Raw genomic sequence first — 56541 nt, forward strand, 5'->3', positions numbered from 1 at the left:
GAAAACTTGAGAAATCTTTGCGACTACTGCTTAAACCGTGGGGAGTTCAAGTTGTTGCTGATGGGTTGGTTGTGTGAACAACTGGTCCTTATCGGCAGCAAGGGGCGCATTGTAGCACCAAATTTTGACAGGGCTAGATGCGCGCTGCATTTAGCCAAAAAACTGGTAGCACACTGCAATGGCAGCCACCACACCAGCCAATTCAGCCAAAAGAGCACAGGCGACTGCATGACGAGCGCGTTGTATGCCCACAGCACCAAAATACACCGCCAAGACATAAAAGGTGGTTTCAGTGCTGCCTTGAACAGTGGCCGCCGCCAAGGCGGCAAAGCTGTCAACGCCTTGGGTTTGCATGGTTTCAATCAGCATGGCACGGGCCGCACTGCCGGAGAAGGGCTTGACCAGTGCCGTTGGTAAGGCCTCGACAAACCGGGTATCTAAACCCAGCAGCTCAACCACCCAACGGATACTGTCCAATACATAGCCTAAAGCGCCTGATGCCCGAAATACGCCCACGGCACACAACATGCCTACCAAATACGGCAACAGACCCTTGGCTACCTCAAATCCTTCTTTGGCCCCATCAACGAATGCGTCATAGACCGGCACCTTACGCCAAGTGCCCACCACAACAAACAGCAAGATGAGCGTAAACAGCGTTAAATGACCTAGCAAGGATGATAGTTGGGCCAAAGCAGCACCACTAAGCGTAGTGAGAAAGGCCATGAAAGCGGCCAAAGTCAGGGCCACTGGTAAGAGATAAGCCAGCACCACTGGACTGAACAAAGGCAGGCGCTGGACTACAGCGACACTCAGTAGACCAACCAAGGTAGATGCTGAAGTAGCCAACAAAATGGGCACAAATACCATTGTGGGATCGGGTGCGCCCTGCTGCATCCGGTACATGAAGATGCTGACCGGCAACAAGGTGAGCGAGGAAGCATTGAGCACCAGAAACAGTATTTGTGCATTACTGGCGGTGTGGGGCTGGGGATTGAGTTCTTGCAAGGCACGCATGGCCTTCAGCCCCATCGGCGTGGCCGCATTGTCCAAACCCAAGGCATTGGCTGCGAAGTTAAGGGTGATCAGCCCCAACGCTGGATGACCACGCGGAACTTCGGGCATGAGGCGTGCAAACAGGGGTGCCAACCAATGGGCGAGGGTATCAACCAGCCCTGCCTTTTCGGCAATGCGCAAAAATCCTAGCCACAAAGTTAAAGTGCCAAACAACAGCACCATGACTTCGACCGAGAGTTTGGCCATGCCAAACAGTGCCTCGACCATTGAGGCAAAAATTTGCGCATTGCCAGCGAAGAGCCATTGGGCCAAAGCAGCCAAGGCGGCAGTTACAAAAAAGCCCAGCCACAGGGTATTAAGCATTTGTCAGTAGTGGCTGCTGTTAACGCCGCCCAGACTTACCCAAGAAGGGTTTACTGCCAGCTTTACCAGTCTCACGTGGGGGCAATCCGGTGTGTTGTGTGAGCACACGACCTTTGCTGGGTTTGACAGGCGTAGAGTTGGTACGCCGTGCGCTTTGGTAAGCCCCATCGGTGACGGGCTGGAAGGTGGGTATCAGATGGTGCTTGCCGTTGCCGATCAGGTCAGCCCGCCCCAAGGCTTTGAGTGCTTCGCGCAGCAAGGGCCAATTGTTGGGATCGTGGTAACGCAAAAAGGCTTTGTGCAAGCGGCGGCGTTTTTCGCCGCGCACAATGTCCACACGCTCGCTGCGCTCATCGCGGTGGATGCCTGCCAGCGGATTCAGGTTGGTGTGGTACATGGCGGTGGCGGTCGCCATCGGGCTGGGGTAGAAGGTTTGCACTTGGTCGGCACGAAAGCCGTTTTTCTTCAGCCAGAGAGCCAAGTGCATCATGTCTTCATCGCTGGTGCCAGGGTGGGCCGCAATGAAGTAGGGAATGAGGAATTGTTTTTTACCCGCTTCTTCGCTGAACTTGTCAAACATTTGCTTGAACTTGTCGTAGCTGCCAATGCCGGGCTTCATCATTTTGGACAGCGGGCCTTGCTCGGTGTGTTCGGGCGCAATTTTGAGGTAGCCGCCTACATGGTGTTGCACCAGCTCACGCACATATTCGGGCGATTTGACCGCCAAGTCATAGCGCAGGCCAGAACCAATCAGGATTTTTTTGATGCCCTTGAGCGCCCGTCCCCGGCGGTAAATTTGGATCAGTGGGTCGTGGTTGGTGGTGAGGTTTTGGCAGATGCCAGGATAAACACAACTGGGTTTGCGGCAAGCGGCCTCAATCTCGGGGCTTTTGCAGCCCAAGCGGTACATGTTAGCCGTGGGGCCACCCAAATCCGAAATAGTGCCGGTAAAGCCTTTGACCTTATCGCGGATTTCTTCAATCTCGTGGATGATGGAGTCTTCTGAACGGCTTTGGATGATGCGGCCTTCATGTTCGGTGATAGAGCAGAAGGTACAACCGCCAAAGCAGCCACGCATGATATTGACGCTCAGGCGAATCATCTCCCAAGCGGGGATTTTGGTGGCTCCGTCGTGGCTGCCATTTTCATCGGCATAGGTGGGGTGCGGGCTGCGCGCATAAGGTAGGCCAAACACCCAATCCATCTCTGCTGTGGTCAGTGGGATAGGCGGAGGGTTAATCCAAACATCACGCGCAGTGCTGCCTTCGCCATGCGCTTGCACCAAGGCACGGGCGTTGCCGGGGTTGGTTTCGAGGTGCAGCACGCGATTGGCGTGGGCATATAGCACCGGGTCGGCTTTGACCTGTTCGTAACTGGGCAGACGAATGACGGTGCGGTTGCGCGGAGGCAACTTGTGTTTGCCTGCCAGCGCCGGGTTAGGTGCAAAGTGAATGGGCTGCTCAGTGGGCGCTGGTGCGGTGGCATTGCCCTCTTCTTGGCTGCAACTGCTGCCTTGGGCTGCGGCTTGTTCGCTGGTGGTTTGGTAAGGGTTGATGTGCGCCTCGACGGGGCCGGGCTGATCGACTTCGGTCGAGTCCAGCTCAAACCAACCTACTTCAGAGGCGCGGCGCACCAAAGCTGTGCCGCGCACGTCGGTGATATTTTCAACCGGCTCACGGGCAGCAATGCGATGGGCGACCTCCACCAAGGCGCGCTCAGCATTGCCGTAGAGCAGTAAATCGCATTTGGCATCGACCACGATGCTGCGGCGCACCTTGTCGCTCCAGTAGTCGTAATGGGCGATGCGGCGCAAGCTGCCTTCAATACCACCCAAGATGATGGGCACCTCTTTATACGCTTCGCGGCAACGCTGGCTGTAGACGATGGCAGCACGGTCGGGGCGTTTGCCGCCCACATCGCCGGGGGTATAGGCATCGTCGGTGCGGATTTTGCGATCAGCCGTATAGCGGTTGATCATCGAATCCATATTGCCCGCCGTCACCCCCCAAAATAAATTGGGTTTGCCCAAAGTTTTGAAAGCCTCGGCGCTGTGCCAATCGGGTTGGGCAATGATGCCAACGCGAAAGCCCTGCGCCTCTAGCACTCGGCCAATCACGGCCATGCCAAAGCTGGGGTGATCAACATAGGCATCGCCCGTGACCAGCACGATGTCGCAGCTGTCCCAGCCGAGTTGCTCCATCTCGGCCCGACTCATGGGCAGGAACGGTGCCGTGCCAAAGCGCCTGGCCCAATAGGGGCGATAGCTGCTCAGAGGCTTGGCAGCGCGCGCAAAAAAGGAAACGTCAACCGGGGCGTTCATGCAAATGAGAGATGGGATGGGGGAGGAAGAGGCGAATTTTACGGTGCCCCCCTTGTCTGCGCTGGCTTGGGGCTACTGGCACCTGCGCTGACAATGCCGCAATAACGTGACACACTGCCGTTTTGATGGAATTTTGAGATGTTGATACAACTGACCTATGCCAGCCGCTGCGCCCACGCCCTTGGACCTGCAGACGTCAAAGATATTCTGGCAGCCTCGCAGCGCAACAACGCCCGCTTGGGCGTGACCGGGGCGCTGTGTCTGAACCACGGCATCTTCCTACAACAACTTGAAGGTGACCGCATGGTGGTCAATGCGTTGTACCACCAGATTTTGAGAGACCCACGCCACCGCGACACAGTGATCTTAGATTTGTCGGAGATTACCCATCGACAGTTTACGGGCTGGTCTATGGGGCTACTGCCCTCACTGGACACCAACCGTCAGCTGTTTCTGAAATACTCGGTCGGCAGCGAGTTTGACCCTTACAGTATGAGCACTGTGAGCTTGCGTAGCTTCTTTAGCGAGGTTTTACAAAACGTGCGCTGGTTGGAATGAAGCTACGCCCCCACGCCATACAAAAATAATGCCCCCGCAGCACAGAGCGCATCTGAACGAGGTGGGGGCCGGATATTCAGTGCAGTACAAAGACTGGCAACTTGCTCTGGGCAATCACTTTCTTGGTGTGAGAGCCGAACAGGAATTCACCCACTGGGCCGCGACCATGGGTCACCATGACGATCATGTCACAACCTGCTTTTTCGGCCTCTTCAATGATGGCGTGGTCTACACCATAAGCGGTGACAGAAAGACCCGAAAACTCGACCCCGGCAGCCTTGGCCCGCTCTTCAAACTGCCCTAACAGGGCATTGGCATGGGCAGCGTTCTTGGCCTCGTGGTTCTTGATGCGGTCAGCAAAGGTATCAGCGTTCTGGCTGGTAACGGCCAAAGGCACATCTGGCTCCACCACAAAGCCAGTAATACGGGCGCCGAGCTGGGCAGCTAAGGCAATGCTGCCATCCATGGCACGGTGAGAAAGTTCAGAGCCGTCCACGGGCACAAAGAGATGCTGGTACATGTAGGGGAGTCTCCTCATAAAGGAATGAGCTTAGCGCATGGCATTAGGGGGCTGTGGTGTGGAAATTACGCACATGCCCGCACTGGTATGTGCCACCTCAGTGGCAACCGACAGTATGGCAAACATGCGGCAAAAAATGAGCCAACAGGCGCTTACAATTGCCCCTGTACCCGTCATTGGGGAGTAGCCGACCTGTTTCTCTGTACAGGGGTTTGCGTCAACACACTTGTCCCACAGGACATGGCGTAAGCAGCTTCCAGCCTGGCAAGACCTTTGACTGCACAGCCTCCGGACGGGCCGGGGTTGCTGTGCAGTCTTGTTCTGCTTCCGGCCCTGGAGTTGTTATGGAATCCTTCTTTATCTCTACAGGTGTAGTGGCCTTGGGCGAAATGGGCGACAAAACCCAGTTGCTAGCCGTCTTGCTGGCCGCCAAATTTCGTAAGCCCTGGCCCATTATTTTGGGCATTTTGGTTGCCACGTTAGCCAACCATGCCCTGGCCGGGGCCGTGGGTCAATGGGTAGCCAGCTTACTGGGGCCAGAACTGTTGCGCTGGGTAATTGGCGTGTCTTTTTTGGGCATGGCTGGTTGGATGCTGATTCCCGACAAAGTAGATGATGATGCAGCCGACAATAAGGTGCTGCTGGGCGTTTTTGGCACCACCGTGCTGGCTTTCTTCTTGGCTGAAATGGGCGACAAGACCCAGATCGCCACTGTGGCTTTGTCCGCCAAGTATCCTGACTTTGTCGCTGTGGTAGCTGGCACCACTTTTGGCATGATGCTGGCCAATGTGCCTGCGGTGTATTTGGGCAATAAGGTGGCCGAACGCATACCGATGAAGCTGGTACATGGCATCGCGGCTGCTATTTTTGCGGTGCTGGGGCTACTCACCTTGTTCAATGTAGGTAATCTCTGGTAGGCCGGAATGCCCTGAAGGAGCGCGTTTGAGTATTGGCACCTCGTTTTTGCTGATCATCTTAGCCAGTGTGGTGCTGGCGATGGCGTTGGCCGTTGTATCGTACCGCCGTACCAATGTGCTACACACATGGGCAGGTGCGTTGGTAGCCCATGCTGGGGCCTATATCTTGTTTGCCTTGCGTGGCCAGATCAGCGATGTGTTGTCGATTGTGCTGGCCAATACCTTGTTGGCCATCACTTTTTCTCTGTTTGTCTTGGGTGTAGCGCGTTTCCAAGAATGCCGTTTGTCACCCCTGCGGCTGTGGTGGCCAGTGGCGGTGGTACCCCTGCTATTTACCTTATTGCTGCCTTACAGCACAGCCCGGATCGTGTCAGGGGCGGTGGTTTTTGGTGCGCAAACAGCACAGGCTGGCCTGATGTTATGGCAAAGACGCAAGCAAACACCGGGGCGGGGCCAATACATTTTGATGACGGGTTTCTTCTTGGTGATTTTCGTCTTTGGCTTGCGTGCAGTGAGCACCCTGACGGGCTATGTCACCATTAGCTCCATATTGGACAACAACCCAGTGCAATATGTCTCGTTTTTGATCGTGGTGGTTGGGCTGATGCTGCTGTCAATGGGGCTGGTGTTGATGGTGTATGAACGCCTAGAAACAGCCATGCTTGAAAGCCAAGCACTGTTGCAGCAACAAAATCAGGCGCTAGCGCAATATGCCATCGACTTACAACAGGCGAATCAGCAGCTTGAAACCTTGTCCATCACTGATGGCTTGACAGGGCTGTTTAATCGGCGCCATTTTGACCACCTCCTGACAATAGAATGGGCGCGTGCCGCTCGCCAAGGCAGTGCGTTCTCGGTGCTGATGATGGATGTGGATTGTTTCAAGAGCTTTAACGACCACTACGGCCACCAAACTGGGGATGTCTGTCTGGTACAAGTGGCCCAAGTGCTACAAGGTTTTAGCCGTCGTGCGGGTGATGTGGCAGCCCGCTATGGCGGCGAGGAATTTGTGTTGCTGCTAGCCAGTAGCACACAACCTACCGCAGCCGAGGATATGGCCGATACCTTACGACAAGCCGTACAAGCCTTGCACATCCCCCACGCCTCATCCCCTTGGGGTTGTGTCACCATCAGTGTGGGCGTAGCCTCGGTGGTGGCCGGGCCACACCTGAGTGCCGATGCGGTGTTAAAGCTGGCTGATGATGCGTTGTACGCAGCCAAAGCTGCTGGGCGCAATCGGGTATGCAGCGCGCCAACACTTACGGCCAGCCCGCACGGCCCTGCGATTGCTCATTGATATGGGCCACAAAAGCGGCTGCCTGTGTTTGTGGCAGGCGCAAATGCAACGTGACCAGCGAGGCGTGTTCGACCTGCAACAGCTCGGCCCCAGCGTGGTCAATCTCGCGCCGCAGCAAGCCTTCTAAGGCATAGGGCACTAGGCATTGCAGGGTTTGCATGCGTTGCAGTTGCACTTTGGGAGCCGTGAGCAAGGCTTGGGCAATGGTGTCGGTATAAGCACGCACCAAGCCTCCAGCTCCTAACTTCACGCCACCAAAATAACGCACCACCGTGGCCAACACCCCTTCGAGGTCTTGATGGCGCAACACATCCAACATAGGCCGCCCAGCCGTACCGCTAGGCTCACCATCGTCCACTGCTGCCGATTGACCGCCCGCCAACAAAGCCCAACAGATATGGGCCGCACCCGGATGTTGTTGCCACAAGGCATCTACATGGGCTTGGGCGCTAGCGCGGTCGCTCATCGGCTGCACACAACCGATAAAGCGACTTTTTTTGATGATCAGTTCGCTGTGTGCGGGGGCGGCCAAAGTTTGGGGCATGAGACGGCACAAAGGGTGGCAGTTTACGCGCCCAGATAGGCCTTGCGAATATCGCCGTTAGCCAACAAATTGGCCCCTGTGTCTTCCAGCACCACGCGGCCATTTTCGAGCACATAGCCCCGGTCGGCAATTTGCAACGCTTTGTTGGCATTTTGCTCGACCAAAAACACCGTGACACCCTCCTTACGGATGGTTTGGATGATCTCGAAAATCTGCGCAATGATGAGCGGGGCCAAGCCCAGCGTAGGCTCATCCAGCAGCAACAGGCGCGGTTTAGACATCAAAGCCCGCCCAATCGCCAGCATTTGTTGCTCACCCCCCGACATGGTGCCCGAACGCTGGTGCGCCCGCTCCCGCAGGCGCGGAAACAAGCCAAACACATGCTCGATACCCGCTTCAATCTCGGCGTTGTCGAGAAAGAAGCCGCCCATTTTCAGGTTCTCGGTTACGGTGAGGTCGGCAAATACACGCCGTCCTTCGGGCGAAATGGCAATACCCTTGCGCATAATCAAGTGGGGCGGTAGGTTGGTGATGTTCTCACCCTCAAACCAGACACTGCCGCTGCTGGCACGGGGGTTGCCGCACACCGTCATCAGCAAGGTCGTTTTGCCCGCCCCATTCGAGCCAATCAGCGAAACAATTTCCCCTTGGTTGACACGCAAACTGACATCGCTGGCAGCCCGAATGGCACCATAGTAGGTATTGATATCGCGCAATTCCAACATGGTTTGCATCATTCTTCTCCCAGATAGGCTTTAATGACCCGCGCATCGTTGCGAATCGCCTCAGGTGTGCCCAAGGCAATGGGTTTGCCATATTCCATCACCAGAATGCGCTCTGAAACCCCCATCACCAAACTCATATCATGCTCAATCAGCAATACCGTCACTTGGTGTTGGTCGCGCAATTGTTGGATTAAGCCTTGCAGGTCTTTTTTCTCTTGCGGATTCAAACCCGCCGCAGGCTCGTCTAACATCAATACACGCGGGCGTGTAATCATGCAGCGGGCAATTTCTAAACGGCGCTGGTGGCCATAGGCCAAATTACCAGCCTCGCGGTTGGCAAACTCGCGCAAACCCATATGGTCTAGCCACTGCACTGCTTGATCGATGGCTTCTTGCTCAGAGCGGCGATAAGCGGCGGTATTGAACAAGCCCGCCAAAAACCCAGCACGCACATGGCGGTGTTGGGCCACCAGCAGGTTTTCTAACACCGTCATGTTTTTGAAGAGGCGCACATTCTGGAAGGTACGCACCAACCCATGCGTTGCTACGGTGTGGCTCCCCAGCCCAGCAATGTCACGCCCTTCTAGCGCAATGCGTCCCGTGCTGGGTTTGTAAAAACCGCTGATGCAGTTGAACACCGTGGTTTTACCAGCCCCATTGGGGCCGATGATGGCAAAAATCTCGCCACTTTGCAGCGAAAACTCGACCCCATCCACGGCCAATAGGCCACCAAAGCGCATGGAGAGTTGGCTAATGTCTAACAAAGGGGTGCTCATGTCCGCACCTCGATATGGTGGCGTTGCATTGGCAGCAGCCCTTGGGGCCGCCAAACCATCATCAAAATCATGACCAAACCAAACATCAGCATACGGTATTCAGAAAATTCACGCGCCAGTTCAGGCAGCACGGTAATCAAAATGGCCGCAATAATCACCCCCAGTTGCGAACCCATGCCGCCCAGCACCACAATGGCCAAAATCAAGGCCGATTCGATAAAGGTGAAAGACTCTGGGTTGACAATGCCTTGGCGTGCCGCAAAGAAGGCACCACCAAAACCGGCAAACATAGCCCCCAGCGTAAAGGCCGAGAGTTTGATTTTCATCGGGTTTAGGCCCAACGAGCGGCAGGCAATTTCATCTTCACGCAGCGCCTCCCAAGCCCGACCAATGGGCATCCGAATCAGGCGGTTGGAAATCCACAGCGTCAATACCGCCAGCGCCAGCGCCATCAGGTACAAGAAAATCACCATGTGCAACGAATTGAACTCTAGCCCCAGCCATTGGTGGAAGGTGGTACCCCCTTCAACGCTGGGATTGCGGGCCAACTCCAAACCAAACACCGTGGGCTTAGGAATGCTGGAGATGCCATCCGGGCCGCCCGTCCAGTCGGTCAGGTTGACCAACAGCAGGCGAATGATTTCGCCAAAACCCAAGGTGACGATGGCTAAATAATCACCCCGCAAACGCAGCACCGGAAAGCCGAGCAAAAAGCCAAACAACGCCGAGGCTGCACCAGCCAGCGGCAGTGCCTCCCAGAAGCTCCAGCCCGCCCAATGGAACAGCAATCCATAGGTGTATGCGCCCACTGCATAAAAGCCGACAAAGCCCAGATCGAGCAGGCCTGCAAAGCCAACCACAATGTTCAGCCCCAAGCCCAACATGACATAAATCATGGCCAGCGTGGCAATGTCTACCGCATTGCGCCCAGCAAAGAAAGGCCAGCTTACGGCAATCAGCAAAGCCGCCAACACCAGCCCCATACGCTGGCTACCAGACACTGGTGGCAAAGTGGGCCAAGCAAGGTGCGATAGGCGTTTACCCAGCAGTGGGCGCAACATCTGCACCACAAACACCAAAGCGCAAGCCCAGAACACAAAACCCCACTGCGGCTGCACCACCGTGCGGCCTCCAGCACGCTCTAGGTGCAGGCCAAAAATCGGAATCACGACCAGTGCCGTGAGCACAGTAGCCATGAGCGCATGGCGAAGGTTAGAACGCAGCATCACACCTTCTCCACTTCTGGTTTGCCCAACAGGCCCGTGGGGCGGAACAGCAAAATCAGCACCAACAGGCCAAAGGCGACAATGTCTTTGTATTCAGACGAGATATAAGCGGCGGCAAAGGTTTCAGCCACCCCCAATAGCAAACCACCCAACATAGCACCCGGAATACTGCCAATACCTCCCAAGACGGCGGCGGTAAAGGCTTTGATGCCCACCAAAAAGCCAATAAACGGATTGAGCTTGCCCACGGCCAGTGCGATCAGCACCCCCCCCACCGCAGCGAGCATGGCTCCCAAAATAAAGGTGAAAGAAATCACACGATTGGTATCAATGCCCAGCAAATTAGCCATGTGCATATCTTGCGAGCAAGCGCGCGAAGCCCGGCCCATGCGTGAATGCTTGATATAGAGCGTCAAGGCAATCATCAAGGCCACGGCCACCACAATAATCAGCACGCGCGAGTAGGGGATATAAATCTCAAAGCCGCCCTCAGTACCAAAGCGCATGGCACCAGGGATGAGCGATGGCACCGCCATATCGCGTGCGCCTTGGCCCAAGGCCACCCAGTTTTGCAGAAAAATCGACATCCCGATGGCCGAAATCAGCGCCACCAATCGGGGGCCGTGGCGCACGGGCTTATAAGCCACCTGCTCCACCACAAAACCATAAACGCCCGTGAGCAATGCCGATACCAGCAACATGAGCCCAATCACCACCGCCACGGGTAAACCACTTTGCGTTCCAATGACCGACAAAGTGACCAGACCGGCATAAGCACCGATCATGTAAATTTCGCCATGCGCAAAGTTGATCATGCCGATGATGCCGTACACCATGGTGTAGCCAATGGCAATCAGCGCATAAATCGCACCCAGCGACAAGCCGTTGAACAGCTGTTGAATCAGCTGTGGCAAGAGTTCAGACATCCAAGGACATCCCAAAAAAAGGGGGCCACACGCCCCCAAAGTGAATGACGCACCAAAGCATGGCCGCCGCTGCCGCGGGGCCATGCTCAGGCAAAGGGTTGAAGAGTAAGGAGCGGTTTACTTGGTAGCCAACGACTTACCGCCGTCTTTGTGCCATTGGTAAATCTGGAACTCAAACGACTTCAGATCGCCCTTCTTATCCCAGGCCACAGTGCCAATGGGGGTGTCAAACGAAGCTTTGTGCAAATGCTCAGCCACTTTGGAGGGGTTGTCACCCACGGCCTTGATGCTGTCGATCAGCACCTGGGCCGCAGCGTAAGAAGACAATTGGAAGGCACCGGCAGGGTCGCGCTTCTTGTCTTTGAAGGCCTTGACGATGGCTGCATTCTTGGGATTGGCAGAAAAGTCAGCGGGCAAAGTCAGCAGCATGCCATCTACAGCCGGGCCAGCAATCGCATTGATTTCGGGGTTACCCACACCTTCTGGGCCCATGATGCGGGTTTTGAGGCCTTGCTCTGCCGACTGGCGCAACAGCAGGCCCATTTCGGGGTGGTAGCCACCGTAGTAGACAAAATCTACACCGGCACTCTTGAGCTTGGTGATGACAGCAGAGTAATCGCTGTCGCCCGCATTGATGCCTTCAAACAACACCACATTGACGCCCGCCTTCTTCAGATCGTCGCGCACCGAGGCGGCAATGCCTTGGCCGTAGGATTGCTTGTCGTGCAGCACGGCCACTTTTTTCGGCTTGACTTTGTCCGCAATAAACTTGGCGGCAGCGGGGCCTTGCTGGTCGTCACGGCCAATGGTACGGAAGATGAACTGGAAGTTTTTGCCTTCAGTCAGGGCTGGAGAAGTCGCCGAGGGCGTGACCGCCACAACGCCTTCGTTGTTGTAAATAGGCACGGCGGCAATAGCGGCACCCGAGCACACTGGGCCGACCACATAGCCGATTTTGGCATTGACCACACGGTTGGCGGCTACTGGGCCTTGCTTGGGTTCACAAGCATCATCCACCGGAACCAGCTCAATCTTCTTGCCGTTGATGCCACCAGCAGCGTTGGCCATTTCTACAGCAGTGGTCACGCCTTCTTTGACCATATCACCGTACTGCGTCACGGGGCCAGTAGCCGGAATGACCATCGCAATTTTGATATTTTGTGCATGCGCCACAGGCAGCAACATGGCACCAGCCAAACCCAAAGCAGCAGCGACGGTATGCAAACGGAACGGGAGCATCATCAGGAATCCTTCCAGAATAGGGTGATACCAAACTTACAATTTGGTGAAAAGTAACGCTATTGTCCGTCAGGACGGCCCATTTTGTGCCACAAAGCCATTGCACTGCACTACAGTGCTGCTTATGTCCAACTATTGGCTGCTTGCGCCCTCCCCCAGCCACGGTCTGCCGTTGCCACTGGAAGATGCAACCGCCTTACTAGAAAAATTGGGCCGTGCCAGCAGTCATGCCGTAGCGGAAGATTTGCTGCACCTGCTGGGCCGCCATGTCGGCTTGGCGCAATGCACGATCTTTACCTTGCGAGGCCAAGGCACACCGCAATTGGTGGGGCTGGGGGATCGTTCGCGCACCCACCAATTGCCCCTGATCTCTAGCGACTATGTGAGCCGTTTTTATCTGCTGGATGGCAGCCAGCAGGTCATGCAAGCCGAAGAAAACCGCCATCGTCGCTTGGATGCCACCCGTCACCAGCAGCGCATTGTGCTACACCGACAACGCAGTAGCGATGTGCAACACACTGAATACCGGGCCGTATGCTATGAACAGCCCCAGCTGCTAGAGCGATTGTCTGTCTTGCAGCCACAGGAAGGTGGGCGCTGGCTATCGGTCAATTTATACCGCGGTACAGAACATGGCTTTTTTGACGCCACAGCCATTGCCACCGTCGAAGCCTATGCCCCCTTTGTCATGCAGGCCATGCGCTTGCACTATGCGGGCCAAACCTTGCAAGACGATCTGGCCGGCTTGGTACTGACCCGCCTGCAACAACGTTGCCCTGCCTTGACACCCCGTGATCTGGATGTGGTGCGTAGCGTGTTGCAAGGGCTGAGCACCGAGGCGCTGGCCGAGCGCCTCGGCCTGACCATAGAAAGCGCCCGAACCTACCTTAAGCGCCTGTACCGCAAACTAGGGGTAGCCGGTCAGCGTGAACTGTTTTCGCTGCTACTAGAGCCTTTGGCCTGAGACCTGCCACGAAGCCCAGGGAAAACCCACCCCTGAACCAAGACGATACGTCCCCTTTTAGGGACAGTGTGGGCTGTATGGGTTTCTACACTGCATACCATCTCAACCCAAGGTGAGCGCCATTCACCGGGCTCATCCCCACCACTGGAGACCACTTTTATGCACCGGCCCAGCACCCAGCCTCGTCCTTCCATTTATTACGATTACCAAGTGTTTGCCCCTTGGCTCCCCTCACAAAACCCCGCACAGGAGCGCAAAAAAGTAGTGATTGTGGGCGCGGGGCCTTCTGGCATGGTCACAGCCCTAGAACTGGCCCGCCACGGTGTACCCTGTGTGGTGTTGAATGCTGAACTACAGTTTTCCCAAGGGAGCCGGGCCATTGTGTTCACTCGGCGCTCGATGGAAATTTTGCAACAGGTCGGTGTGGCCGACCGAATGACCGAAGGCGGCCTGCCTTGGCGCTTTGGCAATTCCTACTACCGCAACCAACGGTGTTTTCGCATGGAGGCACCGCATGATCCGGATGACCGCTTTTTTCCGATGATCAACGTGCAACAACAATACATGGAAGAGTATTTGCACGATGCCTGCCAAGCACATGGGCTGATCGATTTTCGCTGGGGCAATAAAGTCATTCAAACCGAGCAAAAAGAAGGCTTTGTCACGGTGACCGTAGACACCCCAGAAGGGGAATACACCTTGGACAGCGCGTGGGTAGTAGCCGCCGATGGCGGACGCTCTGCCATCCGCGAAGGCATGGGCTTGCGTATGGAGGGCGCATCGTACGAAGGCTTTTTTGTGATTGCCGACATCAAAATCGACCTGCCTCTGCCTACCGAACGACTGGCCTACTTTGATCCTGCCTGGAACCCTGGCAACACCATTTTGATGCACCGTGAACCCCACGGCATCTGGCGCGTCGATTACCAATTGCCCGCAGGCGAAACACCCGAAGAAGCCCTTCGTCCAGAGTCGCTCAAGGCCCGCATTGATGCACAGTTGGCGATGATTGGTTTTGGCGGCACGCCTTGGGAGATGGACTGGTCATCGGTTTACTCAGCCCGCACACTGACCCTGCCCGACTATGTGCATGGCAACGTCATCTTTACTGGGGATGCTGCGCACCTGCTACCCATTTTCGGGGTGCGTGGGGCCAACACTGGTTTTCAGGATGCGCAGTCGCTGGGATGGCATCTGGCGTTTGTCATCCAAGGGCTGGCAAGCGAAAAACTTCTAGCCAACCACAGTGCCGAACGTGTGGGCGCTGCGCGTGAAATTATCGATGAAGCAGGCAAAAGCACCCGTTTCATGGCCCCCCCTTCGGGCGGCTTTACAGTGCTGCGCAATGCCGTGTTGTCATTGTCACTGACACAGGATTTCGTGCGCCCGCTCTACCACTGGCGCACCTCACGGCCCCATGAGTACACACATTCAGCACTCAACAGCCGCGGCGATGACAACGCTCTGTTCACTACCGGGCCTGCCCACGGCGCCCCACCACAAAATGTTCGTCTGGGGGGCAATGACTTTTTGCTCGATCATCTGGGCGGTGGTTTTGATTTACTTTATTTCACCCATGCAGCAGCCATCCCACAGCCCCTGCAAGAGGTGGTAGCCGCGGCACGCGCCCAAAAGATACCACTCAAGGTGATTGCTGTAGGCGCCATCCAACCCGTGGCGGGCGCTGACCTCACCCTGCCAGACACGCACAGCCATTGCCGCCAGCGTTATGGCATCCAAACCGATGGTGGCGCCTACCTGTTGCGCCCCGATCAGCATGTCTGCGCCCGCTGGCTCACGCTGGATGCGACACGCCTACAAGCAGCCTTGAATGCTGCCCTACCCCAATAAGAGAAGAAAGAGCTTTATGTCGAGCACCACACCCCACACCTTGACCGTTCCGGCACTAGAAACGGTTTACGACACTCTGGCTACCGCCATTGACCAAGCTGGGCCAGAAAAATCACAGCTTTTTTTAGTCAAGCTGGCGCTGCTCAATGCCAATGTGCTGGCAGATGCCGAGTTGTTTGGGCAACACATCCAAATCGCTTTGCGTGACCTGTAAGACACCCTGCAGCGCCAAGTAAGTATCTTGTTCTGTGCTGCGCCCACTACACACAGACTCCTAGTCAACCGAGGGTTTGGAGCAGCACAAAGACTGCTACCTCCCCCGACTCTCAGCAAGCGCCTAGCTTAGGTGCCATGAACAACAAAAAACCCTGCCACCAAAAAGTAGCAGGGTTTTGTTGCGCCGTAAGGCTAAATACTTGGTGGGACGTGCGGGAGTCGAACCCACGACAAACGGATTAAAAGTCCGCTGCTCTACCAACTGAGCTAACGTCCCAACTGTGTTTCGACTCGAATTATAGCATGGAAAATTCTTTCGGGGAGCAACCAGCACCAATCTTGCTCTTTACGACGACAAAAACAGCACGTTTGCTGTACCAGGCAACCTCAGTGAGCACAAGCTCCCCTATGATCCCCGCCTGTCAGCAAATCGTCATAAAAATACTATCAAGACAAGCGATGCCATGAATGATTCCGTTCCACACTCTACCGCCGCGTCCTTACACCGCTCTGATGATTCCGGTTTTTTTGAACACCACGGCGTCTGGGCACCAGGTGTGCGGGCTTTTCGTAACCTGCGTTTTGCCACCAAAGCCCTGATCATCTCGCTGGCCTTTATGCTGCCAATGTTGGCGCTGGTAGGCTGGATGCTGAAAACCGAGTTTGATACCTCTATCCAGTCGCGCATGGACGCCACCCGTCAACATGTAGAGGTGGCTTATGGTTTTCTGACGTGGGCACATGGTCAAGAAACATCGGGGCAACTGACCCAAGCACAGGCGCAAACATTGGCCAAACAAGTGATTGGTAACCTACGCTACGACAAGCAAGAGTATTTTTGGATCAATGATGTGCAACAGCGCATGGTGATGCACCCGATCTTGCCCGATCTGAATGGTAAAGATATGCGCGACCGCAAAGACCCTAACGGTTTTGCGCTGTTTCAAGCCTTTGCAGAAACTGGTCGGGATGGTGGCAAAGGCTTTGTGTCTTACCAATGGCCACGCCCAGGCAATCAACTGCCAGTAGACAAGCTGGCCTATGTGCAAGGTTTCCAGCCCTGGGGTTGGGTGCTGGGCTCTGGTATTTATGTGGACGATCTTTACAGCGTTTTTCTGCATGAATTAACCATCGCCGGACTGGGCGTACTGGTCAGTGTGGTGGTGGCAGGCTACCTGTTTTTGACCTTTTACCGCGTGATGGATGGTGGCCTCAAAGAAACGCGCCGCCACCTGCGGGCCATGACCAGTGGCGATCTGACCACCTCGCCTTCGCCTTGGGGCAAAGACGAAGCCGCCCAACTGATGATTGAACTGCATGCGATGCAGGATGCACTGCGCACCATGGTGCTGCGCGTGCGCCGCTCCAGCGATGACATCGTCCATTCAGCCAGCGAAATTGCCAGCGGGGCGCTGGATCTGTCTCGTCGCACAGAGCACACCGCCAGCAATTTGGAGGAATCTGCGGCCTCGATGGAAGAAATTGCCGCCACCGTGAGCAACACCACACAGCACACGCAAGAGGCGTCCAAAGTGGCGCAACACAATGCCCAAGTTGCTAGCGATGGTGGCAATGTGATGCGGGAGGTGGTCAACACCATGGAAGGCATCCGGCAGTCGTCGGCACAGATCTCCGACATCATCAGCACGATTGATGGCATCGCTTTCCAGACCAATATCTTGGCACTCAATGCAGCCGTAGAAGCTGCCCGCGCTGGAGAGCAAGGCCGAGGCTTTGCCGTGGTCGCCTCTGAGGTGCGCAATCTGGCTGGGCGCAGTGCCGCAGCCGCCAAAGAAATCAAAACCCTGATTGACAGCAGCGTTGACCAAGTAGCTACCGGCACCGACATTGTGCGCAAAGCGGGCAGCACTATCGAAGATATCGTGCATTCCTCCCAGCATGTCAACAACTTGCTGAGCGAGGTGGCCACAGGCGCCCGCGAACAAGACCAAGGTATTGGCCAAATCGGTCAAGCCGTGCAGGAACTCGACCGGATGACACAGCAAAACGCTGCGCTGGTCGAAGAAACGGCCGCTGCCGCAGCCGCCATGCAAAATCAGGCCCAAACCTTGGCCAGTGAAGTCGCTCGTTTTATCCTTCCTGCCATGGCCCAACTGTCAGAGCAGGACGATGCGGGGTACGGCACCACCGCCGTGACAGATTTTGATTTTGACACTGCCATTGAGGCCCACCGCCAATGGAAGGTCAAGCTGCGTTCGGCCATTGCCAAACACGACAAGTTGGATGCCGACACCATTTGCCGCGATGACCAGTGCCCCTTGGGCCGCTGGATTCATGGCCCCGGTGGTGAACGCTGGGGCAACCGCCCTCTGTTCTCGCAATTGCTGACCAAACATGCCGACTTTCACCAAAGCGCAGGTGCAGTGGCCCGCAAAATCAATGCGGGGCAATACAACGATGCCGAAAAACTGATTGGTGCGGGGTCTCACTTCTCTGATATTTCACTGGAAGTGACCACCCTGTTGAGTACGGCCAAACGTGGTCTGTAGAGAGATTTTTTCTGTCTGGAGTTTTTTGACATGAGCAACATCCCTGCCCCTACCTTCAGCACCTGTGATTTTTGTGATGCCTACAAAAATGATGACAGCGGTAGCTTTCGGGTACTGCCACCCGTTTTTCGAGATTTTGGCGGACTGACACAGTTCAGCGGCCCTATCAGTACGGTGCAGTGCCACGAAGACAACTCTCTGGTCAAGGCGGCCTTGGACACTCCGGGAGAGGGCCGGGTGCTGGTGGTCGATGGGGGGAGTTCTCTGCGCCGGGCGCTAGTTGGGGGCAATCTGGCCGCTGCTGCGGCCCGCAACGGTTGGGCTGGCGTGGTAGTGGACGGCTGTGTGCGCGATGTAGCGGAGCTGTCCGCCAGCGCCGTGGGCATTCGGGCGCTGGCTAACATGCCCCTGCCCACCGAAAAACGAGGCCAAGGTTTACGGGACGTGGCCGTGCGGATTCAGGGAGTTTGGGTGCGTCCGGGCGACTGGCTCTATGCCGATGCCGATGGCATCGTCATCCACACCACAGCCCTGCCATAAACCTTTTTGGGGCAAGCCAAGCTTGCCCCGCCAATCACAAGCCTTGGGCCTGCAAAGCCAACTGATTGAGCATGAAATCTAAAAAAGTGGGCACGCACTGCAAATGGCCTGCAGGGGTGGCAGGACAGTCGGTCAGGTTGACCAGATCACCTGCCCCCTGAGCCTGCATGGCTTGCAGGGTTGTCAAAGAACTGGCGTAGGGCACCGTGCGATCATCACGGCCATGATAGAAGTGGACAGGCAGATTGGGCTTCCAGTTGTGAACGTTGCTCAGCCGCTCTAGATTTTGCACATCATCAGACAAAAAGTTGTCGATAAAGGTGGCATCGATCACCACGTCTGCATCATCGGGCAGCAACTGTTTGAGCAAAGCACGACGCACCTCCCTTTGTGCGCTTCCCCCCAGATAACGCAAGAAACCTGGATTGATCAAGGCACCAATCAAGCGGTTTTCGTTGCGCACCACATCGACCAAGCCATCCATAGTGGCTTGCACGTTGTAGGGGCCACTGCCCACCACCACCTGACGCAGGTTTTGCAAATGGGCTGAATGGCTGTTTTGCAAGGCCCGGTAGGCTGCCAATGTGACATAACCACCTTCTGAATACCCCGTCAGGAAAAGTTGACCATTGTCACCCACCCCCTGTTGGCGGCGCCAAGTCTGGGCCGCTGTCAGAAAATCGACCGTGGCAGCCGCCGATGGTACGGACAACAAGTATGGATGGGGCGCCCCTTTGGAGACGCCATAACCCACATAATCGGGAGCCAACACGATATAACCCAGCGAAGCCATGAGCACTGCGACTTCAGAAGCCACAGCGTTGTTGCTGGGTGCTTCTATGTCACGGAAAATAGTGCCATGCTGGTAACTCAATACCGGGCTGGAAGCTCCTGGCATCTTGACAGGCACACTGACCAGCCCAGACGCCCGGATCAATTGACCATTGACGTCCGTAGTCATGTATTCCAGACGATAGGCCGTCACGTCGTAGCGGGGCTGCAAATTCTGCACCCGGGTCTCTTCGGCCTGCAAAGCCTGGGCCATGTCTGCCGTGGTGATCGTGGCCAACACCGTAGCGGCCTTGAACTCACCTGAACCCACCGGGGTTACAGGCACCACGGGAGTGTCTGGGCCGCTGCCTGTGTCGGTGTTGCCGTCTTCACCACCACAGGCGGCCAATGCGGCCACCAATACCCAAGTCAGGGCCAGACGGGGCCAACGGGAAACAGAATGTTGCATAGATAAAACTCCTGTGGCGAAAGAGCCCGTTGGTGGCACACCGGGCATCAATAACGATAGGCCAACCCCACAGAAACACTGTAGTTGTCTGGCTTGACGGTGAGCGGACTGCGACGGGCATCGCCACGCAATTGGGAGTAGCGCAACCCACCCAACAACACCCAGTGGTGGTGCAAGTTCTGACGCCAATCTACACCCACCTCGGTGCTGTGTACCCCCGCGCGGGGTTGAAAGGCGGGCAATGGCGTGGTAACGCCTGCCAACGCCGCAGGCACACCAAAAAAGCTACGCATGTAGGTGCGATCGGCCAGATGCAGGCCCGCTACCAGCGCCAGCTCGGTGCCAGGGGGCAAATCCAACTCATAGCGGGCGGTGTTGTTGAGTATGGCCCCTCCACCGCGCCCCAACAAATCTTGGCTCAGCGAGCTTCGGAAAGACCAATGGTCATTAGCGTCATAGACGACGCCCAAACGCCCACGCAAAGTGCGCCGAATTTCTGGTAGGCCTTGCAGCCGGGGCTCATCACCCGCTTTTCGCCCTCCGCCAAAGCGCAAAGAGCCTGTCAGACGCATCTTGCCATGATCGACCAAACGGGCACTCAACCCAGACTCCGCCCGATCCAAATCGCGATCGAGCAGGGCGCCCCCACCACCAGAACTAAGGGTGTAGCGCCCCAGCGCCACCCCGATCACTGGCCTCAGGCCCGTACTGCGCCGATCACTGCCCGCATAGCTGGCTCCATTGTCTAACGTAGCGCCCAGCGCCCAAACAAACCCAGCATGTCCTGGTGTGCCCTCGACAGGTGCTGTGGTTGCTGGCGCACCCTGCGCACTTGCGTTGGCAGACAACGCCATGCCCACAGCACACAGACAGGCTTGCCAAGCTGTGGTGGTAGAGAAGGTGTTCATTTGGGCAATTATGAATCAGCCCATTGCACCCAGCCAGTCCAGGCCGTGAGCAACACCAACGCCCCAAAGGCAATACGGTAGTAGGCAAAGACAACAAAACTGTGCGTGCTGATGTAGCGCAAAAGCCAGCGTACACAGAGCCAAGCACTGAAAAATGAGAATACCAGCCCCACGGCAAACATCGGGGCATCAGCCCAATCCAGCAGCGCCCGCTCTTTGTACAGGCTATAGACCCCAGCACCAATCAGCGTGGGCATAGCCAAAAAGAAGGAAAAGTCGGTAGCGGCCTTGCGTGACAAGCCCAACAACATGCCACCGATGATGGTGGCCCCACTGCGGCTGGTGCCTGGAATCATGGCCAAGCACTGCACCAGCCCCACCTTGAGGGCATCGATGGTACCCATATCGTCTACCGAATGCACCCGAACAACAGACACTGGACGGCGCTCAGCCCACAAGATGATGAAGCCCCCAATAATGAAGGTGCTCGCCACCACCACCGGCGTGAACAGGTGTGCCTTGATGGCCTTGCCCAACAACAAGCCCATGACCACCGCTGGGACAAAGCCAATCAACACATTGAGTGCAAAACGCTGTGCCTGTGGTTGCGTAGGCAAGGCCACCAATGTGGCCCGGATTTTTTGCCAATACACCAAAATGACAGCAAAAATCGCCCCCGTCTGGATAGCAATGTCAAATACCTTGGCCTTGGCATCATCCATACCCAGCAAGGCACCCGCCAAAATCAGGTGCCCGGTTGACGAAATGGGCAAAAACTCGGTCAACCCTTCTACCACCCCCATGATGGCGGCTTTGACCAACAAAACGATATCCACGGTTGTCCTTCAAGCCCGCAGGCGGGCCAAAAAAGCGCGGATTATCCGCCTGCGCTGTGGCTAAGACTTCTCATGCACCTAGAAACGTGCCGCCGTTTGTCCCAACGTGCGTGCGTTGCACGCCGCCAAATGGCATTTCGTCGCTGGTGGGTGGCCTTGGCTACCGTGGCTCGGCACAGTGGCGGCATCAACCAACCGACGCTTTCACCATGCAGCCACTGACACCCACCATCGCCATCCATCTCACCGCAGCATTGGCGGCCACCGCCATTGGCCCCTTGGCCCTGTGGGCGCGACTGGGCCGCTCCACTTACCCACGCTTGCACCGCGCTGCTGGCTATGCTTGGGTGATGCTGATGCTGATTACTGCGCTGTCTGCACTGTTTATCCGGGATGTACGCGGGCTTCATCTGGCGGGCTACAGCCCTATTCATTTACTGATTCCCGTCACGCTGCTGAGCGTGGGGCGGGGACTGTGGTATTTGGCAAAGCACAACATCACGGGCCACCGACTCACGATGCAACGGACTTATATCGGCGCTTGTGTCGTGGCAGGGGGCTTTACGCTATTGCCCAGCCGATTTTTGGGGCAGTGGCTATGGGGTCATCTGGGTTTGCTCTGATCTCTCGTCCCATTCCGATTCAAGCTATGCAAAATTTTGATTGGCGCTCCTTTGGGGGCCACGGTTTAGCTACTACCCTGTGCTGTGGCCTGATCGCTTTGGCACTGGTATTGGCCCAACATCGCACTTGGGACGTTGCGCTTGTCTACTCTTTGTCGATTGGACTGATCAGTTGGCTGGTGATTGATCTGGGCCGGTGGTGGTGGTGCCAAGCCCAAGCCGTTGCGTGGCCCCGAGGCTGGCGGGGAGGGGCCCTGCTGGCGCTGGGCATAGGCAGCGGCTTTGTATTTGGCAAGGCGCTGGGGGATGCTTATAGCGGTGGCCGCCCGGAGGCACTGCACCTGTGGACACCCCATGATACTGCCTTGACCTTGGCGATCACTGTAGTGGTCAGCGTGTCTATGTCGTTCTTTTTCTATAGCCGGGGCAAAGCCCGGTTTTTGGAAACACAGATGGCTTTGGCTCAACGCGATGCCGCACAGGCCCGCCTGAAACTGCTGGAGGTTCAATTGGAGCCACACATGGTGTTTAACACCTTGGCCAATCTACATACCTTGATTGCTACCGATCCGGTGCGCGCCCAAACCCTGCTAGAGCACCTGATTGCCTATTTGCGTGCCACCCTTGGTGGTTCGCGCAGCACACAACACCCCTTGACCGAAGAGTTTGAGCGGGTGCGCGACTATCTGGAAATCATGGCCGTGCGCATGGGAGCAAGGCTGACCTATACGCTGGACTTGCCTGAGGCCTTACACGATCTTCCTGTACCCCCGCTATTGCTCCAGCCCTTGGTGGAGAATGCTATCCGCCACGGCTTAGAGCCACAGGTGCAGGGCGGGCACCTGCTGGTGCAGGCCCGTGTTGTAGAGGCAGCACCCACGCGCCTGCTGCAATTGCAGGTGCTGGACAATGGCGTCGGTCTGGCAGCCACGGCCGCGGCCCATCTACAAGAGGGCGGCCACTTTGGTTTGGCCCAAGTGCGTGAACGGCTTAGTACGCTGCATGGCCCCACCGCAACGCTGGAGCTGGCCGCTGCGAGTGCCGGGGGCACCAGCGCCAACATCACCTTGCCCTTACCGCCTGAGACTTGCCCCACATGACATCTCCTCCCCGCGCCTTGATTGCTGAAGATGAACCGCTTTTGGCCGCAGCCTTGGAGCACGCACTGCGTCAGGTCTGGCCGGAGTTGCACATTGTGGCCACGGTGGGCGATGGCATCAGCGCCGTGGAGCAGGCATTGGCATTGCGCCCCGATGTGTTGTTCTTCGATATTCGGATGCCGGGCCAGACGGGTTTGGAAGCCGCTGCTCAACTGGCGGATGCTTGGCCTGCCGACCAGCCTTTTCCAGCCTTGGTGTTGGTTACTGCTTACGAACAATATGCGGTGCAAGCCTTTGAAGCGCAGGCGGTGGACTATCTGCTCAAACCGATACAGACCGCGCGATTGCAAAAAACAGTACACCGACTCCAGCAGCTACGGCAGCAGCCATTGCCCTCTGCACCAGCACTCGACGCCACGGTAGAACAACTGCGCCAACTGCTGACGGTGCCGGGCTTGGCCAGTGCTATGCAGGTACCATCGCCACGCCCACTGCTCACGGTGATTCAAGCCAGCAGCGGGGCACATCTGCATTTGGTTCCGGTCTCAGACGTGTTGTACTTTGAGGCCGCCGACAAATATGTGCGCGTACTGACCGCCGAGCGTGAATTTTTGATCCGCACCCCCCTCAAAGAGCTGGTAGCACAACTAGACGCCCAAGTGTTTTGGCAAGTACACCGGGCCGTGCTGGTGCGTGCCAGCGCCATTGCCACAGTCGTGCGCGATGAGGCTGGTCGATTACACCTGCAATTGCGCCAACGACCAGAGAAACTGACCGTGAGCAGGCTGTATGCGCACCGTTTTAAGGCTATGTGAGGCCCACTGCCCATTCAAGCCTCGTCAGGCAGTTCGATCACTTGTGCCCACGGCAGGCCATCCAACGCCTCGTAGTGGGCAACGATCAGGGTGCGACCGGGCTGCGCTGCCGCATCGGCCAACGCCTGTTGCAGGTACTGCACCGAGGCACGATCCAGCCCAGCCATCGGCTCGTCGATCAAAGTAAGAGTAGCCCCGGAGGCCAATGCCGCCGCCATCAGCACCTTGCGCCGGGTGCCCGCCGAAAGCTGGTACAACGCTTTGTCCAGATGCGGCTCCAAAGCAAACCCCGCTACATGGGCTGCTAACGCTGCCGCATCCCAGTGGCTGTGGCGAGCGGGCAGACTGTCCCACCACTGCTGCACGCTCAAGGCGTCTAGGGCGGACGAGCGCGGGTCTTGCCAGAACACCTGCTCGCGGTAGGCTGGGGCGTCTTCGTGCAGCGCCACACCCGCCAGCGTGAGCGTGCCAGACTCTGACAACACATCACCGGCCAGCAATTGCAGCAAAGTGGTTTTGCCACTGCCGTCGCTACCTAACACCAGCGTCGCACCAGCCCTCACCGTGACTGACCAATGCGCCCAGAGTTTGCGCTCTGGGTAGCCAAAACACAGCTCTTTCACTTGCAGCACTGCGGCCTTATCGTCCATCTACACTCCTTGTTTGCCACGGCTTGAAAACCCGCCGCACACTACCTATTTTGCATTTGCCGCACAATCGTTGCCCCGCTACCCGATGCCTGCGCACCATGACCTTGTCTTACCTCGATTTTGACTACAGTGAAGACGATCAGGGCATCAGCACCTGGGATGCCATGGCTTGCGTGCCTGCACAGCGCCTGGCCGCACTACTGGCCGAGATCACGCTGGTGCTGAACTGGGCACAGCAGCAATTTGGCGCTCAACGCGGCCCACTGGATGAAGATGGCCTGTGGGACTACGATCTGCAAAGCCAGTCAGAAGACCATGCGCCTGCCCTGCATCTGCACTACGACGAAGAAGCCGGGCAGCTCGCCTTGGGCCAGCCTCCCGAGCCCCACGCCCGCTATACCCTGACCTTGACCCTCAGTGGCAGCCCTCCCTTTGCCCAAGCCCTGCGGGCACGCTTTGGGCTGGATACAGAATAATTTCTCTCTTTTGGATAAAGCCCCGCATGACAGACCACTACGCCGCCCTAGGGCTGGGCAGCGATGCCTCGCTGGCCGACATCAAAAAAGCGTTTCGGCAAAAAGCCTCGTTTTATCACCCCGACAAGAACCCCGCACCCGATGCAGCCGCCCGCTTTCGCGCTGTGCAGCAAGCCTACGAGGTGTTGTCCGACCCAGAAGAGCGCCAAGCCTACGATGACAACCGACGCCGCAATCTGTTGGACGACCCACTAGAAACCGCCCAAGCTATTTGGCAATCGTATTTTCAGCAGGTGCTGGCAGGCGTTCAGCCACCGCGCTAAGGCGCCACCACCTGCCCCTCTACGTCTTTCCACCTATTTTTCTGTCAAAACACATGCGACTGACTTCCTTTTTCCATCCTCTGCGCTCGGCTTACCAAGCTGAATTGGACGACCTGACCTCTGACTCCGAAGGCAAAGACGTGCTGCGCAAACGCTTGGCCGACAAACGCAAGGAACTCGATTTTCTGGTGCAAATGATCGAGCTCAGCCCCGAAATGGTGGCAGTGGTCTTTCATCGTGCCTTCCGCTTTGGCAACGCAGCGGCCACCTTAGAGCGATTTTTGACCCACGAAAACAGCCAACCCCACTGGGCAGAGTTGGCCCCCACCGTCACGTTGGAAACTTGGGCACAACCGCTGGCGCAGCGTGTGTTGCAAGAACCACAAGGTGCTTGGTTTCTGGCCGTGGCAGCCTGTTTGGAATACCTGCAACAACACCCCCGCCTAGGCTTGGCCTCCGCCGCTGTGGACGAAGACGACGACAACGCCCAAGACCACGAAGACAACGACCGTGACGACGACAACGCCCAGCCCCTGAGCGCCGACGATGCCACCGACCCACAAGACGAACGCAGCCGCGATGAAGCCAGTGAAGACTGGCTGTCCGGACAAGGCTTTGATCGCAAAGACTAAGCAGCAAGCAGCACCAAGAAGCCCCCCATGAGCAACCACCTGGCCCTCATTACCCAAACCCAAAGCCTGATCGCCGCTGGCGACATCGTTGGCGCCGAATACGCACTGGCCGAACTGGCCGACACCGAAGGCGACCACGCCCTGATGGAAGTCATCGCCCAACTGCCCGCCAAAGACGTGCTGGCGGTGATCCGGGAATACGACTCCTCGCGTGACTCGGTGGTCAACCTGCTCATCACCCCTGAGCAGTTTGCCCGCGCCTTGGTGCTAGAGAAACAATACAAAGACCTCACCCACACCCACCTGCGCGGCATGGTCAACGGGATCATCTTCCGCGACGAAGCCGATCCCCTGGAGTTTTTGAACGCGATTGGCGATTTGGAAGGCGGCAGCGAAGCCTTGGCCAACTACTTTGCCGAAAAGTGGAGCCGCATCGAGGCTTTTGCCCGCACCGGCCACTTTGACACCATCGAAGACGACGGCGATCTGCTCAGTGACGACGAACTGCGGGCCTCAGCCTATGTGCGTCCTCACATCAGCCAAGACGAAGTGGCCGATGGCGACTGGATGGAGTTGGCCTGGCTGCTGCGCTACGAATGCCGCGACCTGTTCATTGAAATGCTGTTGGTGCTGCGCGCCAAGGCCCGCGCCCACGACCTTGGCTTGGGTGAAGAGGAAGAAGCCGAAGAAGACGATGGCAAATTTGAAACCCGCGACACCGACCGCGGCAAAGCCACCCCGGTAGCCCGCGACCCGGACGAAGAATCGGCCATCTGAAAGCAACCGCGTCTATGTCTGCTTCGGCCCTTCTTTCTCCTGCCGCTTCGGCGCTTTCGCTGCACGATGCCCGCCCGTTCTTTGAAAAGGCGCTGGTGTATGGCGTACAGCACGGCCTGCTGAGTGCTGCCAAACTAGACGCCATCTGCACTGAAGCCCCCAAAGGCATGGTGCAGATTGCCCGCTACTTTGGCAACGAAAACCTGCGCCCCGATCTGGAGCAGGCCCGACTGCGCATCGTCAATTTGGTCAGCCTGTACCTGCTGGAAAGCTGTGGTGGCGACCTCCATCTGGCGGCGCAGTCTCTGCGCGACCACAGCCTGCTGTCGCGCTCCAAAGGGGGCTCCGAGATGCTGAAAAAACTCATCTCTATGCCGCAAAACACCCACTTTGCCATGCACGACCGCGAGGGCTTTACCGAGGCCCAGATACCGCAACTGGCCAAGTGGAGCCTGCAAAGCCATGCCCAGTACCAGGCCGAGTTGGCTGTGCGCCAACCCATCGGCCAACTGATCGACGCTGCGTTGTGGTTGGCCGCCCGTTTTGACTTGCACGCTGATGATCTGGAAGAAGCAGGCACCGATGCCGAAGCCGTGATTCGCACCGCCCTGCTGCTGCACACCTTGACCCCCCAAGCGCAGCAATGGCCCGACAGTGTGGGTTTTGAAGCTCTGATTGGCGCATTGCGCAAAAAGACGGGCTCTATCAGCTTGACTCTGCCAACACAGTTTCCGGCAACACTGCGTCCAGCAGTAGAACGTGTGCGCGCCAGCGTACTGTCCGACTTGCCACGCCTGCGTGACACCAGCCAGAACTTGCGCACCTTGCTGCGCAGCCCAGCCTTCAGTGGTCACTATTTCTGGCAAGAAGATCCGCTGGCCGAAATCGACCACTATCACCACAGCCTAGACGATGAAGCCCACGGCCACGATCCAGCCACAGCACCCACCAGCGGTAGCAAGACTTGGCAACGCGTCACACAAGGTCAATCGGATGAACATGCCCTGCTCACGCTATTTTTGTATCTCTCGGTAGGAGCGCCCAAACGTTACGTGCCTGCAGACAAAACCCTACTGACCGAAAAGGCAGCGGTTGCCCTGTTGCGCTCCATTCAACAACGCGGCTTGCACCCCACACAAGCAATCGACTTTATCCGCAGCCATGCCCCGGCTGCGCACCAAGACACTTACTGCACGCTATGGCAAAGCTTTGTCGAAGAATCCCACCGCACCCTGTGTGGTGACCACCACGGCCAACGCCAAGAAGCCTTGGCATTGCTACGACGCGAATGCCATATCATGGATTAACACAGGACGCACCCCTACGGCCTGTGGCTGGCGTGGGTGGTGCAAGAACTGTTTGACTCTGAGATCCATCTCGCTGAGATGGTGGTTCATCCAATCTGTCAGTGCATGGCGCAGGTGGGCTTGGTCTAGGCACAATTGTGCTGCCTGGCACAAAGCAGCATGAATATGCTCTCTGGATTGGGCATGGGCCGCCCGGTGCTCCAACAGGCTAGGGCAGCCGTTGTCAGACAAAATGCTTTCTTCCAGCGCATCGTGATGGCTGGAAATGACAAAAAAGTCGTTCAACAACGACCACAGCCGCTGCTGTGCCATGCCACCACGGTCTAGCAACTCGATCATCTCACGGCCAATTTCCAGCAAGATGATGTGCTGTGCATCCAAATCGGCATTGCCCACACTCAGCGCCGGACTCCAGTGCAGAAGGTGCTCATCGGTCATAACTGCCTACCCCCAATTCCCCTTGGTACACCAGCAGGGCCACCAGCAAGAAACCCAGACAAATCACAATCTTGGGCTTAGCGCTGTAGGCAAACCGCAGAATTTTTTCCATGATGGAACGCTGCATGACGAATTTCCCCATAAAAAATAGGGATTCATCATGAAAACGTTTTTTTACACCCTGATGAAAAAACCTGCCTCCGTGTAGACCCGCACCGCACAGGCCAGCATCAGGGGCTTATTCGCCGTGGTAATGGGGCAGACGCTTTTCTTTGAACGCCTGTATACCCTCGGCATAGTCGTGGCTGTTGTATACCACCCGACGCAAACTCTGAATACGCTCAAAGTCTCCTGGTGACACTGCATTGGCACCCGCCAAAATGCGCAACTGCTCTTTCATCACACTCACTGCCAAGGGAGCATTCTGCGCAATAGTGCGGGCCATTTCAAAAACATGGGCTCCAATATGCTCGGCAGGCACCACGCCATTGATCACCCCTTGGCGCTCTAAGCGTGCGGCAGTCATGGGGCGCCCCGTGAACAACATCTCTTTGGCAATATGCGGGGGGGCCACATTCAAGAAGGTCAGCAAGCCTGTGACGTTGTAGGGTACGCCCAACTTGGCTGGGGTGGCCGCAAAGGTGGCTTCGGGGGTAGCAACCACCATATCGCAAGCAAACACCAACTCACAAGCTCCACCCCACACACCACCTTCGATCAACGCCACCACAGGGCCAGGAAATATTTCCACCTCCCGGATCAACGTGCGCAGCGAGTCTTGCCAACTCAACGGATCATGCCCGCCAGCCGGCAACTCCGTCACATCATGCCCCGCAGACCACACCTTGACGCCAGGCAGCGCACGCAAAATGGCTACACGCACCCCTGCCTGCTTGAACTGGTCAAAAGCCTGAATCATTTCCTGCACCATGTGCTCAGACAAAGCGTTGCGCTTGGCCTCGTGGTGCAATGTGATGGTGCCGATACCATTGCTGACCTCGGTCAGAATGAGGGAGGGTGCTTGCATTTCAGTCGTATGGCTTGGTATTTGCATGAAAAATCCTGTGCCTATGGGCCGCAGGGGAATCCTGCCACCGCCGCTCACTGTGGGACAGGGCGGCCCAGCCATTATCGGCTGCGCTTGTGTCGCTGCCATGACCACGGCCTGACCGCTGGCTTTGCCGCATCTTAAAATCGCGCTCCTTGCGCCACCATTGCGCATGCTCCTGCACAGGCCCGCAGTACCCCTGCGGGCCTGTGGCGTTTTCAACACCTCTTGTGACCGCAGGGTTTTCTCGGAGAGAACATGCACGCTTTACTCAGATTGTCCCAGGGCATCGACCGGCTCAACAGCCAGATTGGCAAATACGTCTTGTGGCTCATTTTGGCCTCTACCGTCATCAGCGGCGCCAACGCTGTGGTGCGCAAGGCATTCAACTACAGCTCCAACGCTTTTCTGGAGGTGCAATGGTATTTGTTTGCAGCCGCCTTCATGCTGACAGCAGGCTACACCTTGCTACAAGGCGAACATGTGAAGGTAGACGTCATCGCCAGCCGCTTGTCTAAGCGGGCACAAATTTGGATTGATATTTTTGGTTTCGCCTTCTTTTTGACTCCGGTCTGTTTGGTGGTGCTCTGGTATGGCGTTCCGTTTTTCCTACAAGGCTACCAGTCCAATGAAATGTCGGGAAACGCTGGCGGCCTGATCCGCTGGCCGGTGTATGCACTGATTCCAGCAGGCTTTGTGTTGCTGTTGCTCCAAGGTTGGTCTGAACTCATCAAACGCTTGGCCTTCTTGCATGGCCTGATCGATGACCCTACCGTGAAGAAGATCGAGAAAACGCCAGAAGAAGAACTGGCCGAAGCCATCCGCCGCCAAGCGGAAGCCCAACCCAGTCAGCCTCACTGAGCGTCCCTATCATGGAATTCATTACCCACAACATTGCGCCGATCATGTTCGGCGGCCTCATCATTTTTTTGCTGCTGGGCTTTCCAGTGGCTTTCAGCTTGGGTGCCTGCGGACTGTTTTTTGGTTTCATCGGCATTGAGCTAGGTTTACTGCCAGAGGCGCTGTTGCAGGCATTGCCACTGCGCATCTTTGGCATCATGCAGAACGAAACGCTGCTGGCTATTCCCTTCTTTACGCTAATGGGCCTGATCCTAGAGCGCAGTGGCATGGCCGAAGACCTGCTCGACACCATTGGTCAGCTCTTTGGCCCCATCCGAGGTGGCTTGGCCTTTGCCGTGATTTTTGTGGGGGCGCTGCTGGCTGCCACCACGGGGGTGGTTGCGGCCTCGGTCATCTCGATGGGCTTGATCTCGCTGCCCATCATGCTGCGCTACGGCTACGACCGGCGCATTGCCACAGGCGTCATTGCCGCCTCGGGCACCCTAGCGCAGATCATTCCCCCCTCGCTGGTACTGATCATCCTGGCCGACCAACTCGGACGCAGCGTAGGCGATATGTACAAGGGCGCGTTTCTGCCCGGCTTTATGTTGACTGGGTTGTATGCCCTGTTTGTGATCGCCTTGGCTGTCTTCAAACCCCATTGGGTGCCAGCGTTGCCCGCCGAAGCCCGCACCATCCGAGAAGACAGCGGCAAAACCGGCCTGCCTTCTTTGACGGTACTGACGGCACTGTGCACTGCGGTGAGTGTCTATCTAGGCAAGAACATGGTGACTGTGCACTCTTGGTGGAAGGGCGAAGCCGTGCAGCAGGTGGCCTTGGACGAAACCATTGTCGTGTCGATGTGCGCTGGCGTGGCCTTGGCTTTTGTCATCGCAGTGGTCAACAAGGTATTGCGTCTGGGCTTGCTCTCACGCATGGCCGAGCGCGTGACTTTTGTGCTCATTCCACCACTGTTGCTGATCTTTTTGGTATTGGGCACGATCTTTTTGGGCGTAGCCACCCCCACTGAGGGCGGTGCCATGGGTGCATTGGGTGCCTTCGCCATGGCCCTGGCCCGTGGCCGCCTGAATATGTCGTTGCTGCAACAGGCACTCAACACCACCACCAAACTCTCGTGCTTTGTGGTGTTCATCCTGATCGGCTCCACCGTATTCGGGCTGGTGTTTCAGGGGCTGGACGGCCCACGCTGGGTCGAGCATTTGCTGGGCAATTTGCCTGGTGGACAAACAGGCTTTCTGATTCTGGTCAACGTCATGATTTTCTTCTTGGCGTTTTTCTTGGACTTTTTTGAGCTTTCATTCATCGTGGTGCCATTGCTGGCCCCGGTGGCCGACAAGCTGGGGATTGACCTGATCTGGTTTGGTGTGTTGCTGGCGGTGAACATGCAAACTTCATTCATGCATCCCCCCTTTGGCTTTGCCTTGTTCTTTTTGCGCAGTGTGGCCCCGAGCACGGCCTACACCGACAAGGTGACCAAAAAATTGGTACAGCCCGTGACGACCATGCAGATTTACTGGGGTGCCGTCCCCTTTGTGCTGATCCAGATCGTGATGGTGGGATTGATCATCGCCTTCCCAGGCATTGTGTCGGGCAATCTGGACAAGGCCCAGGTTTACGACATGGACAAAATCCAGCAGCAAATGGAGGCAGAAATGCCGGATGCCACACCGTTTGGCTCCGACCCCTTCGCCAACGAAGAAAACCGCACCGACAGCGCCGATCCGGCCAGCCCCTCAGCCCCGGCGGAGTCAACCCCTGACCTGCCCGCCACCAGCGATGCAGATGCCCAGGCCGAACTGCTCAAGGCGGCGCAGGAGAGCGTGCCCTCCGACAAAAAGCCCTGATCTCCTTGGCCTGCACACCAAAAAGCCCTGCATTGCAGGGCTTTTTTTATCGGGTGATTGTGGCGTTAACCGGTGTTGCGTAAACCCGCTGCAATACCGTTGATCGAGATATGGATACCCGTCTGCACGCGCTCATCACCCTCCCCCTCACGCCAGCGGCGCACCAGTTCTACTTGCAGATGGTGCAGCGGGTCGATGTAAGGGAAACGGTGGCGAATCGAGCGGGCCAACGCCGTGTTATTGACCAGGCGCTGCTTCTCGCCAGTGATGCGTGCCAGTGCCTCGGCGGTACGGTGCCATTCTGTTTCAATGGTGCTAAAAATCTTCTTGCGCAGGCGGGGGTTGTCTACCAACTCGCTGTAGCGCGAGGCCAGTGCCAAATCACTTTTAGCCAACACCATGTCCATGTTCGACAGCAGCGTGCTAAAAAACGGCCACTGGCGGTACATCTTGCGCAACAGCGCCAGCTGGGCCTTGGGGTCGGTGCCTTCGGCATGCAAAAAGGCGTCTACCGCCGCACCAAAGCCATACCAACCTGGCAGCGTCAGGCGGCACTGGCCCCAACTGAAGCCCCAAGGAATAGCCCGCAAATCCTCAATCTTTTGTGAAGGCTTGCGCGAGGCCGGGCGCGAACCGATATTGAGCTCGGCAATCTCGCGGATGGGCGTGGAGTTGAAGAAGTAGTCGGTAAAACCGGGGGTCTCATAGACCAGCGCGCGGTAGGCGTCCATGCTGGCCTGTGACAGCTGGGCCGCAGCCGCCAGAAAATCTGGCGTGGCCGACTTGGTGGGCTGCAACAAGGTGGCCTCCAAAGTGGCTGCCACCAATGTTTCCAAATTGCGGCGGCCAATTTCGGGGTTGGCATATTTGGAGGCAATCACTTCGCCTTGCTCTGTCAGGCGAATCTGGCCGCGCACGGTGCCTGGGGGCTGCGCCAAAATCGCTTGGTAGCTGGGGCCACCGCCCCGACCTACCGTGCCGCCACGCCCGTGGAACATGCGCAAACGGATGGGCGTGTTGCCCGCAGACAGCTCGTCAAACAGCTCCACCAAAGCGATTTCTGCCCGGTAAAGCTCCCAGTTGCTGGTAAAGATGCCGCCGTCTTTATTGCTGTCGGAGTAACCAAGCATGATGTCCTGCTCGGCACCACTGCGGCGCACCAAGGCCGCTACATCGGGGAGTTGGTAGAACTCGCGCATGATGGTGGGGGCGTTGCGCAAGTCTTCAATCGTCTCAAACAGCGGCACCACAATCAGGTCGCAATGGGCTTGGCCCCATACCGGAGAGGCCTGCCCCAAAGTGCCACGCAGCAGCCCCACCTCTTTTTGCAACAACAGCACTTCCAGCAAATCGCTCACGGTTTCTGTATGGCTGATGATGTAGTGCCGGATGGCCTCGGCCCCATAGCGGCGGCGCATTTGCAAGGCTGTCTCAAAAATCGCCAACTCGCTTTGCGTATGTTCAGAATACGGCACGCCCTGCACCCGCAACGGACGTGCGTCCTGCAATAGACGCATCAGCACAGCCCGTTTGGCAGCCTCGCCCAAATCCGCATAGTCTGGCTCAATACGGGCCACAGCCAATAACTCGGCAATCACCCGCTCGTGCTGGTCAGAGCTTTGACGCAAATCCACCGTAGCCAGATGGAAGCCAAACACCTCTACCGCCCGTATCAACGGGCTCAGACGTTCAGGCACCAAAGCAGCACCGTGGTGTGCCTGGAGTGAAGCGGCAATCGTGCGCAACTCGGCCAAAAATTCGGCCGCATCACCATAGGGGTTTTGCGGTGCCACGGCATGGCGTGCCGCTTCGGTACCGGCCAACTGCTCTAGGGTTGCTGCCAGACGCGCATAGATGCCTGTGAGGGCGCGGCGATAAGGCTCATCTTGGCGGTGGGCATTGCTATCGGGCGAGCTTTGGGCCAAGGCTTGCATCTCAGGCGTTTGTTCCACCAGCCGGGCCGACATGGACAACTCGCTGCCCAACAAATGCACCTCGGTCAGGTAGTGGCGCAGGGCCACTTCACTCTGACGGCGCAACGCCTGCTCCAACGTGGTGGCACTGACATTGGGGTTGCCGTCGCGGTCACCACCAATCCATTGCCCCATGCGCAAAAAGCTGTGTACGTGCTGATCACCCAGTTCGCTTTCCAACTCGGCATAGATGCGTGGAATTTCGCGCAGAAAGGTGGCCTCGTAATACGACAGGGCATTTTCAATCTCGTCGGCCACGGTCAATTTGCTGTAGCGCAGCAAGCGGGTTTGCCACAACTGGGCCACCCGGGCGCGCAATTGGGCTTCGTTGGCAGCCAAAGCGCGTGGAGTCAGGGCGTCTTTGGCACTGTTGTAGAGCTGTGCGCGCTCCACAATGTCGTCACGGGCACCCAAGAGCTGCGCAATGCCGCGTTCGGCGTCCAGAATGCTTTTGCGCTGCACCTCGGTGGGGTGGGCGGTGAGCACCGGAGCCACATAACTGCTGGCCAGTGCCTCGGCAATGGTGCTGGGTGCAATGCCCTCCCAACGCAAGCGCGACAACGCCACAGCAATGCTGCCCTCTTGCGTATCACCCGCACGATCGCGAATGGTGCGGCGGCGGATGTGGTGGCGGTCTTCGGCCAAGTTGGCTAAATGGCTAAAATAGGTGAAGGCGCGGATCACGCTCACCGTTTGGTCGCCACTCAAACCCTTGAGCAACTTTTTAAGCGCCTTGTCGGCGTCGTGGTCGGCATCCCGGCGAAAAGCCACCGAGAGTTTGCGCACCTGCTCAATCAGCTCAAAAGCGTCTACGCCTTCTTGCTCACGGATCACATCACCCAGAATGCGCCCTAACAGGCGGATATCCTGGATCAGGGGCGCGTCTTTGTCGGTTTTACGCGCCGGTGGGGCTTCTGTCTTACGAACGGACGAAGTCATTTTGGTTGAGTCTCCTGGCTCAATGGTTTTAAAACTGGAGCCATGCTAGCATCCCGCGCTTGGCTAACCATGTGCCATACAGCCGGTTTTTCTCCTAGGTTCGCCCTCTTTTTGCTCCGCCTGCCGCGATGACTTCCCAAGCCCCCTCCTTACCCTCCATCGTCATTGCCACACGCGAAAGCCGCCTGGCGTTATGGCAAGCCGAACATGTACAGCAGCTGCTGCAAGCGCGCGGCCATGCGGTCTCCTTGCTGGGCATGACCACCTTGGGTGACCAAATTTTGGATCGCAGCCTGAGCAAAGTGGGGGGCAAGGGGTTGTTCGTCAAGGAACTAGAAACCGCTCTGCACGATGGGCGGGCTGATATTGCCGTCCATTCACTCAAAGACGTGCCCATGGAGCTGCCCGAGGGCTTTGCCTTGGCCTGCGTGATGGAACGCGAAGACGCCCACGATGCCTTTGTTTCCCCCCACTATGCCAGCTTGCAAGATTTACCCGCCGGTGCGGTGGTGGGCACCTCCAGCCTGCGCCGTCAGGTGCTCTTGCACGCCCTGCGCCCCGACTTGCACATTCAGCCGCTGCGGGGCAACCTGGACACTCGGCTGCGCAAACTCGACGAGGGCCAATACGATGCCATCGTGCTGGCCGCTGCCGGGCTCAAGCGTCTCAACCTGCATGAACGCCTCCGCAAAATCTTCACCCCCTCCGAGATGTTGCCCGCCGCAGGCCAAGGTGCCTTGGGCATTGAGGTGCGCAGCGACCGCCAAGACTTGATCGATGCTTTGGCTCCCCTAGCACACCAGCCCACCTGGCTGCGCGTGACAGCCGAGCGAGCCGTAAGCCGTTGTCTGGGGGGCAGTTGCTCCATGCCACTGGCGGCCCACGCCGTGTTGCACCATGACCAATTGCAACTGGATGCTGCTTGGGGAGACCCAGAACAACAACAGGCACTGGTACGCGCCAGTGCCTGTGCCACCGTCACCACTTTGGCCGATGCCGATGCGCTAGGACAGGCCGTAGCGGCACAGCTACGGGCTGGCGGTGCGGGCAGCTAAGAAGCAACCACAGCACACCCACCCCACTCCCTTTGTGCGCCTGCCATGCCACCACGGATCGTCATTACCCGCCCTGCGCACGAAGCGGCGCAGTGGGTCGCTGCATTGCAATTGCGTGGGCTGCCAGCGCAGTCTTTGCCCCTGATTCAAATCACGGCCCCCCAAGATACCGAACTGGTGGACAGGCTGCACACTGCGCGACAGCAATTGGCACAGTACGATGCGGTAATGGTGGTCAGTGGACAAGCCGCCCGGTACTTCTGGACGCCTGCTGCGGTTCAAACCCTGGCCTGTTTGGTGGCTACAGGCCATGCACCCAGAGTGTGGGCACCCGGCCCCGGCACCGCCAGCACATTAGAGGCACTGGGTATGGCGCCTTCGTGCATCGACCAACCCGCCAACGATGCCCCACAGTTCGATTCCGAAGCCCTCTGGCAACAGGTACACACACAGATCCGGCCGGGCTGTCGGGTCTTGATTGTGCGCGGCAGCAACGCCACAGCCTCTAACGCCCCCACAGAAGGCTCTGGGCGAGATTGGTTAACCCACCAATTACAACAGGCAGACGCTCTGGTTCACACAGTGGTTGCCTACCAACGTACCGCCCCGCATCTCACACCCGACGAAAAAGCACTGGCCGTACAGGCCGCCCATGATGGCTCACTTTGGCTGTTTAGCAGTTCACAAGCCATCGCCCATCTGCAAGCGCAGCTACCCACACAGTCTTGGCAGCAGGCATTGGCCCTGACCACACACCCTCGCATTGCGGCAGCAGCACAGGCCATCGGCTTTGGCACAGTGCGTCAATGCCGCCCCGCACTCAAGGATGTAGCAGTCTCGATAGAATCCATGCCATGAGCTCTGCGCCTTCTCCCGACCTGTCTGCTGCAACCCCGGTGCCGCCGACAACGGCCTCTGTAGCACCAGAGGCTGCGCCCGGCGGTGCAGGCAAGCTGTGGAGTTACAGCTTGGCTGTCGTAGCCACCCTGGCGGCAGTGGGCCTGACCAGCAGCACCTTGCTGTGGCAAAAGCTCCACACCATCCAAGAACAGCTGGCCCGTCAAAGTGCCGATGCTGGCACCCAAGCCGTAGAAGCCCGCACCTTGGCCCGCGAGGCACAAGAACAAGCCAACGACAACGCCACCCGACTGACTGTGGCCGAAACCCGCCTCAACGAGGTAGCTTTGCAACGCGGTCAGCTAGAAGAGCTGATGCGCAGCGTCTCACGCTCACGCGATGAAACGCTGGTGGTCGATATTGAAGCGGCCTTGCGGCTGGCCCAGCAACAGGCCCAGTTCACCGGCCATCTGGAACCTCTGGTGGCTGGGCTCAAAAGCGCACAGCAGCGCATAGAGCGGGCGGCACAACCGCGCCTGCAACCCTTGCTACGGGCCATGGGCCGCGATCTGGAGCGCCTGAGCACCGCCCATGTCGCCGACACCGCCGGTCTGCTGGCCCGTCTAGACGACTTGGTACGCCAAGTGGACGACCTGCCACTGCAAAATGCGGTGGCGCAGGCAGCAGCCACGCGCCGCCTGCAAGCCAAAGCCAACGCCCAAGCCCATCACAGCAGCACAGCCCCTACCGCCGACCAACCGTGGTGGCAAACCACCCTGCTGCATGGCTGGGAGGTCGTGTGGGACGAAGTGCGCAGCTTGGTTCGTGTCAGCCGCATAGACCAGCCCGAGGCCATCTTATTGGCGCCAGAAGAAGCCTTTTTCCTGCGTGAAAACCTCAAACTCAAACTGCTCAATGCCCGTTTGGGGATACTGGCACGACAATCTGAGTCGGCCCGCTCCGACTTGGCCACCGCCAGTGCCGCCATCAATAAATACTTCGATCCCGCCTCGCGGCGCACCCAGAATGCGGCCACAGTGCTGCAACAGGTGCAGACCCACATGAAAAATACCGAGCTCCCCCGTCTAGACGAAACCTTTGCCGCCCTGGGCAGTGCGGCAGCAGGCCGTTAAGGCCCAGAAAGCACCCGCCTATGCGTGCCGCCCTCTGGCTTTTGGCCCTTTTTGCTGTTGCTGTGGCCTCGGCACTGTTCGCAGGCAACAACCAAGGCACCATCACCCTGTTCTGGCCCCCTTACCGACTAGATTTGTCACTGAATCTAGTGTTGCTGCTACTGGTACTGGGTTTTGCCACCATCTATGCGGCTCTGCGTGGGCTAGCGGCTTTGCTGGCCCTGCCACGCGAAGCCCAACGCTGGCGCCTGCAACAAAAAGAACGGGCCATGCACGCAGCCCTGCTGGATGCCTTAGCCCAATTCATGGCAGGGCGATTCTTGCGCTCACGCAAAGCAGCCCTGCTGGCACTGGCACAGGAGGCCGCCCTCACCCAAGCAGGTGAGGCCATCCCCCACGCACATCAACTGCGGGCCTTGGCCCATCTGATTGCGGCCGAAGACTCCCAGGCACTGCAAGACCGCAAGCACCGTGAACAACATGTGCAACAGGCCATGGAGCAAGCCCCCGCCCACGGCACTGCCCATGCGCAGGTGCTGCGCGAGGGCATACAACTGCGGGCAGCCCGCTGGGCCTTAGAAGACCACGATGCCCGCAGCGCCTTAGACTGGTTAGGAGCCTTGCCCCAAGGAGCAGCACGCCGCACGTTGGCGTTGCGCATTCGGCTCAAGGCCGCACGCCATGCCCACCAGACCCAAGATGCCCTAGAAACCGCCCGCCTCTTGGGCAAGCACCGTGCGTTCTCTGCAACTGCAGCCCAAAGCATTGTGCGTGGGCTAGCCACCGAACTGATAGACAGCGCACACGACCACATCCAATTGCAGCAAGTTTGGCAATCGCTCGAAACCCACGAACGCGCCATGCCCGAGTTGGCCATCCATGCCGCCCAGCGCCTGAGTGCTTTGGGGGGAGACCCTGCCCAAGTGCGCCACTGGCTACTGCCTGTATGGCCGCTGCTGCAAGAATATCCGGGCACTCTGAGTGATACCCTGGCCCTCAAACTGGTCTGCACCCTAGAAGCCAGTCTGCATGAAATAGATGCTCCCTGGCTAGCGCGCATTGAGTCCGCTGCCCAAGCGCAGCCACAACATGCCCGCCTGCAATACTTGGCTGGCGTAGCTTGCCTACAGCGTCAATTGTGGGGCAAAGCCCAGCAATTGCTGACCCCATGCAGCCAGCAATTGCCCGATACGGGGCTGCGTCGGCGGGCTTGGTTGCACTTAGCGGCTCTGGCAGAACGGCGTGGTGACACCCCAGCCGCCACCACAGCCTGGAAACAGGCAGCCCAAGCCGAATAACCAGTGGCGCTGGCCCCCCTATGCCGTCCATGCGCCCACCTCCCTCCTCGCGCGACTGGTTGCCCTACCTGACTGGGGCCAGCGTGATTGGCATTCTGATCGTGGTGCTCACTGCTATGGCACTGTGGCAAGAAACCCAGCGCCAGCAAGAACGCCACGTCACCCAGACGCAGGAAACCACCCATCTGCTGGCCCACCATATCGAATCCATTTTCGATCAGACCGACACGGCCCTGCAGTCAATTGCCTATCACTACACCGAACAACAGCACACAGGCACCTTCCATCCAGCACGCTTCAACGCGGCCATGCAACAGCAACTGACGCTGTTGCCACATCTGTACAGTTTGCGCATTACCGACCCCCAAGGCGTGCTGCGTTACGGCACGGGTGAACTCCAGCCACTCGACTTGGCCGATAGACCCTACTTCCAATCGGTGCGCAGCGCAACAGTTACGCCAGGCCATGCAGGTCTGGTCATAGAAGGGCCACTGCAAGATCGGCTGGGTGGCCGTTGGATACTGGTGCTGGCCAGGCGGCTAGAACAGCCCGGCGGTGATTTTGCAGGCATGGTCTATGCCACTTTTGCGATTGCCTCGCTCGACCATATTTTGAGCCAGACCCCCATCGGCCCCGCTGGGATGGTGGCTCTGCGCACCGCCCAATCGCTGACCCAGATCGCCCAATACCCTGCCACGCCAGACACCCACCACCGCCCAGAGCAGTCCAGCCCAGTCTCACCCAAGTTACACGAACACTTGGCTACAGCCCCCCACAGCGGCAGTTACTTGGATACCTCTCCACTGGACAGCATCACACGCTTTTATGCCTACCAACGGCTTGATAACTACCCTCTCTTTGTCATAGTTGGCAAAGCGCGTGAGCACTGGATGGCGGCTTGGGGGCCAAACACTTACCTGTTGCTGGGTTTTAGTGGCCTGATGGTGTTGCTCACATTGCTGGGTGCCCACCGCCTATACCGCATGGCCCAGCAGCATGGTCAGCGGCGCAGCGAGCAAAGTGCAGCCCAAGTGCTGCAAGCCTCGCCCATCGCCATGCTGGTGGTAGACCGGCAAAGCACCGTGCTGCGCGCCAACCAAGCCGCCTGCGCACTGTTGGGCTACACCCCCGAAGAACTGGTCGGCCTGCACAGCATCTATTTGCTACCACCATCTATGCACGATGTGCAAACGCAACTGGCACAACGCTTGCTGCAAACCGCTAGTCCTGCACTGTCTCCACTGTTGGAGCGGGAAGTTTTGCTGCTGCACCACTGTGGCAACCCAATTCCGGTGCAAATCACTGCGGCCGTGATTGAAGTTGACGGCCAACGTCAGGCCATTTTGGCGCTAGAAGACCTGAGCGCCCGCCAACAGGCCGAGAAAATCGTCCACGAAGTGCTCAAGCTACAAACGGCCATCCTCAACCATGCTGCCTATGGCATCTTGGCTACCGACCCTGCTGGAGTGCTGACACTGTTCAACCGCACTGCAGAGCAGATGCTTGGCTACCGGGCCAAAGAGGTGGTGGGTCGGCAGCGTCCCACCCTGTTTCACGACCCACAAAACCAACAAGCCGACTTTGTCACTCTGTTTGCGGGCCGCGATGATCACCAGCCCGTCCAAGACGAGATCATCTATGTGCGCAAAGACGGCAGCCATTTTGTAGGTTCGCGATCAGTCTCGGTGCTCAAAGATGAGCATGGAGCTGCCAGCGGCTACTTGACTATCGTGGCCGACATCTCTGAACGCCGGGCCAATGAACAACTGGTATCCAATGCCCTGGCACGGCTCAAAATGGCCACCGACATTGCCGACTTGACCATCTGGAGCTGGTGTTTTGCCAACGACCAGATTGACGGGGATGAACGGTTGCACCAATGGTATCGGCTGGCTCCAGAAGTACCACTTCAAGGCATCCGCCGCCGTGATTGGCATCGATGGGTGGCTGCCGACGACAGTGCCAAACTCGACGCTCGGATGGAACACAGTCGCCAGACAGGTGCCTCTGGCGGAGGCAGTTTTCGTGTGCAGCAGGCAGATCACAGCTACCGCCATTACGAGGCCCGTTGGATGCTGGAGCGCGACAGCAAGGGCCAACCCCTGGGCCTGCTGGGGGTGGTGCGTGACATCACCACCGAGAAAGAATACGCCCAAAGCCTGCGTGCGGCCAAAGACGCTGCCGATGCAGCCAATCAGGCCAAAAGTGATTTTCTGGCCAACATGAGTCACGAAATTCGCACCCCCATGAATGCCGTGCTGGGCATGACCGCCTTGGTACTGAACTCAGAATTGACCCCGCGCCAACGCGACCACTTAGGCAAGGCCCACGCCTCAGCACAAGCCCTACTGCAGCTGCTCAACGACATCCTCGACTACTCCAAAATGGAAGCGGGCAAACTGCAACTGGAGCAACAGCCTTTTGCACTGGCCACAGTGGTGGGCAAGGTGCAAGACATGTTTGCACATCGCCTAGAGGCCAAGCACCTAGGCTGGCAGGTTCTGCTAGACCCTGCACTGCCCACCCACCTGCTCGGCGATGCCTTGCGCCTAGGCCAAATACTCACCAACCTGCTGGACAACGCCATCAAATTCACAGAGCAAGGTGGCATCACCCTGTCCCTGACCGTGCAAGAGCAGCAGAACGACACCCTGATGCTGTGCGGCGAAGTCCGTGACACGGGCATCGGCATGACCCCCGAGCAAATTGCACGCCTGTTCTGTGCTTTCACACAGGCCGATGGCTCCATCACCCGCCGATACGGTGGCACCGGGTTGGGGCTGTCGATTGTGCAACGTCTGGTGCAACTCATGCACGGCCAAATCACGGTACACAGCAGCCCCGGCCAAGGCAGCACCTTTCGCTTTGCGCTCAGGCTCCAGTGTGTCACCACCACAGAGTCCCCGCATGCCCCCGTCACGGCTGCCTGCGTGGCACCACGGTTGACTACGGCAGCGCCAGCGCCCACGCCACCACAGCAGGCCAGCGTCGCGCACCACACGCGCCTCCAACTCGATGTTTTGCTGGCCGAACTCGAACCCCTGCTGATCCACAACCGCTTGGCCGCCAAGCGCGTGGGTGAACAAATCGAAACCCTGCTGCAACCCACCCCCTGGGCCGATAGCTTTGCAGCCGTCATGGGGCCGACCCGCCGACTTCAGTTCAAAGAGGCGCTCAACGCCTTACACCACTGGATAGCCAGCCTGCCCCCCGAAGAAAAACAATAATGGTGCACAGCACCCTGCCCGTACAACGGAGATCCTGATCTTGACCACCCTTTTGCAATTTTTTTCTGTGATCTTGCTGGCACTTGGTCTGTTGGGCTGCAAAGATGCCAACGAACTGCAACTCAACAGCGTCACCACCGCCTCAACGCCCAGCGTCTCTGCCCCGGCCCCAACGGCTACAGAACAAAAAACGGTAGCGTTGGTGATGAAAACACTGACCAACCCCTTCTTCATTGCCATGGAACGGGGTGCGCGCCGTGCCGAACGCCAATTGGGTGTGCAACTCCAAGTCAAGGTGGCCGCCCAAGAAACCTCTATTGAGCAACAAATTCAGATCATCGACGACCTGATCGGTGCAGGCGTCCATGCCATCATCATCGCCCCCGGCGACTCGCAGCGCCTAGTGCCAGTGCTCAAAAAGGCCGCCGATGCAGGCATCAAGCTGGTCAATGTAGACAACCGGCTAGACCCACAGACGGTGCAACAGGCAGGTCTGGCACCTGTTCCGTTTTTAAGTGTGGATAACGAAAAAGGCGCCTATGCTGCTGCACAGGCGCTGGCCCTTCATGCAGCCCCCGACACCCAAGCCATTGTGTTGGAGGGTATTCGCAGTGCCGACAATGCCCGCCAACGCCAGCGTGGCGCCGAACGCGCCCTGGCCGACAACCCAGCAGTGCAGCTGGTGGCCAGCGAGACAGCACACTGGAAAATTGACGAGGGCTATAGCGTCACACAAGAGCTCATGACCCGCCATCCCAAAGTGCAGTTGGTGTATGCCGCCAATGACATGATGGCGCTGGGAGCCATACAGTACCTGCAAGAGCAAGGACGCACCGACGTCAAGGTAGGAGGCTACGACGCCATTGACGAGGCAGTGGCAGCCATTCGCAAAGGCCAGATGAGCGTCACCGTCGACCAACAGGCCGCCGAACAAGGCTTTCAGGGCGTGGTGCTGGCGCAGCGCCTGCTCCAAGGTGAAACCGTGCCGCTGATGACACTCATCGACGCCCGATTGGTCACGGCCTCTACTCTGCACTAATTTGGTAGGGATGGCCGTGCGCTGGAATACCAACATCACCACCCGGCTGGTGGTCTATCTGCTGCTGACCGCTCTTGTGCCGCTGTTACTGTTTGGCAGCAGTGCGTTCTACATGGCCCGCAGCATCGTCATTGAACAAACCACAGCCAACAACCACCGCACGCTGTCTGAAGTGCAGCAGTTTCTGACCCTCTATACCGAACAAATAGAGGACTTGGCGGCCAATATTGCTGGCAATGAGGCCATTGCCAAAGCCTTGTACGAGGTAGATCGCTCTGCCGGAAAAACCTACGACCGGCTCAACACCCAAGCACAGATTGGTTATATCCTGAACCACTTTTTGCGGGCGCGGGGGTTGGTGTCGTTGGATGTGCTGTCGCTGCATGGTCAGCACTTTCATGTTGGCTCCACGCTAGACACCCACGACGTGCCAGCGCAAACCGTTCGGCGCTTGGTGCAAGAAGCCCAAGTTTCTGGGCAAAGCACCTACTGGCGTGGCATGGACGATGGTGCCAATTTGGGACTGACCTCCAACAAGGTCTATACGCTGATCCGGCCCATCAGCCATTACAACGAAAAAGCCCATGTGCACTCGGTGGTTGGTGTGCTGGTCATCAGCCTCAACGATGCCATCTTTCAAAGTTACCGGGGCCAAGACCCTCACCAAATCCGCCTGATGGCTGTAGATCGGGATGGCCGCTTCATACACCACCCCGAGCGCAACCACTTTGGTCAACCTGCAGCCCCCGGCTTGCTGCGCCTGCTGCACCAAAACCCGACTGATCAACGCCTGGTGCTGGATGGACAAAAAGTATTGCTGTCGTCCATGCCACTACCCAAAATTGGGGGGTATCTACTGCTCACCACCCCGGTAAAACAGCAAACCTCCCAAGAGATGCGTCTGGCCCTGTTGGCGCTGTCGTTGTTGCTGGTGTGCCTGACTGTGATGGCGCTGTTGGTGCGCCACCATGCACGGCAAGTGGTCATGCCCCTGCGGGCCGTGGCGCAAAGCTTCCAGCGGCTGAGCCAAACCCCAGAGGCCACACACACCCCTTTGCCCCTGCCTGCGGTACGCGATGAGATTGCCGACCTGGTCTCAGGCTTCAATGCCTATTTGCAAACCATCCAAGACCAACGCGATGCCGCTGATGCACTGCGCCGCACACAACAGGAAGTGCTAGACAATGCACAAACCCTGCGCACCGCCATTGAGGCCATTGACGAAGCCTTTGTACTGTTCGACCACCACGACCGTTTGGTCTTTTGCAACGACAAATACCGCTCCCTCATCCCCGGCAATCAACACATCAACCCCCAAGGCAAAACCTTTGAGGCACTGCTGCGCGCCCGCATAGAGGCTGGGCAATATGCCGAACTCTTGCATGCACCGCCAGAGCAACAAGAGGCATGGATTCGCCACCGCATGAACATCCACCACAGCGGCCAAGGGGTGATAGAACAAAAGCTGCAAGACGGACGCTGGCTGCGCATTGTGGATCGCAAAACCCCGGCAGGCTATACCGTAGGCTTTAGGGTAGACATCTCCCACATCAAACAAATGCAGGAGGCCGCCGAGGCGGCCAACCATGCCAAGAGCAATTTTCTGGCCAATATGAGCCACGAAATTCGTACGCCGATGAACGCCATCATCGGCATGACGGCGCTGGTGCTCGACTCCACACTGACACCCCGTCAGCGCGACTACCTGGGCAAGGTACACAACTCAGCACGAGCCTTGTTGCAACTGCTCAATGACATTTTGGACTACTCCAAAATTGAGGCCGGGCGACTAGAACTGGAGCAGCTGCCGTTTGAACTGGCAGGCGTACTGCAACAGGTCAGTGATATGTTTGCCCACCAACTCGACGAGAAGCACCTGAACTGGCAAATGGTGCTTGACCCACGTCTGCCACGCTACCTTGTGGGCGATGCCTTGCGTTTGGGGCAGATTCTCATCAACTTGGTGGGCAATGCCATCAAATTTACCGAACGGGGCAGCGTGCAAGTGCAACTCACGTTGCACACAGAAACTGACCATACCGTGACGCTCCAGGGCAGCGTATCCGACACCGGCATTGGCATGACGCCAGAGCAGGTAGCGCGGTTGTTTGCTGCCTTCACCCAGGCCGACAGCTCCATCACACGCAAATACGGCGGCACGGGGTTGGGCCTGTCCATCGTGCAACAACTCGCCCATTTGATGCATGGCAACGTACAAGTGCAAAGCCACGCCGGCCAAGGCAGCACCTTCCGCTTTGAGGTGACCCTGGCACGGGCCAGCGAAGAGGCCCTGCCCCACACTGCCGATGCCCTGGCCCAAGCAACCTGGACATTGCAGACAGCACCGTTACACCACAAACAAGTGCTGGTGGTCAGCCCCCCAGATGCGCCCTGTGCCGACATCCAGGACATGTTGACGCACATGGGGATGAGCGTGAGTACCGCAGGCAACCCCACCGATGCCATTGCCACCGCACAACACAGCCCACTGGCAGCCATTGTGGTGGATTTGCGCCTGCCTGGCATGGATGGGTTCTGCCTTACCCAACAGCTGTACACCACACTGGGCGCACAATGCCCGCCCATCATTGCACTGGCAGCACAGGCCAGCCACCCCCCAGCCACCCCACAGAACCTGACCACAGGCATAGTGGCACAGCTTGATCCCCCCTGGGCCGCAGAACAGTTGCGAGACACCTTGTTGCACTGGATTGCGCCCATCACCCACACCGCACCAGACGAAACCACCTGCGTTGCCAGACAACTGCCTGTGGCCCCGCCTTTGGACTACGCTCTGCTACAACAACGCATAGCGCAACTGGAGCCACTGCTCAGCGCCAACCGGCTGGCGGCCAAACGCATGACCGAAGACATCGAACTGCTGTTACAAAACACTACACTGGCCCCGGCCTTTGCGCCTGTCAGCATAGCCGTGCGGCGCTTGCAATTCAAACCTGCACTAGAGGCCTTGTGGGTGTTTGCATCCCACCTGCCCAGCCATTCACCACTGGCAACACCCCAGATACAAGAGACACCGCCATGCCCAGCCCACGCGCCCAAGTCCTGATTGTGGACGATCAACCTGAAAACATCGAAGTCCTGGGTGAAACGCTGGCCGACATCTGCGAAATCGGTTTTGCACTGTCTGGGCCAGAAGGTTTGACGCAGGTGGCCGAGCATCGGCCCGACCTGATTTTGCTCGACGTGATGATGCCAGACATGAACGGCTACGAAGTGCTGGAAATACTGCAACGCGACCCCAACACCCGCGAGGTGCCCGTGATCTTCGTCACGGCCCGCATCGATGCCGACAGCGAAACACGGGGTATCGAGGCAGGGGCGGTGGACTTCATCCACAAGCCCATCAATCCACAGGTAGTCAAGGCCAGGGTCTCGGCCCATCTAGAGCGGGCGCAGCAACGTGCAGCCCTGGCCGAGCTCAACCAGCAACTGCAAGACTCGCTGGCCCAAATCAAGGCGGCGCAAAGCCGGTTGTTGGTACTCTCAACGGCCATTGAGCAAAGTCCACTCACGGTGATGGTGACCGACTTGGATGGCCATATCGAGTACGTCAACCCCTACTTCACCCAGCTCACGGGCTATACCTTTGATGAGGTTCATGGCCGCAAGCCCTCTATGCTGAAGTCGGGCCTGACCGACCCCACCATCTACCGAGATCTGTGGATACAACTCTCCCAAGGGCAATGCTGGGTCGGAGAAATCATCAACCGCACCAAAGCCGGTGACACCTATGTGGAAGAAACCCACATCGCTCCAGTGGTCGATGCTGAAGGCCAGCGCCAACACTATGTCGCCATCAAACTCGACATCACAGAACGCAAACATGCCCAGCAAAAACTCGACCATCTGGCCCACTACGACATTCTGACCAATCTGCCCAACCGCAGTCTGTTTTTGGATCGCGCCGAGCGCGGCTTGGCTCTGGCCAAACGCCATGACCGCCCACTGGCTTTGCTGTTCATCGATCTGGACAAGTTCAAACCCATCAACGACACCTGGGGCCATGCTGTTGGCGATGTGGTGTTGCAAGAAGTGGCACGGCGCATGCAAGCCTGTGTGCGCGAATCCGATACGGTCAGCCGCGTAGGGGGCGATGAGTTTGTGGTGCTGCTGCTCAATCTCAACACTCCCGCCGATGCCCTGATGGTGGCAGAAAAAATCCGTGTCGCCCTGAACGAACCCATGCTGATCGATGACAAAACCCTGTCCATTTCTTCATGCATCGGTGTGGCCCTCTACCCAGAACACGGCCAAACGCAAATGGAACTGTCACGCCATGCCGATGCCGCGATGTACCAAGCCAAAGAACGGGGCCGCGACCGGGTGGTACTGTTTGACGCCACCATGAGCTCTGCATAGCGCCACTGCCCAATATTCAATTTTTTTCAATTGAAACATCAATTCAATTGGAACTAAAAGAATTTGGTGGTTCTTACACTGACACGTGTTCCACAACGCAACCGCCTCTGGCCGTTGCCGGAACCCCCTCAGATGCAAGCGACCACCATGCCAGATCACCGCCCACCCCATACCCCTGCCGACAGCACACCCGCCAGCCGCTACAACACCACAGCCATAGCCCTGCACTGGGTGCTCGGCGGTGCCTTGGTGGCCGTGTTTGCCATCGGCATTTACATGGCCGACCTGCCGTTTTCTCCCCAACGCCTGCAACTCTACAACTGGCATAAATGGGCAGGCGTAGGCATCTTGCTGCTGTCGGCGCTGCGGTTGGCTTGGCGCCTAACGCACCGCCCTCCAGCCTTGCCCGCATCCATGCAGGCAGCCATGCCCGCATGGCAAAAGGCAGCCCACCACGGCACCCACCATGCCTTGTATTTGCTGTTCTTTGCCGTTCCTCTGCTAGGTTGGGCTTACAGCTCCGCCGCCGGGTTTCCTATCGTTTTTCTGGGGATGCTGCCCCTGCCCGACTTTGTACCCGTCAGCCCAGCCTTGGCAGAGTGGCTCAAACCACTGCACAAGTTATCCGCCTTCGGGATGGCGGCGCTAGTGCTGGTGCATGTGGCAGCGGCCCTGAAACACCAATTCATTGATCGCGACCAGTTGCTGCTCCGCATGTGGCCTGGTCAACACTGAACTTTCCTTCACTGATCGCGCTCAGACCCCCTTTCTTCTCCAATACCACCATGAAACCCACTTCTTTTCTTTCTGCCCTGCTGTTGGGTAGCACCGCCTTGCTCATGGGCACCCCCGCCAGCGCACAACAAGCCTTGGTGCCCGCACAAAGCAGCATCGGCTTCACCGCCAAACAAATGGGCGTGCCACTGCAAGGACATTTCAAAAAATTCACGGCCCAAGTCGTCTTCGATCCCACCAAGCTGGCAAGCAGCAAAATCAGCTTTAGCGTAGATACCGGCAGTGCCACGCTCGGCTCTCGGGAAACCGATGCCGAACTGCCCAAGGCGGTATGGTTCAACGTGCCGCAGTTTCCGCAAGCCACATTTGAATCCAGCAGCATCAAGGCACTGGGCGCAGGCAAGTTTGAAGTGCTTGGCAAGCTCAACATCAAAGGTACCGTCCGCGATGTGGTAGTGCCCGTCGCCCTGACCCAAAACGGTGCTGCCACCACGGCCACCGGCACGCTGGCCCTCAAGCGTCTGGCCTACAAGATCGGCGAAAACGAATGGGCCGACACCTCTATGGTGGCCGACGATGTGCAAGTCCAATTCAAGCTCGCGCTGACTGGCGTGGGCAAACTTTGATTTCTTCAACCCTGTTTTCTTACTTTTTTTAGGAGCCTTTCATGCGCAAATCCCTCTTTACTCTGGCTGCTGTAGCCACCTTGGCCGCTGGTGCTGTGCAAGCGGCACCCGCCGACTACGCTATCGACCCCACACACACCTTTGCCACCTTCGAGATCAGCCACTTCGGTGCCTCGGTCAACCGTGGCCGCTTTGACAAGAAAGAAGGCTCGGTGCAGTTTGACCGTGCAGGCAAGACCGGCAAGGTAGACATCACCTTCGATATCGCCTCGATCAACACGGGCACTGCGGCTTTTGACAAGCATCTGCAAAGCGCCGACATCTTTGATGTGGCCAAGCACCCCACCGCCAAGTTTGTCTCCGACAAGTTCCATTTCGACGGCGACAAAGTCACCGCAGTGGATGGCAAACTGACGCTGTTGGGCAAAACCCAGCCTGTCACCCTCAAGGCCCACCAATTTGCTTGCTACAACAACCCCATGCTCAAGCGCGAAGTGTGCGGCGGCGATTTTGAAGCCACCATTGACCGCACAGCCTTTGGTCTGAACTATGGCGTGGACTGGGGCTTCCCGAAGAATGTGCGCTTGGTCGTACAAGTAGAAGCCGTGAAGCAATAAAACCGGCTCACTCACGCTAGGGTTCGGGTTGGCCTGCGCAGCACTGGTGCAGGTAGCCCGAACCTTTTTGCACTCTGCGTTGTATGGTTTAGAACCGTGCCGAGCAACAAAAAGCCTCTTAAATTGAGAATTTAAGAGGCTTTTGTGTTTGGTGGGTGATACATGGATCGAACATGTGACCCCTGCCGTGTGAAGGCAGTGCTCTACCGCTGAGCTAATCACCCAATGGCTTTGATTCAAAAAACCAAAGCCGCAAATTGTGGTGGGTGATACATGGATCGAACATGTGACCCCTGCCGTGTGAAGGCAGTGCTCTACCGCTGAGCTAATCACCCGTGTCTTAATGACAAGACTGCTATTATGGCACAGTTTTTTGCTGTTTTACATTGCCCGCCACACTGTCTTGCCACCGCTGGCCTTGTCAATCTGGGCCAGCACAGCCTCATGGGCCTCTATTTCCTGTGCTGTGGCTTGCAACACCGGCAGATCAATACCGCGCAAATCCAAGCCCGGCACCTGTACGGCGCCCCCCAACTGGGCATCGTCCTCAGCAATCAACAACGCATCTTGGCCACGGGTCAGGTTGATATAAACATCGGCCAGCAACTCCGCATCCAACAGCGCACCGTGCAAGGTGCGCCCAGAGTTGTCCACGCCCAAGCGGTCGCACAAGGCATCGAGCGAATTGCGCTTGCCAGGGTACATCTCCTTGGCCATGACCAGCGTGTCGGTGATCTCGCCCACAAAATGGCTCAGGGGCGGGCGGCCCGTGCGTTCCAGCTCTTTGTTCAGAAAGCCTATATCAAACGGCGCGTTGTGGATGATGAGCTGGGCACCTTGCAAATAGTCCAGCAACTCTTCCACCACCGCCTCAAACTTGGGTTTGTCTTGCAGAAACTCGTTGCTGATACCGTGGATACGCAGCGCATCTGGGTGGCTGTCGCGCCCAGGGTTGAGATAGAAATGCTTGTTGCGCCCTGTCAACTTGCGGGCCACCAGCTCTACACAACCGATTTCAATGATGCGGTCGCCGTTGTCTGCCGACAGCCCTGTGGTTTCGGTATCGAGAATAATCTGGCGCAACATGTCAGTGGTTTTCTCGGGCGTGATTGATGGTGTATTTGGGAATTTCCACCGTCAGATTGTGCGCACCGACAATGGCCTGGCAGCTCAAGCGCGATTGCGGCTCCAAGCCCCAAGCCCGATCAAGCAGGTCTTCTTCTTCCTCTTCTGCCGCATTGAGCGAGGCATAGCCTTCGCGCACGATGACGTGGCAGGTGGTGCAGGCACAGCTCATGTCACAAGCGTGCTCAATGGCGATGTGGTTTTCTAGCAAAGCTTCACAAATCGAGGTGCCAGCGGGGGCCGTGATCTCGGTGCCTTGAGGGCAGAGCTCAGGGTGGGGCAAAATTTTAATGACGGGCATAGCGTGTCGGGGTAGTGGTTTTACAGACTTTGGACATTTTTGCCGGCCAGCGCCTGGCGGATACCTTGGTTCATGCGCTGGGCGGCAAAACCTTCGGTGCCTTTAGCCAATGCTTGGGTGGCAGCCTCAATGGCAGCAGCATCGTCGCTGCCCTTTTGCTGGCGCAGGGCATCCATCAGGGCGTCAATCGCGGTGCGCTCATCACTACCGAGCAACGCACCGTCGATATCTAAGGCACTTTGTGTCGCCAGCAACATCCGGTCGGCATCCACGCGGGCCTCTACCAACGCACGCGCTTGCATATCTTGGGCTGCCGTGGCAAAGCCGTCTTGCAACATTTTGGCAATCTGCTCATCGCTCAGGCCATAAGAAGGCTTGACATCGATATGGGCCTCGACACCACTGATTTGCTCTTTGGCACTGACCGACAACAGGCCATCGGCATCCACGGTAAAAGTGACACGGATACGCGCCGCCCCAGCCGCCATCGGTGGAATGCCGCGCAACTCAAACCGGGCCAAACTGCGGCAGTCTTGCACCAAATCGCGCTCGCCTTGCACCACATGCAGCGCCAGCGCGGTCTGACCATCTTTGTAGGTGGTGAAGTCTTGCGCCTTGGCCGTGGGAATGGTTTCGTTGCGCGAAACGATGCGCTCCACCAAGCCCCCCATCGTCTCAATACCCAAAGAGAGCGGAATCACATCCAGCAGCAACAAATCGCCAGCGGTGTTGTTGCCTGCCAATTGATTGGCTTGGATGGCTGCGCCCAAAGCCACCACTTCGTCGGGGTTGAGGTTGGTCAAGGGTGTATGGCCAAAAAACGCACCCACGGCCTGCTGGATGTGCGGCATCCGGGTAGAGCCACCGACCATCACCACGCCTTGCACCTCATCGACCGCCAGTTGGGCATCACGCAAAGCCCGACGCACGGCAGCGAGCGAACGGGCGGTGAGGTGGGCGGTGGCGGCTTCAAAATCGCTGCGCTGCACGGTGCATGCAATGGTGGTTTCAGCCAATGTGGCACTGAACTGCGCCGTCTCGTGGCAGGTCAGGGCTTCTTTACAGGCACGGGCAGCCAAACGGGCTGCCGTTTTGTCGCTCGGGGTGTGCAAAGACACGCCCAAGGGAGCCAACACTGCATCAGCCAGTGCCGCGTCGTAGTCATCACCGCCGAGTGCCGAATCGCCCCCAGTGGCAATGACCTCAAACACGCCTTGCGTCAGGCGCAGAATAGAAATATCAAACGTGCCCCCGCCAAGGTCATAAACGGCATAAACGCCCTCACTGGCGTTGTCCAAGCCATAAGCAATAGCGGCTGCCGTGGGTTCGTTAATCAGACGCAGCAGGTGAATACCAGCCAGTTGGGCTGCATCTTTGGTGGCTTGGCGCTGGGCATCGTCAAAGTAGGCTGGGACAGTGATCACAGCCCCATACAGATCATCGTTGAAGGTGTCTTCAGCACGGTAGCGCAGCGTAGCCAAAATATCGGCACTGATTTCTACAGGCGATTTCACGCCCCCAGCCGTTGCTATATGCACCATGCCGCTGGGCGTGCCTGCCTGCGCACCCACCAATGCGTAGGGTAACTTGTCGGCGTGGGTAATGTCGGCCAACCCTCGCCCCATGAACCGCTTGACCGAAGCAATCGTGTTACTGGCATCGTCGGACTGTGCAGCAGCAGCGGCATAACCAATTTGGCGCTTGCCCCCTTCCAGATAACGCACGATAGAAGGCAGCAGCACCCGGCCCTGATCGTCGGGCAGGCATTCGGCCACGCCATTGCGCACGGCAGCCACCAAAGAGTGGGTAGTGCCCAAGTCAATGCCCACGGCAATGCGCCGCTGGTGGGGATTAGGGGATTGGCCGGGTTCGGAAATCTGCAACAGCGCCATGAATTTTTTCTTCTGTGGGATTGGGAGATGGGGCGTTATTGTCCCAGTTGATCTTGGCGCTGCCCAATATCATGGGCAAAACGCGCAATGAACATGAGGGCTCTGACCTGCTGGGCAGCAGCGGCAAAGTCTTGCTGTGTGTCGATGAGTGCTGCGCAACGCTCTAGCCCCGCTTTTTGTGCTTGGCGCACCTCGCGCTCTAAGGCATCCACTTCTGCCAACGTCTCGGCCTCTTCCAAGGCTTCACGCCATTCCATCTGTTGCATCAGAAAGGCCGCTGGCATTGCGGTGTTGTCTTCGGCACGGATTGGCATGCCATGCAACTCGCACAGGTAGGCAGCGCGGCGCTGCGGGTCTTTGAGGCGCTGATAGGCTTCATTGATGCGCACCGACCACTGCATGGCCACCCGTTGGGCGGCAGCGCCTTGGGCAGCAAAACGGTCGGGGTGGGCTTCGCGTTGCAGCTCTTTCCAGCGGTTGTCAATGGCGTTGCGGTCTTGGGCAAAGCGCCGGGGCAAGCCAAACAGTTCAAAATCGTCAGATTGGAGGTTCATTGGGAAAATCCATAAAAAAACCGCCAGCACGCTGCGCGGTGGCGGTTTTGCAGCCAAAGGCCCACCAGAGAGGCGTTAGACGCGGAAGCTCTCTCCACAACCGCAGCGGTCACGCTCGTTAGGGTTGTTAAAACGAAAGCCCTCGTTCAAACCTTCGCGCACAAAATCGAGCTCAGTACCATCAATGTAGGCCAAGCTTTTGGGGTCAATAATCACCTTGACACCGTGGTTCTCAAACACCAGGTCTTCAGGGGCGATTTCATCGACATATTCGAGCTTATAGGCCAACCCCGAGCAGCCGCTGGTCTTGACGCCCAGACGCACCCCCAGTCCTTGCCCTCGGCGGCTGAGGTAGCGAGTGACATGCCGCGCAGCGGCTTCGGTCAGCGTGATGGCCATGATGTCAGGCTGCCGTGCTGCCGTCGCCACCGTGGCGGGCTTTGTAGTCGTTGACTGCGGCCTTGATGGCGTCTTCGGCCAAAATGGAACAGTGGATTTTGACCGGCGGCAGCGCCAGTTCTTCGGCGATTTGGCTGTTTTTCAGGGCAGCCGCCTCGTCCAACGTTTTGCCCTTCACCCATTCTGTCACCAATGAACTGGACGCAATCGCCGAGCCGCAACCGTAGGTTTTGAAGCGTGCATCTTCAATCACACCGGTGTCGGGGTTGACTTTGATCTGCAACTTCATCACATCGCCACAGGCTGGTGCGCCCACCATGCCGGTGCCCACGGTGTCGTCACCCTTGTCGAACGAACCCACGTTGCGGGGGTTTTCGTAGTGATCAATCACTTTGTCAGAGTAAGCCATGAGGAATTTCCTTGATTAGTGCGCGGCCCATTGGATCGTCGAGAGATCAATGCCGTCTTTGTACATATCCCACAAGGGGCTGAGTTCGCGTAGCCGGGCTACGTTAACGCGAATGGTGTCGATGGCGTAATCGATTTCTGCTTCGGTAGTAAAGCGGCCCAAGGTCATGCGCAAGCTGCTATGGGCCAGCTCATCGCTGCGGCCCAAGGCGCGCAACACATAGCTGGGCTCCAAGCTGGCCGAGGTGCAGGCCGAGCCAGACGAGACCGCCAGCCCCTTGATGCCCATGATGAGCGATTCGCCTTCAACATAGTTGAAGCTGATGTTCAGGTTGTGTGGCACACGGCGCTCTAAATCGCCATTGATGAATACCTGTTCGATGTCTTGCAAGCCCTTGAGCAGGCGCTGTTGTAACGCTTGGGCCTTGGCCGCGTCTTGGGCCATTTCTTCTTTGGCAATGCGGAAGGCCTCGCCCATGCCCACACATTGGTGCGTGGGCAAAGTGCCCGAACGCATACCACGCTCGTGGCCGCCCCCGTGCATTTGTGCCTCTAAGCGCACGCGGGGTTTACGGCGCACATACAGGGCACCGATGCCCTTGGGGCCATAGGTTTTGTGCGAGGCCAAGCTCATCAAATCGACGGGCAGCGTTTGCAGGTCGATCTCGACTTTGCCTGTGGCTTGGGCTGCATCGACGTGGAAGATGATGCCTTTTTCGCGGCACAGGGCACCAATGGCCGGAATGTCTTGGATGACCCCAATTTCGTTGTTCACGAACATCACGCTGATGAGGATGGTGTCGGGACGGATGGCAGCCTTCAGGGCTTCAAAATCCACCAGGCCGTTCTCTTGCACATCCAAATAGGTGACTTCAAAACCTTGGCGCTCCAACTCGCGCATCACATCCAGCACTGCCTTGTGCTCGGTCTTGACCGTAATCAGGTGCTTGCCCTTGCCCTTATAGAACTGGGCCGCCCCCTTGATCGCCAGATTGTTCGATTCGGTGGCACCGCTTGTCCAGACGATTTCACGCGGGTCGGCATGGATAAGGGCTGCGACCTGCTCGCGGGCTTTTTCGACAGCGGCCTCAGCTTCCCAGCCCCAAGCGTGGCTGCGGGAAGCAGGGTTGCCAAAATGCTCACGCAACCAAGGAATCATGGCGTCTACAACGCGCGGATCGACGGGCGTAGTAGCGCCGTAGTCCATGTAAATGGGAAAGTGCGGGGTCATGTCCATGGCTGGCTCAATGAAGGTTCAGGCTGGCAAAGAAGAAAATACAGGCGAAACCAAGCCGACCCCTGTGGGCCAGCTTGCGCATCCAGCAATCAATCAGGACTTGGCGAAAGCGTTGCCCAGCGCAAACACCGAGTTGGGCGCATTGACACGAATAGGCTTGACCACTGGCGTGGTGGATATGGCACGGCGCACAGCAGGCTTTTCCTCAACCTGTACGCCCTTAGCCACCTGATCGTCCACCAACTTTTGCAGCGTGACGGCGTCCAAAAACTCCACCATGCGCTGGTTGAGTGCCGACCACAAATCATGGGTCATGCAGCGGCCCGACTCACCCAAGCAATTTTCTTTGCCACCGCATTGAGTGGAATCAATGGGCTCA

54 protein-coding genes, 3 tRNA genes and 1 riboswitch (1 of these 58 only partly in view) are annotated in these 56541 nt (G+C 57.7%); of the genes, 29 read left to right on the plus strand and 28 right to left on the minus strand.

Annotated features, from left to right (window positions below; all coding sequences use genetic code 11):
• Window positions 1–150 precede the first annotated feature (150 nt).
• Together ACYVB2_RS12745 and ACYVB2_RS12750 are read right to left on the minus strand one after the other, a co-directional pair.
• Window positions 151–1380, minus strand: coding sequence for a nucleoside recognition domain-containing protein (locus tag ACYVB2_RS12745; RefSeq protein WP_382433745.1), 1230 nt, complete (start codon window positions 1378–1380; stop codon window positions 151–153).
• Between the two features lie 19 nt (window positions 1381–1399).
• Window positions 1400–3700, minus strand: a complete 2301-nt coding sequence (locus tag ACYVB2_RS12750; RefSeq protein ID WP_382433743.1) for a YgiQ family radical SAM protein — start codon at window positions 3698–3700, stop codon at window positions 1400–1402.
• 138 nt (window positions 3701–3838) lie between these two features.
• On the opposite strand from ACYVB2_RS12750, the gene ACYVB2_RS12755 reads away from it, so the two are divergent.
• Window positions 3839–4258, plus strand: coding sequence for a BLUF domain-containing protein (locus tag ACYVB2_RS12755; RefSeq protein WP_382433741.1), 420 nt, complete (start codon window positions 3839–3841; stop codon window positions 4256–4258).
• A gap of 76 nt (window positions 4259–4334) precedes the next feature.
• Here ACYVB2_RS12755 and ACYVB2_RS12760 read toward each other — a convergent pair whose 3' ends face one another.
• Window positions 4335–4778: a universal stress protein gene (locus ACYVB2_RS12760; RefSeq protein WP_382433739.1), complete on the minus strand. Its 444-nt coding sequence runs from the start codon at window positions 4776–4778 to the stop codon at window positions 4335–4337.
• 163 nt (window positions 4779–4941) lie between these two features.
• Window positions 4942–5119: riboswitch (yybP-ykoY riboswitch) on the plus strand.
• Between the two features lie 3 nt (window positions 5120–5122).
• Between ACYVB2_RS12760 and ACYVB2_RS12765 the strand changes: the two genes are divergently transcribed.
• Together ACYVB2_RS12765 and ACYVB2_RS12770 are read left to right on the plus strand one after the other, a co-directional pair.
• Window positions 5123–5695, plus strand: coding sequence for a TMEM165/GDT1 family protein (locus ACYVB2_RS12765; RefSeq protein WP_382433737.1), 573 nt, complete (start codon window positions 5123–5125; stop codon window positions 5693–5695).
• 25 nt (window positions 5696–5720) lie between these two features.
• Window positions 5721–6992, plus strand: a complete 1272-nt coding sequence (locus tag ACYVB2_RS12770; RefSeq protein ID WP_382433735.1) for a GGDEF domain-containing protein — start codon at window positions 5721–5723, stop codon at window positions 6990–6992.
• Here the strand turns inward: ACYVB2_RS12770 and ACYVB2_RS12775 are convergent.
• From ACYVB2_RS12775 to ACYVB2_RS12800, 6 genes are all read right to left on the minus strand, one after another.
• Window positions 6955–7536: an IMPACT family protein gene (locus ACYVB2_RS12775; protein ID WP_382433733.1), complete on the minus strand. Its 582-nt coding sequence runs from the start codon at window positions 7534–7536 to the stop codon at window positions 6955–6957. The genes ACYVB2_RS12770 and ACYVB2_RS12775 overlap by 38 nt on opposite strands.
• Window positions 7537–7559: 23 nt before the next feature.
• Window positions 7560–8261 (minus strand): ABC transporter ATP-binding protein, encoded by a 702-nt coding sequence (locus ACYVB2_RS12780; RefSeq protein WP_382433753.1) that lies wholly within the window; start codon window positions 8259–8261, stop codon window positions 7560–7562.
• Window positions 8262–8269: 8 nt separating this feature from the next.
• Window positions 8270–9037 carry a high-affinity branched-chain amino acid ABC transporter ATP-binding protein LivG gene (livG, locus tag ACYVB2_RS12785; RefSeq protein WP_382433731.1) on the minus strand — a complete coding sequence of 256 codons (768 nt, stop codon included), beginning with the start codon at window positions 9035–9037 and terminating at the stop codon, window positions 8270–8272.
• The gene (locus ACYVB2_RS12790) at window positions 9034–10263 is read right to left on the minus strand and encodes a high-affinity branched-chain amino acid ABC transporter permease LivM (protein ID WP_382433729.1); all 1230 of its coding nucleotides are present in this window, start codon (window positions 10261–10263) and stop codon (window positions 9034–9036) included. The genes livG and ACYVB2_RS12790 overlap by 4 nt, the downstream gene beginning before the upstream one ends.
• Entirely contained in the window at window positions 10263–11189 is a 927-nt protein-coding gene (livH, locus tag ACYVB2_RS12795) for a high-affinity branched-chain amino acid ABC transporter permease LivH (RefSeq protein WP_382433727.1), read from the minus strand. The genes ACYVB2_RS12790 and livH overlap by 1 nt, the downstream gene beginning before the upstream one ends.
• Before the next feature lie 117 nt (window positions 11190–11306).
• Entirely contained in the window at window positions 11307–12431 is a 1125-nt protein-coding gene (locus ACYVB2_RS12800) for a branched-chain amino acid ABC transporter substrate-binding protein (protein WP_382433724.1), read from the minus strand.
• Window positions 12432–12552: 121 nt separating this feature from the next.
• On the opposite strand from ACYVB2_RS12800, the gene ACYVB2_RS12805 reads away from it, so the two are divergent.
• From ACYVB2_RS12805 to ACYVB2_RS12815, 3 genes are all read left to right on the plus strand, one after another.
• Window positions 12553–13392: a helix-turn-helix transcriptional regulator gene (locus ACYVB2_RS12805; protein ID WP_382433722.1), complete on the plus strand. Its 840-nt coding sequence runs from the start codon at window positions 12553–12555 to the stop codon at window positions 13390–13392.
• A 159-nt stretch (window positions 13393–13551) separates the two neighbouring features.
• On the plus strand, window positions 13552–15243 hold the full coding sequence (locus ACYVB2_RS12810) for an FAD-dependent monooxygenase (RefSeq protein ID WP_382433715.1): 1692 nt from the start codon (window positions 13552–13554) through the stop codon (window positions 15241–15243).
• A 16-nt stretch (window positions 15244–15259) separates the two neighbouring features.
• Window positions 15260–15457 (plus strand): DUF2783 domain-containing protein, encoded by a 198-nt coding sequence (locus tag ACYVB2_RS12815; RefSeq protein WP_382433713.1) that lies wholly within the window; start codon window positions 15260–15262, stop codon window positions 15455–15457.
• A 203-nt stretch (window positions 15458–15660) separates the two neighbouring features.
• Here the strand turns inward: ACYVB2_RS12815 and ACYVB2_RS12820 are convergent.
• A tRNA-Lys gene (locus ACYVB2_RS12820) sits at window positions 15661–15736 on the minus strand.
• 187 nt (window positions 15737–15923) lie between these two features.
• On the opposite strand from ACYVB2_RS12820, the gene ACYVB2_RS12825 reads away from it, so the two are divergent.
• Window positions 15924–17969, plus strand: a complete 2046-nt coding sequence (locus ACYVB2_RS12825; protein WP_382433712.1) for a methyl-accepting chemotaxis protein — start codon at window positions 15924–15926, stop codon at window positions 17967–17969.
• A gap of 30 nt (window positions 17970–17999) precedes the next feature.
• The gene (gene rraA, locus ACYVB2_RS12830) at window positions 18000–18509 is read left to right on the plus strand and encodes a ribonuclease E activity regulator RraA (RefSeq protein WP_382433711.1); all 510 of its coding nucleotides are present in this window, start codon (window positions 18000–18002) and stop codon (window positions 18507–18509) included.
• A gap of 34 nt (window positions 18510–18543) precedes the next feature.
• Here rraA and ACYVB2_RS12835 read toward each other — a convergent pair whose 3' ends face one another.
• Genes ACYVB2_RS12835 through ACYVB2_RS12845 form a run of 3 tightly spaced genes read right to left on the minus strand, consistent with a single transcriptional unit; the run spans window position 18544 to window position 21493 of the window.
• A complete protein-coding gene (locus tag ACYVB2_RS12835; RefSeq protein WP_382433709.1) occupies window positions 18544–19749 on the minus strand; it encodes an alpha/beta hydrolase family protein in 1206 nt (401 codons plus the stop codon).
• A 47-nt stretch (window positions 19750–19796) separates the two neighbouring features.
• On the minus strand, window positions 19797–20657 hold the full coding sequence (locus ACYVB2_RS12840) for a MipA/OmpV family protein (RefSeq protein ID WP_382433707.1): 861 nt from the start codon (window positions 20655–20657) through the stop codon (window positions 19797–19799).
• 8 nt (window positions 20658–20665) lie between these two features.
• Window positions 20666–21493 carry an undecaprenyl-diphosphate phosphatase gene (locus ACYVB2_RS12845; RefSeq protein ID WP_382433705.1) on the minus strand — a complete coding sequence of 276 codons (828 nt, stop codon included), beginning with the start codon at window positions 21491–21493 and terminating at the stop codon, window positions 20666–20668.
• A 209-nt stretch (window positions 21494–21702) separates the two neighbouring features.
• Between ACYVB2_RS12845 and ACYVB2_RS12850 the strand changes: the two genes are divergently transcribed.
• From ACYVB2_RS12850 to ACYVB2_RS12860, 3 genes are read left to right on the plus strand one after another with little or no spacing between them, the layout of a single operon-like run.
• Window positions 21703–22116, plus strand: coding sequence for a DUF2306 domain-containing protein (locus ACYVB2_RS12850; RefSeq protein WP_382433703.1), 414 nt, complete (start codon window positions 21703–21705; stop codon window positions 22114–22116).
• A 26-nt stretch (window positions 22117–22142) separates the two neighbouring features.
• Window positions 22143–23216, plus strand: a complete 1074-nt coding sequence (locus ACYVB2_RS12855; RefSeq protein ID WP_382433701.1) for a sensor histidine kinase — start codon at window positions 22143–22145, stop codon at window positions 23214–23216.
• Window positions 23213–24031: a LytR/AlgR family response regulator transcription factor gene (locus tag ACYVB2_RS12860; RefSeq protein ID WP_382433699.1), complete on the plus strand. Its 819-nt coding sequence runs from the start codon at window positions 23213–23215 to the stop codon at window positions 24029–24031. The genes ACYVB2_RS12855 and ACYVB2_RS12860 overlap by 4 nt, the downstream gene beginning before the upstream one ends.
• 14 nt (window positions 24032–24045) lie before the next feature.
• Here ACYVB2_RS12860 and ACYVB2_RS12865 read toward each other — a convergent pair whose 3' ends face one another.
• The gene (locus ACYVB2_RS12865; protein WP_382433697.1) at window positions 24046–24681 is read right to left on the minus strand and encodes an ABC transporter ATP-binding protein; all 636 of its coding nucleotides are present in this window, start codon (window positions 24679–24681) and stop codon (window positions 24046–24048) included.
• A 98-nt stretch (window positions 24682–24779) separates the two neighbouring features.
• On the opposite strand from ACYVB2_RS12865, the gene ACYVB2_RS12870 reads away from it, so the two are divergent.
• Genes ACYVB2_RS12870 through ACYVB2_RS12890 form a run of 5 tightly spaced genes read left to right on the plus strand, consistent with a single transcriptional unit; the run spans window position 24780 to window position 28196 of the window.
• Entirely contained in the window at window positions 24780–25157 is a 378-nt protein-coding gene (locus ACYVB2_RS12870) for a hypothetical protein (RefSeq protein ID WP_382433695.1), read from the plus strand.
• Window positions 25158–25183: 26 nt separating this feature from the next.
• Window positions 25184–25480: a DnaJ domain-containing protein gene (locus ACYVB2_RS12875; RefSeq protein ID WP_382433693.1), complete on the plus strand. Its 297-nt coding sequence runs from the start codon at window positions 25184–25186 to the stop codon at window positions 25478–25480.
• 53 nt (window positions 25481–25533) lie between these two features.
• Window positions 25534–26112, plus strand: coding sequence for a hypothetical protein (locus ACYVB2_RS12880; RefSeq protein WP_382433691.1), 579 nt, complete (start codon window positions 25534–25536; stop codon window positions 26110–26112).
• 27 nt (window positions 26113–26139) lie between these two features.
• A complete protein-coding gene (locus tag ACYVB2_RS12885) occupies window positions 26140–26889 on the plus strand; it encodes a hypothetical protein (protein ID WP_382433689.1) in 750 nt (249 codons plus the stop codon).
• A gap of 14 nt (window positions 26890–26903) precedes the next feature.
• Entirely contained in the window at window positions 26904–28196 is a 1293-nt protein-coding gene (locus ACYVB2_RS12890) for a hypothetical protein (protein ID WP_382433687.1), read from the plus strand.
• On the opposite strand, the gene ACYVB2_RS12895 is transcribed toward ACYVB2_RS12890, so the two are convergent.
• The 3 genes from ACYVB2_RS12895 to scpB form a co-directional block, all read right to left on the minus strand.
• A complete protein-coding gene (locus ACYVB2_RS12895) occupies window positions 28167–28634 on the minus strand; it encodes a bacteriohemerythrin (protein WP_382433685.1) in 468 nt (155 codons plus the stop codon). The genes ACYVB2_RS12890 and ACYVB2_RS12895 overlap by 30 nt on opposite strands.
• Window positions 28624–28761, minus strand: a complete 138-nt coding sequence (locus tag ACYVB2_RS12900) for a hypothetical protein (RefSeq protein ID WP_382433683.1) — start codon at window positions 28759–28761, stop codon at window positions 28624–28626. Before ACYVB2_RS12900 ends, ACYVB2_RS12895 begins: the two co-directional genes overlap by 11 nt.
• Window positions 28762–28872: 111 nt before the next feature.
• The gene (scpB, locus tag ACYVB2_RS12905) at window positions 28873–29688 is read right to left on the minus strand and encodes a methylmalonyl-CoA decarboxylase (RefSeq protein WP_382433681.1); all 816 of its coding nucleotides are present in this window, start codon (window positions 29686–29688) and stop codon (window positions 28873–28875) included.
• A gap of 252 nt (window positions 29689–29940) precedes the next feature.
• Between scpB and ACYVB2_RS12910 the strand changes: the two genes are divergently transcribed.
• Together ACYVB2_RS12910 and ACYVB2_RS12915 are read left to right on the plus strand one after the other, a co-directional pair.
• A complete protein-coding gene (locus tag ACYVB2_RS12910) occupies window positions 29941–30543 on the plus strand; it encodes a TRAP transporter small permease subunit (protein ID WP_382433679.1) in 603 nt (200 codons plus the stop codon).
• An 11-nt stretch (window positions 30544–30554) separates the two neighbouring features.
• Complete coding sequence (locus ACYVB2_RS12915) at window positions 30555–32387, plus strand: TRAP transporter large permease (protein ID WP_382433677.1); 1833 nt, start codon at window positions 30555–30557, stop codon at window positions 32385–32387.
• A 65-nt stretch (window positions 32388–32452) separates the two neighbouring features.
• Here ACYVB2_RS12915 and ppc read toward each other — a convergent pair whose 3' ends face one another.
• Window positions 32453–35299 carry a phosphoenolpyruvate carboxylase gene (gene ppc, locus ACYVB2_RS12920; RefSeq protein ID WP_382433675.1) on the minus strand — a complete coding sequence of 949 codons (2847 nt, stop codon included), beginning with the start codon at window positions 35297–35299 and terminating at the stop codon, window positions 32453–32455.
• Between the two features lie 128 nt (window positions 35300–35427).
• On the opposite strand from ppc, the gene hemC reads away from it, so the two are divergent.
• The 11 genes from hemC (at window position 35428) to ACYVB2_RS12975 (ending at window position 50246) form a co-directional block, all read left to right on the plus strand.
• Window positions 35428–36354, plus strand: coding sequence for a hydroxymethylbilane synthase (gene hemC / locus ACYVB2_RS12925; RefSeq protein ID WP_382433673.1), 927 nt, complete (start codon window positions 35428–35430; stop codon window positions 36352–36354).
• A gap of 45 nt (window positions 36355–36399) precedes the next feature.
• Window positions 36400–37212, plus strand: coding sequence for a uroporphyrinogen-III synthase (locus tag ACYVB2_RS12930; RefSeq protein ID WP_382433671.1), 813 nt, complete (start codon window positions 36400–36402; stop codon window positions 37210–37212).
• Entirely contained in the window at window positions 37209–38324 is a 1116-nt protein-coding gene (locus tag ACYVB2_RS12935) for a uroporphyrinogen-III C-methyltransferase (RefSeq protein ID WP_382433669.1), read from the plus strand. The genes ACYVB2_RS12930 and ACYVB2_RS12935 overlap by 4 nt, the downstream gene beginning before the upstream one ends.
• 20 nt (window positions 38325–38344) lie before the next feature.
• Entirely contained in the window at window positions 38345–39622 is a 1278-nt protein-coding gene (locus ACYVB2_RS12940; protein WP_460536848.1) for a heme biosynthesis HemY N-terminal domain-containing protein, read from the plus strand.
• Between the two features lie 29 nt (window positions 39623–39651).
• Window positions 39652–42849 carry a PAS domain S-box protein gene (locus ACYVB2_RS12945; RefSeq protein WP_460536853.1) on the plus strand — a complete coding sequence of 1066 codons (3198 nt, stop codon included), beginning with the start codon at window positions 39652–39654 and terminating at the stop codon, window positions 42847–42849.
• Window positions 42850–42889: 40 nt separating this feature from the next.
• Window positions 42890–43888 carry a substrate-binding domain-containing protein gene (locus ACYVB2_RS12950; RefSeq protein ID WP_382433667.1) on the plus strand — a complete coding sequence of 333 codons (999 nt, stop codon included), beginning with the start codon at window positions 42890–42892 and terminating at the stop codon, window positions 43886–43888.
• A gap of 16 nt (window positions 43889–43904) precedes the next feature.
• Window positions 43905–46955: an ATP-binding protein gene (locus tag ACYVB2_RS12955; protein ID WP_382433665.1), complete on the plus strand. Its 3051-nt coding sequence runs from the start codon at window positions 43905–43907 to the stop codon at window positions 46953–46955.
• Window positions 46928–48268 carry a diguanylate cyclase gene (locus ACYVB2_RS12960; RefSeq protein WP_382433663.1) on the plus strand — a complete coding sequence of 447 codons (1341 nt, stop codon included), beginning with the start codon at window positions 46928–46930 and terminating at the stop codon, window positions 48266–48268. The genes ACYVB2_RS12955 and ACYVB2_RS12960 overlap by 28 nt, the downstream gene beginning before the upstream one ends.
• 147 nt (window positions 48269–48415) lie before the next feature.
• Window positions 48416–49003 (plus strand): cytochrome b, encoded by a 588-nt coding sequence (locus ACYVB2_RS12965; protein WP_382433661.1) that lies wholly within the window; start codon window positions 48416–48418, stop codon window positions 49001–49003.
• 50 nt (window positions 49004–49053) lie between these two features.
• A complete protein-coding gene (locus ACYVB2_RS12970) occupies window positions 49054–49629 on the plus strand; it encodes a YceI family protein (protein ID WP_382433659.1) in 576 nt (191 codons plus the stop codon).
• A 41-nt stretch (window positions 49630–49670) separates the two neighbouring features.
• Entirely contained in the window at window positions 49671–50246 is a 576-nt protein-coding gene (locus ACYVB2_RS12975; protein WP_382433657.1) for a YceI family protein, read from the plus strand.
• Window positions 50247–50395: 149 nt separating this feature from the next.
• On the opposite strand, the gene ACYVB2_RS12980 is transcribed toward ACYVB2_RS12975, so the two are convergent.
• From ACYVB2_RS12980 to iscR, 10 genes are all read right to left on the minus strand, one after another.
• Window positions 50396–50470, minus strand: a tRNA-Val gene (locus tag ACYVB2_RS12980).
• Window positions 50471–50506: 36 nt separating this feature from the next.
• Window positions 50507–50581: transfer RNA gene (locus ACYVB2_RS12985), tRNA-Val, on the minus strand.
• 46 nt (window positions 50582–50627) lie between these two features.
• Window positions 50628–51332 (minus strand): DNA polymerase III subunit epsilon, encoded by a 705-nt coding sequence (gene dnaQ, locus ACYVB2_RS12990; RefSeq protein WP_382433655.1) that lies wholly within the window; start codon window positions 51330–51332, stop codon window positions 50628–50630.
• A gap of 1 nt (window position 51333) precedes the next feature.
• Window positions 51334–51672 (minus strand): ISC system 2Fe-2S type ferredoxin, encoded by a 339-nt coding sequence (gene fdx / locus ACYVB2_RS12995; protein ID WP_382433653.1) that lies wholly within the window; start codon window positions 51670–51672, stop codon window positions 51334–51336.
• Between the two features lie 20 nt (window positions 51673–51692).
• Entirely contained in the window at window positions 51693–53564 is a 1872-nt protein-coding gene (gene hscA / locus ACYVB2_RS13000; RefSeq protein ID WP_382433651.1) for a Fe-S protein assembly chaperone HscA, read from the minus strand.
• A gap of 35 nt (window positions 53565–53599) precedes the next feature.
• A complete protein-coding gene (gene hscB, locus ACYVB2_RS13005) occupies window positions 53600–54118 on the minus strand; it encodes a Fe-S protein assembly co-chaperone HscB (RefSeq protein WP_382433649.1) in 519 nt (172 codons plus the stop codon).
• A 75-nt stretch (window positions 54119–54193) separates the two neighbouring features.
• Window positions 54194–54517: an iron-sulfur cluster assembly protein IscA gene (gene iscA, locus ACYVB2_RS13010; RefSeq protein ID WP_382433647.1), complete on the minus strand. Its 324-nt coding sequence runs from the start codon at window positions 54515–54517 to the stop codon at window positions 54194–54196.
• A 4-nt stretch (window positions 54518–54521) separates the two neighbouring features.
• Window positions 54522–54926 (minus strand): Fe-S cluster assembly scaffold IscU, encoded by a 405-nt coding sequence (gene iscU / locus ACYVB2_RS13015; protein WP_382433645.1) that lies wholly within the window; start codon window positions 54924–54926, stop codon window positions 54522–54524.
• 15 nt (window positions 54927–54941) lie between these two features.
• Complete coding sequence (locus ACYVB2_RS13020) at window positions 54942–56162, minus strand: IscS subfamily cysteine desulfurase (protein ID WP_382433643.1); 1221 nt, start codon at window positions 56160–56162, stop codon at window positions 54942–54944.
• Window positions 56163–56255: 93 nt separating this feature from the next.
• Window positions 56256–56541, minus strand: the 3' portion of a protein-coding gene (iscR, locus tag ACYVB2_RS13025; RefSeq protein ID WP_460536865.1) for a Fe-S cluster assembly transcriptional regulator IscR. It continues 251 nt past the right edge of the window; 286 of the gene's 537 nt are visible here — the last part of the coding sequence; its start codon lies beyond the right edge, outside the window — the gene reads right to left on this strand; the stop codon is at window positions 56256–56258.

This window comes from Giesbergeria giesbergeri, from assembly GCF_054779375.1.

What these genes read in the sequence shown, in the direction of transcription:
- ACYVB2_RS12745 (WP_382433745.1), bottom strand. Translation starts at nt 1,380, where the DNA reads ATGCTTAATACCCTGTGGCTGGGCTTTTTTGTAACTGCCGCCTTGGCT.
- ACYVB2_RS12750 (WP_382433743.1), bottom strand. Translation starts at nt 3,700, where the DNA reads ATGAACGCCCCGGTTGACGTTTCCTTTTTTGCGCGCGCTGCCAAGCCT.
- ACYVB2_RS12755 (WP_382433741.1), top strand. Translation starts at nt 3,839, where the DNA reads ATGTTGATACAACTGACCTATGCCAGCCGCTGCGCCCACGCCCTTGGA.
- ACYVB2_RS12760 (WP_382433739.1), bottom strand. Translation starts at nt 4,778, where the DNA reads ATGTACCAGCATCTCTTTGTGCCCGTGGACGGCTCTGAACTTTCTCAC.
- ACYVB2_RS12765 (WP_382433737.1), top strand. Translation starts at nt 5,123, where the DNA reads ATGGAATCCTTCTTTATCTCTACAGGTGTAGTGGCCTTGGGCGAAATG.
- ACYVB2_RS12775 (WP_382433733.1), bottom strand. Translation starts at nt 7,536, where the DNA reads ATGCCCCAAACTTTGGCCGCCCCCGCACACAGCGAACTGATCATCAAA.
- ACYVB2_RS12780 (WP_382433753.1), bottom strand. Translation starts at nt 8,261, where the DNA reads ATGTTGGAATTGCGCGATATCAATACCTACTATGGTGCCATTCGGGCT.
- livG (WP_382433731.1), bottom strand. Translation starts at nt 9,037, where the DNA reads ATGAGCACCCCTTTGTTAGACATTAGCCAACTCTCCATGCGCTTTGGT.
- ACYVB2_RS12790 (WP_382433729.1), bottom strand. Translation starts at nt 10,263, where the DNA reads ATGCTGCGTTCTAACCTTCGCCATGCGCTCATGGCTACTGTGCTCACG.
- livH (WP_382433727.1), bottom strand. Translation starts at nt 11,189, where the DNA reads ATGTCTGAACTCTTGCCACAGCTGATTCAACAGCTGTTCAACGGCTTG.
- ACYVB2_RS12800 (WP_382433724.1), bottom strand. Translation starts at nt 12,431, where the DNA reads ATGATGCTCCCGTTCCGTTTGCATACCGTCGCTGCTGCTTTGGGTTTG.
- ACYVB2_RS12805 (WP_382433722.1), top strand. Translation starts at nt 12,553, where the DNA reads ATGTCCAACTATTGGCTGCTTGCGCCCTCCCCCAGCCACGGTCTGCCG.
- ACYVB2_RS12810 (WP_382433715.1), top strand. Translation starts at nt 13,552, where the DNA reads ATGCACCGGCCCAGCACCCAGCCTCGTCCTTCCATTTATTACGATTAC.
- ACYVB2_RS12815 (WP_382433713.1), top strand. Translation starts at nt 15,260, where the DNA reads ATGTCGAGCACCACACCCCACACCTTGACCGTTCCGGCACTAGAAACG.
- ACYVB2_RS12825 (WP_382433712.1), top strand. Translation starts at nt 15,924, where the DNA reads ATGAATGATTCCGTTCCACACTCTACCGCCGCGTCCTTACACCGCTCT.
- rraA (WP_382433711.1), top strand. Translation starts at nt 18,000, where the DNA reads ATGAGCAACATCCCTGCCCCTACCTTCAGCACCTGTGATTTTTGTGAT.
- ACYVB2_RS12835 (WP_382433709.1), bottom strand. Translation starts at nt 19,749, where the DNA reads ATGCAACATTCTGTTTCCCGTTGGCCCCGTCTGGCCCTGACTTGGGTA.
- ACYVB2_RS12840 (WP_382433707.1), bottom strand. Translation starts at nt 20,657, where the DNA reads ATGAACACCTTCTCTACCACCACAGCTTGGCAAGCCTGTCTGTGTGCT.
- ACYVB2_RS12850 (WP_382433703.1), top strand. Translation starts at nt 21,703, where the DNA reads ATGCAGCCACTGACACCCACCATCGCCATCCATCTCACCGCAGCATTG.
- ACYVB2_RS12855 (WP_382433701.1), top strand. Translation starts at nt 22,143, where the DNA reads ATGCAAAATTTTGATTGGCGCTCCTTTGGGGGCCACGGTTTAGCTACT.
- ACYVB2_RS12860 (WP_382433699.1), top strand. Translation starts at nt 23,213, where the DNA reads ATGACATCTCCTCCCCGCGCCTTGATTGCTGAAGATGAACCGCTTTTG.
- ACYVB2_RS12865 (WP_382433697.1), bottom strand. Translation starts at nt 24,681, where the DNA reads ATGGACGATAAGGCCGCAGTGCTGCAAGTGAAAGAGCTGTGTTTTGGC.
- ACYVB2_RS12870 (WP_382433695.1), top strand. Translation starts at nt 24,780, where the DNA reads ATGACCTTGTCTTACCTCGATTTTGACTACAGTGAAGACGATCAGGGC.
- ACYVB2_RS12875 (WP_382433693.1), top strand. Translation starts at nt 25,184, where the DNA reads ATGACAGACCACTACGCCGCCCTAGGGCTGGGCAGCGATGCCTCGCTG.
- ACYVB2_RS12880 (WP_382433691.1), top strand. Translation starts at nt 25,534, where the DNA reads ATGCGACTGACTTCCTTTTTCCATCCTCTGCGCTCGGCTTACCAAGCT.
- ACYVB2_RS12885 (WP_382433689.1), top strand. Translation starts at nt 26,140, where the DNA reads ATGAGCAACCACCTGGCCCTCATTACCCAAACCCAAAGCCTGATCGCC.
- ACYVB2_RS12890 (WP_382433687.1), top strand. Translation starts at nt 26,904, where the DNA reads ATGTCTGCTTCGGCCCTTCTTTCTCCTGCCGCTTCGGCGCTTTCGCTG.
- ACYVB2_RS12895 (WP_382433685.1), bottom strand. Translation starts at nt 28,634, where the DNA reads ATGACCGATGAGCACCTTCTGCACTGGAGTCCGGCGCTGAGTGTGGGC.
- ACYVB2_RS12900 (WP_382433683.1), bottom strand. Translation starts at nt 28,761, where the DNA reads ATGCAGCGTTCCATCATGGAAAAAATTCTGCGGTTTGCCTACAGCGCT.
- scpB (WP_382433681.1), bottom strand. Translation starts at nt 29,688, where the DNA reads ATGCAAATACCAAGCCATACGACTGAAATGCAAGCACCCTCCCTCATT.
- ACYVB2_RS12910 (WP_382433679.1), top strand. Translation starts at nt 29,941, where the DNA reads ATGCACGCTTTACTCAGATTGTCCCAGGGCATCGACCGGCTCAACAGC.
- ACYVB2_RS12915 (WP_382433677.1), top strand. Translation starts at nt 30,555, where the DNA reads ATGGAATTCATTACCCACAACATTGCGCCGATCATGTTCGGCGGCCTC.
- ppc (WP_382433675.1), bottom strand. Translation starts at nt 35,299, where the DNA reads ATGACTTCGTCCGTTCGTAAGACAGAAGCCCCACCGGCGCGTAAAACC.
- hemC (WP_382433673.1), top strand. Translation starts at nt 35,428, where the DNA reads ATGACTTCCCAAGCCCCCTCCTTACCCTCCATCGTCATTGCCACACGC.
- ACYVB2_RS12930 (WP_382433671.1), top strand. Translation starts at nt 36,400, where the DNA reads ATGCCACCACGGATCGTCATTACCCGCCCTGCGCACGAAGCGGCGCAG.
- ACYVB2_RS12935 (WP_382433669.1), top strand. Translation starts at nt 37,209, where the DNA reads ATGAGCTCTGCGCCTTCTCCCGACCTGTCTGCTGCAACCCCGGTGCCG.
- ACYVB2_RS12940 (WP_460536848.1), top strand. Translation starts at nt 38,345, where the DNA reads ATGCGTGCCGCCCTCTGGCTTTTGGCCCTTTTTGCTGTTGCTGTGGCC.
- ACYVB2_RS12945 (WP_460536853.1), top strand. Translation starts at nt 39,652, where the DNA reads ATGCGCCCACCTCCCTCCTCGCGCGACTGGTTGCCCTACCTGACTGGG.
- ACYVB2_RS12960 (WP_382433663.1), top strand. Translation starts at nt 46,928, where the DNA reads ATGCCCAGCCCACGCGCCCAAGTCCTGATTGTGGACGATCAACCTGAA.
- ACYVB2_RS12965 (WP_382433661.1), top strand. Translation starts at nt 48,416, where the DNA reads ATGCCAGATCACCGCCCACCCCATACCCCTGCCGACAGCACACCCGCC.
- ACYVB2_RS12970 (WP_382433659.1), top strand. Translation starts at nt 49,054, where the DNA reads ATGAAACCCACTTCTTTTCTTTCTGCCCTGCTGTTGGGTAGCACCGCC.
- ACYVB2_RS12975 (WP_382433657.1), top strand. Translation starts at nt 49,671, where the DNA reads ATGCGCAAATCCCTCTTTACTCTGGCTGCTGTAGCCACCTTGGCCGCT.
- dnaQ (WP_382433655.1), bottom strand. Translation starts at nt 51,332, where the DNA reads ATGTTGCGCCAGATTATTCTCGATACCGAAACCACAGGGCTGTCGGCA.
- fdx (WP_382433653.1), bottom strand. Translation starts at nt 51,672, where the DNA reads ATGCCCGTCATTAAAATTTTGCCCCACCCTGAGCTCTGCCCTCAAGGC.
- hscA (WP_382433651.1), bottom strand. Translation starts at nt 53,564, where the DNA reads ATGGCGCTGTTGCAGATTTCCGAACCCGGCCAATCCCCTAATCCCCAC.
- hscB (WP_382433649.1), bottom strand. Translation starts at nt 54,118, where the DNA reads ATGAACCTCCAATCTGACGATTTTGAACTGTTTGGCTTGCCCCGGCGC.
- iscA (WP_382433647.1), bottom strand. Translation starts at nt 54,517, where the DNA reads ATGGCCATCACGCTGACCGAAGCCGCTGCGCGGCATGTCACTCGCTAC.
- iscU (WP_382433645.1), bottom strand. Translation starts at nt 54,926, where the DNA reads ATGGCTTACTCTGACAAAGTGATTGATCACTACGAAAACCCCCGCAAC.
- ACYVB2_RS13020 (WP_382433643.1), bottom strand. Translation starts at nt 56,162, where the DNA reads ATGGACATGACCCCGCACTTTCCCATTTACATGGACTACGGCGCTACT.